Genomic DNA, 57,671 nt, shown 5'->3' on the forward strand with positions numbered 1-57,671 from the left:
ACAATGAGTTCACGGCGAAGCTGCATTTCTGGGTCACCTTCGTTGGTGTGAACCTGGTCTTCTTCCCGCAGCACTTCCTTGGTCTTGCTGGCATGCCGCGCCGTTACATCGACTATCCGGATGCCTATGCAGGCTGGAATATGGTGTCGTCCTACGGCTCCTATATTTCGGGCTTCGCCGTCCTGATCTTCCTCTACAATGTCTTCGAGGCATTCGCGAAGAAGCGTGAAGCCGGTGCAAACCCATGGGGCGAGGGCGCAACCACGCTGGAATGGCAGCTGTCGTCGCCGCCTCCGTTCCACCAGTGGGAACAGCTGCCGCGCATCAAGTAATCGTGCGATGGGCGGAGTCGGGAAAAGACTTCGCCCTTCTTTACAATATGTGCTATGGGCGGGCGGCATTCTGTTCCTCCCGTCGCCGGTAGCTGACAAAGTCGGCCATCAAGCAAGGCATTTCCGGCGGGAACAGAACGGTTTCCGGGAGGACATTGTTATGATGGTGCGGTCTGCGCTGTAGGGGCGCGGGTTCGGACCGGTGAACTCGAGGTTTTTGAAGTTAAAATGTCTCTGGTGGAAAAAAACGCAGGTACCGATGACGCACTCGTTCTTTCAGAGGCGACCGCGCGCGATTACCTTGTTCTTTTGAAGCCCCGCGTGATGTCCCTTGTGGTCTTCACCGGGCTGGTCGGTCTTGTGGTCGCGCCGGGACATATGAATCCTGTCCTTGCCGCCATCAGCATCCTGTGCATCGCGGTTGGTGCGGGTGCATCCGGTGCGCTGAACATGTGGTACGACGCGGATATCGATGCGGTGATGAAGCGTACGCGTAACCGCCCCATTCCTGCAGGCGTTATAGCACCCAATCAGGTGCTGGCGTTCGGGCTGACGCTTTCCGCATTCTCCGTCATCACGCTCGGCCTCATGGTCAACTGGCTGGCGGGCGCATTGCTGGCGTTCACGATCTTCTTCTATGCCGTCATCTATACGATGTGGCTGAAGCGCTCGACGCCGCAGAACATCGTTATCGGCGGTGCTGCTGGCGCATTTCCTCCGATGATCGGCTGGGCCGCTGCGACCGGCGAAATCACCTGGGACAGCGTCGTCCTGTTCATGATTATCTTCCTTTGGACGCCGCCGCATTTCTGGGCGCTGTCTCTGTTCTCGGCCAATGATTATGAAGCGGCGCGTATTCCGATGATGCCGAACGTAAAGGGCGAGCTTTCAACCCGTCGCCAGGCGCTGTTTTATTCCATCATTATGGCTCCGGTCGGCGTCCTCCCGTGGGTGCTCGGCTTTGCAGGGCCTGTCTATGGCGCGGTTTCCACGCTGCTCGGACTGGCTTTCCTTTATTATGCATGGCGCCTGTGGGCTGCTGGGTCGCAGCCTGCAATGCTGGCAGCCGCCCGCAAGCTGTTTCGCTTCTCGCTGCTTTACCTGTCGGGACTGTTTGCGGTGCTGTTTGTTGAAACACTTGCGGTCAAGGCACTGGCTGCTTTTGGAGTGCTCTAATGGATAAGGCCGTACAGAAGCCGGTGGACAGCGAATTGGAACTGATCGTTCCGACGGAACAGCAGAAGAAAGCCCAGCGCAATCGCTCTTGGGGCTTGGCAATCGCTCTGGCGCTGTTCGTGCTGCTTGTCTATGTCGGCACAATAGCGAAACTGGGAGCCAATATTCTGGTGCGGCCTCTCTGACAGGCTGTTCCGGGAGGAAAATTGGAGGGGAATATGCCTGATCTGCACGAGAAGGATCAAAAGTTGAGAAAGCAACAGCGTTCCAACGCGACGATTGCTTTTGCTTGCCTGTCTTTCTTTGTCTGCATGATCGGTGCAGCCTATGCCTCCGTGCCGCTGTACCGCATTTTCTGTCAGGTGACAGGCTATGGCGGCACGACGCAGCGCGTGGAACAATATTCCGATACCATTCTCGACAAGACGATCAAGGTGCGTTTCGATGCCAACACAGCCAATGGGCTACCATGGGATTTCAAGCCCATGCAGCGCGAGGTCACGGTTCGCATCGGCGAAACGACGATGATCAAGTATGAAGCGCGCAACCTGTTCGATGAGCCGACCTATGGCCGCGCGAGCTTCAATGTCGCGCCGGGTCGGGCGGGAGCGTATTTCAACAAGGTCGAATGCTTCTGTTTCACGGACACGACTCTGAAGCCGGGCGAAGACATGGAAATGCCGGTTGTGTTCTTTGTCGATCCTGAGATCGTCAATGATCCCGATCTGAAGGACGTGAAGACGATCACGCTATCCTATACATTCTTTCCGATCGAAAAGCCGAAGCCGGTGGCAAATGCCAAGGCCGAAACTTCAAGCAACGGAAGCTGACGCTGGTGCGCATTCCGAAAATTGTGAAACGGTTTTCGGACAAGAAGAGAAGAACGAAATATATCGAGCGTTTCGACTGACTCATGAAGAGAAACGCTCTCGCGGCGCATAATGCCGCAAAGACAAAAGAATGAAGCGGTTTTATTCTGATACGAGATACCGCTTGTCACAGACAGACTTGCTTGGAACCCCTTCCGGGGTTTAAGCATGAAGGTACGAGAGAGGAGCCCCTAAGGGGATTTACGGGGAGAGACATGGCTGACGTCCATCAGAAAAATCACGACTATCATATCATCGCGCCCAGCCCTTGGCCGTTCCTGAGCTCCGTGGGTGCATTCGTGCTTGCCGTAGGCGGTATTGCCTGGATGCGTTACATCAATGCCGGTGAGTTGCCGTTCTTTGGCCTCAACGTGGTGACGCCATGGATTTTCTTCATCGGCCTCGCGATTGTGCTCTACTGCATGTACGGCTGGTGGTCGGATACGATCAAGGAAGGACATGAGGGGCACCATACCCGTGTCGTATCGCTGCATCTGCGCTACGGCATGATCATGTTCATCGCTTCGGAAGTCATGTTCTTCGTTGCCTGGTTTTGGGCGTTCTTCGATGCGAGCCTGTTTCCGAACGAAGCGCATCAGGTAGCACGCGCTACCTTCACCGGCGGTGTCTGGCCTCCGAAGGGCATCGAGGTTCTCGATCCTCTGCATCTGCCGCTTTACAACACCGTTATCCTGCTGCTGTCGGGCACGACGCTGACATGGGCACACCATGCTCTGCTGCACAATGACCGCAAGGGCATGATCACCGGTCTGGCGATCACGGTTGCTCTCGGTGTCCTGTTCTCCTTCGTGCAGGCCTATGAGTACATTCACGCTCCGTTTGCGTTCAAGGACTCGATCTACGGCGCGACCTTCTTCATGGCGACGGGTTTCCATGGTTTTCACGTTCTCATCGGCACGATCTTCCTTTTGGTCTGCCTTGTGCGTGCCATTGGCGGTGACTTCACGCCGAAGCAGCATTTCGGTTTCGAAGCCGCTGCCTGGTACTGGCACTTCGTTGACGTGGTCTGGCTGTTCCTGTTCTTTGCCATCTACGTATGGGGTGGCTGGGGCGCGCCGATGCACGGCGGCTAATCCGTAGGATCAGCAGTTTTGGAGGCGGCCTTGGCAACATGGCCGCCTTTTGTTTATTGAATGAAGCAAGGGGAAATCGGATGCCGGACCAGAATACTTATCCCACGGTCGATCCCATCAAGAGCGGCGTCGCTGGCCGCTGCCCGCGTTGCGGCGAGGGGAAGCTGTTCGATGGTTTCCTGAAAGTCGCTCCGCGCTGCTCGGCTTGCGGGTTGGACTATTCTTTTGCCGATTCCGGCGACGGTCCGGCGGCGTTCGTCATCCTCATCATCGGTTTCATCGTTGTCGGTCTTGCACTGTGGATGGAAGTCAACTTTGGACCGCCGCTCTGGGTGCATTTCATCCTGTGGGTGCCACTTGCGATCATTCTCAGCCTCGTGGCCATGCGGTGGGCAAAGGGCATTCTCATCAATATGCAATACCGCAATAAGGCAGCTCCCGGCCGCATAGACAGCCGGCAGGATGACGGGAAATGACCAAACTACAGCAGTCACGCCGCTTTCCCTGGGGTATTGTGATCGCCTCTGCCATAGCGCTCGTTATTCTGCTGGCGCTCGGCACATGGCAGGTTGAGCGTTTGCAGTGGAAGGAAGCGCTGATTGCATCGACCGAGCAGCGCATTCACGAGCCACCACTGCCCTTGTCGGAGATGGAAAAGGTCTACAAGCAAGAAGGTTCTGTAGAATATCGTCCGGTAACGGCCTCCGGCACTTTCATGCATCAGGGCGAGCGGCATTTTCTGGCCACCCATGACGGGGCCGCAGGCTACAATGTCTATACGCCGCTGATGCTGGAAGACGGACGTTTCGTGCTGATTAATCGCGGCTTCGTTCCATATGAGAAGAAAGACCCTTCAACGCGCATTGAAGGACAGATTGACGGCCCGGTGAATGTTACCGGGCTGGCGCGCGATCCCTTGTCGGCGAAGCCGGGCTTCTTTCTCCCCGATAATGATCCGTCCAAGAATATTTTCTACTGGAAGGATTGGACGGCCATGGCGGAAAGTGCCGACCTGCCAAATCTGGATGAGGTCGTGCCCTTCTTCATCGACGCCGACAGCAAGCCCAATCCGGGGGGATTGCCAGTCGGCGGTGTGACGATCATCGATTTTCCCAACAACCATCTGCAATATGCCGCGACATGGTACGGTCTTGCTCTGGCCTTGATAGGGGTTGTCGGGACGTGGCTGTGGCGTTATCGAAAGACCAGTAGGGGTTGACAATGGCCGCGTTGCGGCCCAACTCCGTGAAGGTCTGTCGATATCGGTCTCTGATGCCTGCAAATGGCGCGTTTTTCGCTTCCGGTGCTCATGTACCTTCAGGTACATTCCGCTCCGGTTCTCAAACCACACCATTTTCGGCTCCTCATAGACCGAATCTCAACAGACCTTAGATGTTAAGCCACGCCGAACTAGCGAGCATACTTCATGACCGATCAGCGACCACCACTGGAAATCCGCCTTTGCGGCCCCCGCGGCTTTTGCGCCGGGGTTGACCGGGCAATCCAGATCGTCGTGCTGGCGCTGAAGAAATATGGCGCGCCGGTCTATGTTCGCCATGAAATCGTACATAACCGCTATGTGGTCGAGGGCTTGCAGTCTCGCGGCGCGATTTTTGTCGAAGAACTGGATGAGATTCCCACAGAACACCGCGATCAGCCGGTGGTCTTTTCCGCCCATGGCGTGCCGAAGTCCGTGCCAGCGGACGCAGAGGCAAAGAACCTCTTTTATCTCGATGCAACCTGTCCCCTTGTTTCCAAGGTGCACAAGCAGGCCATGCGCCATCAGCGCCTTGGCCGCCATGTGATCCTGATTGGTCACTCCGGCCATCCGGAAGTGATCGGAACCATGGGGCAGTTGCCCGATGGCGCGGTAACGCTGATCGAAACAGTGGAGGATGCCCGTAACTGCCATTTCGATGACGAGAACAATCTCGGTTTCGTGACCCAGACGACGCTTTCAGTCGACGACACGGCTGGCATTATCGAAGAATTGCAGGCGCGTTTTCCAAACCTTTCGGCTCCGGCAGCGGAATCGATCTGTTATGCAACGACCAACCGGCAGGATGCGGTGCGATCCGCCGCGCCGGGCTGCGATCTGTTTCTGATTGTCGGAGCGCCGAACTCTTCCAATTCCAAGCGTCTTGTCGAAGTGGCTGAGAAGGCGGGCGCACGCATGTCGATGCTGGTTCAGCGTGCGGCCGATATCGAATGGGACCGCATCGGCGATATATCGGTCGTGGGCCTTTCGGCAGGGGCTTCAGCGCCTGAAATTATCGTCGATGAGATCATCGATGCCTTCAAGACCCGCTTCAATGTGAAGATCGAACTGGCCGAAACCACGGTTGAAACCGAGAACTTCCTTGTGAATCGCGAAATTCGCGATGTGGAACTGACGGTGCAGGACATGGCATTCGTCAACGGAGAACACCGGGTGGTAGGCATTCCAAAATTAATGCCCAAGATCATACAAGGGAAATAAGCGGCATGGCCGTCTATACGGATATCAATGAAATCGAGCTTGGCGCGTTCCTGCAGCAGTATGATATCGGCACGCTGACATCTTACAAAGGCATAGCGGAAGGGGTGGAGAACTCCAACTATCTTCTGCACACGACTTCGGGTTCGTTCATCCTGACGCTTTATGAAAAGCGCACCAATCGGGAAGACCTGCCGTTTTTTCTCGGCCTGATGCAGCATCTGGCCAGCCGCGGGCTTGAATGTCCGCAGCCGGTGGTCCGTCGCGACGGCACGACAATCGGCGAGCTCGCCGGACGGCCTGCTGCGATCGTTACTTTTCTCGAAGGCATGTGGATGCGCCGCCCAACGGTCGAGCATTGCGAAGCTGTCGGCGAAGGACTTGCCCATATGCATCTGGCTGGCGCTGATTTCTCGCTGCGTCGCCGAAATGGCCTGACCCTTGCCGACTGGCGGCCGTTGTGGAATCTTTCGCGTGAACGTGCCGATAGGGTGGAACCGGGTCTTGTCCGCGAGGCGGAAGCTGATCTGGATTTTCTGGAGAAGAACTGGCCCGCCGATCTGCCGCAAGGCGTGATCCATGCCGATCTCTTTCCGGATAATGTCTTCTTCCTCGGCGACAGGCTTTCCGGTTTCATCGATTTCTATTTCGCCTGCACTGATATTCTGGCTTACGACGTTGCCGTCTGCCTGAATGCCTGGTGCTTTGAGAAGGATTTTTCCTTCAATCGCACCAAGGGGGCAGCGCTTCTGCGCGGCTATAATTCTGTTCGTCCGCTATCCGTGGCGGAAGCCGATGCGCTTCCGGTTCTGGCGCGCGGGGCGGCTATCCGCTTCATGCTCACCCGGCTTTATGACTGGCTGAATGTCCCGGAAGGCAGTTTCGTGGTCAAGAAGGACCCGATGGAATATGTGCGCAAGATGCGCTTCCACCGACAGATCGAAACCGCTGCTGAATACGGCCTGGAGCCGCAAGGGGCAGCGGCGTGAAGCGGATCGAGGCTTTTACGGATGGTGCCTGTTCGGGCAATCCCGGCCCCGGCGGCTGGGGCGCAATCCTGCGCTGGAACGGCAATGTCAAGGAACTGAAGGGCGGCGAAGCCGACACGACCAACAACCGCATGGAGTTGATGGCAGCGATCTCGGCGCTTTCGGCGCTGAAAGAACCGTGCGAAGTCGATCTCTATACGGACTCCGTCTATGTGCGCGACGGTATTTCCGGCTGGATCGAGGGTTGGAAGCGCAATGGTTGGAAGACCGCCGCCAAGAAACCGGTCAAGAATGCCGAATTATGGCAGGCGCTCGATGAAGCGCGAAAGCCGCACAAGGTCAACTGGCATTGGATCAAGGGCCACGCCGGGCATCCGGAAAATGAACGCGCTGACGAGCTTGCCCGGGCCGGCATGGAGCCATTCAAATATGGCGGACGTAAATCGCTGAAAGTGCAGTGAATTTGCAGAATAAAGGCGGCCTTGCCGCCTTTTACTATGAAAAACACGAGGGCTCGACACCGGCTCAAATCAATTCAGATTTTCGAGCCGATGTCCTGTCATTTTGCTTAAGAACGTCTCCCAAAAACCGGTTCCCGCTCTGGGAGGATATGCTCCAGACTAAAGCTGTTCGAGAATGGCCGACGCAGCCGACGTCACGGCCTGTCCAGCCTGTTCCTCGATGTTGAGGGCTTTGACCACACCATCTTCCACGATTGCCGAATAGCGCTTGGAGCGGATACCGAGGCCGCCAGCGGTCGCGTCGAGCTCAAGTCCCGCAGCCTTCGTAAAGGTGGCAGAACCATCAGCCAGATAGAGTATCTTGCCTTCGCCACCCGTGCTCTGCGCCCATGCGCCCATGACGAAGGCATCGTTCACCGCAACAACGGCGATCTGATCGACGCCCTTGGCGAGGATTGCGTCGCGGTTATCGAGATAGCCCGGCAGATGGTTGAGGCTGCACGTCGGCGTAAAGGCGCCCGGTACCGCAAAGAGAACGACTTTTTTGCCCTTGAAGATTTCATCGGTCGTCATTTCCTTGACGCCGTCTGCGGTCTTTACCTTGAAAGTCGCTGCGGGCAGCTTGTCGCCAACTTTTATAGTCATTTAATCTCTCCTCGGGGCAGGGGCCGTCTGTTCCACTGCCTATTGTCAAATTTTATCGCTCCGCGAAGCGCGGACGGCATAGTTAAACCGATAACAGGTCGCCGGACAATTTCAAAAACAGCAGGAAGGCTAATCCAGTGTCACCTGTCCAGAAACGGCCTTTCCATTCTGCACAAGGGTATAGTCGATGATGGCTTTGTCAGCCTTGCCCTGCACCTTTGCGGTAAAGCGGCCCTTTTCGACTGCGATGGTATCGGAAAGCCTGACCGTGTCGCTGGCAACGAACAGCTCCGATGGAGCGGTGGGATCTGGAACGGCCAGATCGAAGACGGCGTTCTCGCCGTCGCGCTTCACGCCGCTTATGCCGAATGCCGAGCTCGCCGGGGTCGGGAGCCGGTCGAATGCGGTTTCGATGATCGTGCGGGCAGCTATCGCCTGGGGCGAGGACTGTTGTTGATCACTATCAAGGGGAAAGTCGAAGGTGGCCTGCACCGGGACGCAGATTTTCTCGCACACTCCGAGAAAAACATGGCCCTTCAGCCGCTTGTCGGCCGATGTCAGGTTAAAGACTATCGGCAGCGAAACAGGCTGTTTATATCCGATGCCACCTGCATCGTCTCCCTCAAACCGGACCGGCGCAGGGAAACCGATCTGCGCTTTTGCGTTTCCGTCGATGTTAATCTGGGGTGGAACGCCCGCATCGCCGGGATTGCGCCAGTAGGTTTTCCAGCCGGGCTGCAACTCGATCTGCAAGGCGCCGCGCCGTTCCCCGATGGGCGCATTGTCAGGAGTCTTGTCTTCAATAATGACGCGCACGCGCCCGCCGGGCGTCTCGGTCCACTCGGAGGTTGAGGCCAGTGCTGGCGATGTCAGCAAGGCCAGCAAAAGGGGGGCGAAGGTAAAAGTCCGGATGTTCATCGTTGAAAGATGGAATGAAAAGATGGTTGCTTCAAGCCCAATATTATCGGATCGCCGGGCACGGTAATCGCTTGTATGGCCTGCCACCTGGCTATCGAGCTGGTTCCGCTTCGAATTCCGGGCTCGAAATAAATGGCCATTGTTATTTTGCGTAGTCTTGCTACCTTCATAATCATGACCATTCTCAAGACGTCGAACAAGGAGCAGGGTTTTCTAAACGGGCAGTTCCTGCTTGCCATGCCTGGAATGAGCGACGAGCGTTTTGCCCGGTCGGTGGTCTATATCTGTGCGCATTCCGATGAAGGCGCGATGGGCTTCATTATCAATCAGCTTCAGCCGGTCGAATTCCCTGACCTCCTGCGCCAGATCGGGGTCATCGATGACGACGAACTGATTATCCTTCCGGATCGTGCGCAGCATATGATGGTACGCAATGGCGGTCCTGTCGACCGCACACGCGGATTCGTGCTGCATTCGGACGATTACATGGTCGATTCCACCATGCCGGTTTCAGAGGATGTCTGCCTCACTGCAACGGTCGATATTCTGCGTGCCATTTACGGGGGCAGTGGGCCGTCGCGAGCCCTGATGGCCCTTGGATATTCCGGTTGGGCGCCAGGCCAGATCGAAGTGGAACTTGCCGAGAATGGCTGGCTAACCTGTGATGCGCCGCTCGACATGCTGTTCGACAGCGATATCGAGGGCAAATATTCGCGTCTGATGCTCCATATGGGTATCGATATGGCGCGGCTGGTTTCCGACGCGGGACATGCGTGAGATTAAGAGAATAGGGGAATAAGGAAGTAGGGGAATATGTTTGGTTGCGCACGCAACGCACATAACCTTCACTGCCCTACTGCCCCAATCAAGCCGCCGCGGCATCCAGTTGTTCGCGGATCATGCGAGTTGCCTCGTCGCGGCTGGTGGGCTGGCCGAACATGAAGCTCTGCACGTATTCGCAACCCATCTGGCGAAGCTGAAGCGCGTCGCTTTCGCTCTCCACGCCTTCCGTTACCACGGCGAGGCCGAGATCGTGCGCCATGCTCACAATCGAGCGCAGCAGCGTGGCTTTTTGCGGCTGGTCCCCTTTCACGAAAGACCGGTCGATCTTGATGATATCGAACGGGAAGCGCGTCAGATAGGCGAGTGAGGAATAACCGGTTCCAAAATCATCGAGCGACAAGCCGATGCCCATCGCCTTCAGGCGGGCAAGGACATGTGTGGACTGTTCCGGGTTTTCCATGAGGACGGATTCCGTCAGTTCAAGCTTGAGGCTGCCCGGATTGAGATGGATGCGGGAAAGCACCGAGCGGACATCATTGATGAGGTCCTGGCGGATGAGTTGCGTCGAGGACAGGTTGACCGAAACGAAAAGATCGAGCTTTGGGAATTGCTCCTGCCATGCAAACAGATCTTCCGCGGCCCGTTGCATCGCAAACAGGCCAAGCTGGATGATAAGACCGGAGTTTTCCGCAATTGGAATAAACTCTGAAGGCGAAATCGCGCCGCGCCGCGGATGTTCCCAGCGCATGAGCGCTTCAAAACCAGCAATTGTACCTTCATCCAGCTTCACGATGGGCTGGTAGACAAGACTGATTTCGTCGCGTTCAAGTGCGCGTCGCAGATCGGATTCAAGCTGCAGCTTGTCGCTGCCGATGGCTCTGAATGCCGGACGGAAGGGCTCGATGCGGTCACCCCCGAAACGCTTTGCCTGATACATGGCAAGCTCGGCGTCCTTCACGAAGTCTTCCGCAGTTGTCGCCGTTTTCGTCCAGGTGATCAGGCCTACGGATGACGTCAGAACGATTTCGCGCTTTGCATAGGCAATCGGCGCGCGCACGGCTTGACGCAGAGCTTCGGCGAAGGATGCGATGCGCCCCGGGTCGCTTTCAGAGGCAAGCAGCAGACCGAACTGGTCCGACGAGAGGCGCGAGAGCGTATCCTGCGGTTTCATGAGGCGTGCCAGACGGCGCGAGATGGTCAGAAGGATAGTGTCCCCTGCCGACATGCCCAGGCTGTCATTGACCTGCTTGAACCGGTCTATGTCGATAATGAAGACGGTCGGATGCAGGTTGCTTTCCCCGCGTGCCATGTTCATGACATTGCTGAGACGATCGAGGAACAATTCCCGGTTCGGAAGGCCGGTTAGATTGTCGTGCACGGCATCGTGCAACAGGCGTTCTTCCGCCTTTTTCTGCTCAGTCACATTGACGAGTGTTCCAACACAACGCACCACTTCGCCATCCGAACCGATGACCGGGCGCGCACGGAGTGCATACCAGTGATAATGGCCATCATTGGCACGCAGCCGGAAAATCTGGCCGATGCGTCCGCGCCGGTTTTCCAGAATGGCATCAAGCGTGGAGCGGAAGCGGTCGCGGTCGTCGGTATGCATGGCGGGAAGCCAGTTGCGCACCGGGCCTTGCAGGCTGTTGGCCGTATTGCCAAGATAATTGGCGATGTCCGGCGTGGTCACGACGCGGTCGCGCGGCACGTCCCAATCCCATACGATGTCTCCCGCGCCAATGACGGCGAGAGCCTGCCGCTCCATATCCGACAGAAGGCCCTGCTGCAGTGCTCCGCCAGCAAAGGCATGCTGCATGACGGTAAAGCCGATCAGAAGAACGATCAGGACAAGACCGCCGCCGAGCGCAGGCTGGACGATATCATTATCGAGCCTGCCCGAAACCGTCATCCAGGCACCCAGCAACCATATCAGGGTGAGAAGCCAGGCCGGTATCAGCATGACGGCGCGATCATATCCCTTGACCGCGAGATAACTGATGATGGCGACGCCGGACAGAACGGTCAGCGTCAGCGAGATGCGCGCAATACCAGAAGCCACCGGCGGATCGAAAACGGCAACCCCCGCAAGGGCCAGAAGGCCCAATACCCAGGTCACGGCGCCATAGCTGAAATGGTCGTGCCAGCGGTTGAGATTGAGATAGGTGAACAGGAAAATCACGAGAGAGGCGGCAAGCGCCACTTCGGTGCCCGCGCGCCAGATCTGCTCATTGCCCGGCGTTATCTCCATCAGCTTGTTCCAGAAACCGAAATCGACGCAGATATAGGCCAGAACGGCCCATGCAAGCGCGGCGGTGGCCGGGAATAGGGAAGTGCCCTTGACGACGAAAAGGATGGTCAGGAACAGAGCCAGCAGACCTGAAATGCCAAGCAGGATACCGCGATAGAGCGTGTAGGAATTAACCGCATCCTTGTAGGCTTCCGGCTCCCAGAGATAGAGCTGGGGCAGATTGTGCGAGGACAGTTCTGCTACGAAGGTGATGACGCTGCCCGGATTGAGCGTGATGCGGAAAACGTCCGCATCGGCGCTGGGCTGGCGGTCGAGCGCAAAGCCTTCGCTCGGCGTGATGGACGCAATGCGTGGAGAACCAAGATCGGGCCAGATGACGCCGGAACCGACGAGACGGAAATGAGGAGCAACAATCAGGCGGTCGATCTGTTCGTCGGTTGGATTTGCGATCGAAAAAGCGGCCCAGTCGCCGGATGCCTTGCTGTTTTGATCTGCCTGCACTTCGATGCGGCGGACAATACCGTCAGGACCCGGGGCCGTCGATACCTGCACGCTTTCGCCCTTGTTGCGCAGAAGTTCGACAGCGCGGGAAAGGTCGAGGGCGGTATCTTCCTTGGAAATCTTGATCGGTTCGATGGCCGATGCCTGGATGACCGAAACGGCCAGAATAGCCATGAGTACGAGAAACCGCACACCGGCAAAAAGCCACTTATCCGCAAAACCCGTCACGAGCGTCCAACCTTGCCATTGATCATGCGGCTATCCGTCATACGTTTGTCGCTTTCTATAAGGGCAAAAAGCAGGTGATCCTGCCAGAAGCCATTTATCTTGAGATAGGAACGCAACAGTCCTTCTCTCTCAAATCCGGCTTTTTCGAGAAGCCGTATCGAGCGCACATTATGAGGGATACAGGCTGCTTCTATCCGGTGCAACCGGAGTTGGTCGAATGCGAAGGGGATAACCAGCGACAGGGCTTCGGTCATGTAACCTTTGCCGGCATGGGGCGCGCCGCTCCAATAGCCGATCATGCCGTTCTGCCCGACACCACGCCGGATATTTCCGAGCGTTATGCCGCCGACGAGCGTGTTGTCCCCATTGCGAAAGACAAAAAACGGATAACCGGTTCCGGCGGCTATTTCATCCTGAAAGCGACGCATTCGATGGCGAAAAGCGCTCTTTGTCAGATCGTCGTCCGGCCAAGTCGGCTCCCACGGCGTGAGAAAGGCCCGGCTTTGTTCCCGCAGGCTGGCCCAACTGGCGAAATCGCTCATCATCGGCTCGCGCAGATAAATGCGCTGTCCACGCAGGACGGTCGGATTACTTCTACGGAAGGGCAGGCCGATCATGGCGGGTTAGGGGAGTAAGGGGGTAGGGGAATAAGGGAGTAGGAAAAACAAAATGCTCAATGTCACATACTCCCCTATTCCCTTACTCACATATTCCCTTAAACAGCGATTTTCCTCGCATGTGCGCTGGTCGACAGTGCATCCGACAGCCCATCGAAGCTCATCAGCCGTCCAACTGGACCAACGCCGGCGATGGTGGGCTTGCTGTCGAGGAACAACCGTCCGGCCAGATCGGTCAGCCTTTGAGGTGTAATCAGCGAGAGACGGTCCATCAGTTCGCTGTTTTCGACGGGACGGCCATAGAGCAGGAACTGGCGTGCGACCTGTCCGGCACGGCTTGCAGCACTTTCCTGCGACATGAGAAGGCTCGCACGATATTGCGCGCGGGCGCGGTCCACTTCTTCCAGGCTGATGGAGTCGGCGGCCTTGTGCAGTTCATCGATCAGAACCGGGACGAGTTCGACCAGTTCGTCGCGGCCCGTTGCAGCGTGAATTCCGAACAGTCCTGTATCCGAGAAGCCCCAATGGAAGGCGTAAACGGAATAGCAAAGCCCACGTTTCTCGCGGACTTCCTGGAAGAGGCGCGAAGACATGCCGCCGCCCAAAACCATGGAAAGAAGCTGCGACGCATAGAAATCACGCACGTGGTAGGCGCGTCCTTCGAAACCGATCAGAACCTGAGCATCCATCAGTTCGCGATTTTCACGGAAATCGCCGCCTACATAATGGGCGAGGTCGAGCGTAGGCGCCGTATTGTGGGCGCGAAAACCGCCAAGACGTTTTTCGACTTCCCTTACGAATGCATCATGATCGACGCCACCAGCAGCGGTCACCACCATGCGGTCGGCGCTATACTGCTCGTCCATATATTGGCGAAGGTCATCGGAGGTGAAAGACATGACCGTCTCAGGCTCGCCGAGAATGGCGCGCCCGATCGGCTGGTGACGATAGGCTGTTTCGGTGAAGCGGTCGAAGACGATATCGTCGGGCGTGTCGTGCGCCGCGCCGATCTCCTGCATGATGACCTGCTTTTCGCGCTCCAGCTCAGCTTCATCGAATTTGGAGGCGGTCAGGATATCGGACAGAATGTCGATGGCCAGCGGCACGTCATTGCGCAGAACGCGCGCATAATAGGAAGTGGTCTCGACGCTGGTGGCGGCGTTGATCTCGCCGCCTACATTTTCGATATCCGATGCAATTTGCCAGGCTGTGCGGTTCTCGGTTCCCTTGAACGCCATATGCTCAAGAAGATGAGCAATGCCATGCCTGTCGGCAGCTTCGTTTCGTGCCCCGGCCTTGACCCAGATTCCAAGCGCCACGCTTTCCACGTGGGACATCGTATCGGTGGCTATCGTCAATCCGTTGGAAAGACGCGTTACTTCAACACCCATAAGCAAACTGCTCCCTGCATTCCCGCTCTGGTTCTCGTCTCGGAGCCGGTCTTTTTAAGCTCTCGAATGGCGGCGAACGTATTCTTCCACGATTTTCAGGTCGTTGTGAAGAACTGTGAAGCTTTCTTTTCGTTGCATCAAGTCCGAAAGCCATGCAGGGAGCTGCGGTTCGACGCCGCTGGCAGCCTTTACGGCATCGGGGAATTTGGCCGGATGCGCTGTTGCAAGAACAACCATCGGCGCTTCACTGGACTGGTTTTCGCGAGCCACCTTCACACCGATTGCCGAGTGGGGATCGAGCAGATAGCCGTCCGCTTCAAGCACGGATTTGATTGTCTCCGCAGTTTCATCGACAGTCGAGCGCCCGGCGGAGAACTCGCTGCGGATCGCCGACAGCGGCTTCTCAGAGATCGAAAAACCACCAGATTGTTTCAGCCCAGCCATCAGACCGCGCAGGGCTGCTGCATCGCGTCCGTGCGCTTCAAACAGCAGACGCTCAAAATTCGAGGAAATCTGGATATCCATCGAAGGCGAGGTGGTCTGTGCGACACCGCGCATTTCATAGGCGCCGGTTTCGAGAGTACGCGAGAGAATGTCATTATCATTGGTGGCGATGATCAGCCGGTCGATGGGCAATCCCATGCGCTTGGCGACATAGCCCGCGAAAATATCGCCGAAATTGCCCGTCGGCACGGTGAAGGATACGGCGCGGTCCGGTGCGCCAAGGCTCAGAGCCGCCGTAAAATAATAAACAACTTGGGGCATGATGCGCGCCCAATTGATCGAGTTCACACCCGAAAGCGACAGCGCATCACGGAACTGAAGGTCGTTGAACATGCCTTTCACAAGGTTCTGGCAATCGTCGAAATTGCCTTCGATGGAAAGGGCATGAACGTTGGAAAAGCCGGACGATGTCATCTGGCGCTGCTGCACGGGCGATACGCGACCGTTCGGGAACAGAATGAAGATATCGGTATTGTCGCGTCCGCCGAAGGCCTCGATTGCCGCGCCGCCCGTATCCCCGGATGTGGCCCCGACAATGGTGGCCCGTTCGCCGCGCTGTGCCAGGACATAGTCCATCATGCGGGCCAGAAGCTGCATGGCGACATCCTTGAAGGCGAGCGTCGGGCCATGGAAAAGTTCGAGCACGAATTCATTGGCTCCGGTCTGAACCAGCGGGCAGACCGCATCATGCCGGAAAGATCCATAGGCTTCGTGCACCATGCGACGGAAATCCGAATGCGGGATTTCGCCGTCGACAAAGGGAGTGAGCACCGCCAGCGCAATATCCACATAGGATTTTCCGCGCAGATCGCGGATTTGTTCTGGCGAAAACTGGGGATAATGCTGCGGCAGATAGAGACCGCCATCCCGGGCTAGACCGGCGAGCAATGCATCGCTGAACCCCAGGACCGGCGCTTCCCCACGCGTGCTTACATATTTCATTTCTTGGCCTTCATTTCGGATCGGCGCGGTTTTGAGCCGCATAATGCAATAGAGCCTCCCTAAAAAAGCCGCAAGGTTTTAAAGCATGTTGACGGGGATGGGGGTTGCTCTCCAGAGCAAAAAACGGGAAAACGTCATCGCGCTACACGCATGCGTGATGTAGAAGACAGGTTGATCAGTGCAGGGAAGCCCGCTTTATGCAAACAGCACCACAGAATCGTTCATCGTTGTTTCCAGTCTTTGCAACGGTTTTGCTCGCAGCCCTCGCAGGCTGCACGACCAGTGGCACTGATAAGGCCGCCGACGGAGCTTCAGGCTCCTCAATGACCGCATCCGCTGCTTCCGGCGATCAGCGTGTCAAGGAATCCGAGCTGCGCGCCTTCTGTCCGTCGGTCACGCTGCGCGACGGCACAGCCTTCTTCAGTACATATGAAAAGGGCGGCGATAAGGACCCGGCACGGGTGATCTATCAGGCGGCGCTGACCGATACGACCCGCGCCTGCCAGTATGGCGCGGGGACCATGACGATTGACGTCGCGGCGGCGGGCAAGGTTGTTCCAGGGCCGAAATACAAGAACGGCACCATCACCATGCCGATCCGTGTTGCCGTCCGTCAGGGCGATCAGGTCATCTATTCCAAACTGCACAAGCAGGCGGTTACGGTAGCGAACGCGGATACCGCGACGCAGTTCGTGTTCAACGACAAGGCGATCACCGTACCGATGACGGATCAGAAGAATATCCAGATTTTCGTCGGTTTCGACGAGGGTCCATACAACACGAAGTAAAGCACTGAAAACGGTGCGCCGGTTTGTATTTTGGCGCACCGTTTAATCTGATATTATAGGCTTTTTCATATTGCTGCCAAAAGCCCGCAGATCTAATTAGAAAACACTTAACTATTGCCGATATGGCGATGTATTCAGTTTTAAAATAGCATTAATGACAGTTTCACATGTATTCATATCAAAGTTTGTTTCATGTTATGGTTTTCTGACGTCAGGGATCGCCACGTCTTAGACGGATAGAAGTGATAACTCACCAGCTACGCCACGATTATTTAGGGGCGAGGGTCATATGCGATTTGATCGCAGTAAATTATTAAAGCCTGTTCCGCTTATTTTGCTTCTGTTGCTGTTTCTCGGTGCGGCTCTCGGCCAGTGGATGGGAAACAGATTTCGCATTGTCGATGAAGAGCGGCACATGAATATCTACATGTCCGCATTGCTCACGCATGCAAATCGACTGGCTGTTTCTGCCCGTGAAACAATCGAAGCAGCCAATCTCTCGCCCTATGAAATGTGTTCTCTGCAAGATATTGCCTATCAGCGCAAACTGGTCTTTTCCGCCTATCATATCAAGGACATAGGCCGGCTCCGTGATGATCGACTCGCCTGTTCCACGCTTCTCGGCGATATCAGCGAGCAGCCAAAGCGTTCGCCTGCCGATATTAATTTGCGGGACGGCACCTATGTATATGGCGAAAGATCGCTGATTACGCCGGGCAGCCGGGGCTTTGTGATAGGCAGGGGCGAGGCGAATGTGATTTTGAGTTCGGCTGCATTCGACCTGCTGCACACCCCAAAATACAGCTTTGCCGTCTATATGCGCGACGCCGAACGCAAACACTTCGCGCGCCTCTATGATTATCAGGCACGTGATTTTCCAGTCCCGGATTTCAAAAATCACCGCGGCGAATACGAGGTGCTCAGCGACGCAATCAAGGAATATCGTTGCGACGACGAAGTGGGTATCTGCGTCGCTCTCAAGGCGCAGTTGGACAATTCCAGCAATTCCGCCCGATGGGAATCCTTCATGGCGACAAGTCTGGGACTGCTCGCGGGGGCGACCCTTGGCCTTGGTTGGTTCGCCTACCACAATCGCGAACGCCCTTTGGCTTCCATGCTCAACCAGGCGCTCAATGCCCGCCAGCTTGAGGTGGTCTATCAGCCAGTGGTCAATGTAGAGAACGCCGAACTCACCGGTTTTGAGGCCTTGCTTCGCTGGCAATTGCATACCGGCGACATTATTCCGCCTGACGTATTTATCGCCGAGGCGGAGGAAAAAGGCATGGCGGGACGGGTGACCGCCTATGTCGTGGATCGGGTTATGGACGATATGGGGGATTTGTTGCGCCTCAACCGCAATATCCAGATCAATATCAACATCACTGCAAGCGATGTTCAGGCGGCCGCATTTCCGAAAAATATCCAGGCGAAACTGGCTGGCGCGGGTGTCGATCCCCGTCAGATCGGTCTTGAATTGACCGAACGAACGGCGGTGGATTTCTCGAAAGCGTCGGAGGGCATCAGGCATCTGCGTGAACAGGGACACAAGATCTACATTGATGATTTTGGAACGGGCTATTCGAGTCTTTCCTATCTGGGCGAACTGCATATCGATGCAATCAAGATAGATAAGGCCTTCACGCGCACCGTCTGTGCGGACGGGAACATGGTGTCGATCGTTCCTGAGATCATATCGATGGCGCGGCAGCACGATCTTGGCATCGTGGTCGAAGGCATCGAAACGGAAGCGCAGGCCGATTATTTTCGCAAAATGACCACGCCGATGACTGCGCAAGGCTGGTTTTACGGCAAGCCTATGCCAGCGGGCGATGCGGCTGCGCTCCTGATGGGCGGTTTGCGCAAAGCCAGACGGAAGCGCGGCAAAGCTCTTCAGGAAAAAGCCTGACTGAACCGATGCTGTGGATAAAGGCAGACCGATAAAATTCTAATTAAATGCAACTGCCTGCGTGAAATGAATGGCAACAGGTTTCGGCTAGTGTGTTCTCATGAAACAGAAATATGAACGCATTCTTGAACCGACGGACACCTGGGCGATCTTCGATACGTCCTCCGGCGAGCCCGTCATTATGGGAACCCGCTTGCTGATCGGCCTCTCTGAAAGTGAAGCCGAAGAGCTTCTGGCAATTCTCAATGCCCCGCCCAAGGGGCGCAACAAGCAAACCGCCGCCTGACGGAAGCCAGGCGTCGGACTATCTCATTCAGGCATCGGTCCAGACGGACAGGGCTTCGATGACACTGGGCAGGTCTTTGTGGCGATGGATGACGGTTTCCGCTCCCGCATCGGTCAGCTTGTCGGCATGTCCCGGATAGGTGTGAGCGCCGCCCGTAAAGCCGATCACACGCATGCCAGCGGCGCGTGCGCCCTGAATGCCATGCGCGGAATCTTCAATCACGATGACGTCCTTCGGATCGACACCGAATTGCTTGGCTGCGTAGAGAAACACGTCTGGTGCGGGCTTGGTCTTTTTGGTGCCTACTTCCTTGGCTGAAAAGATATTGGGCGCAAAAAGCTCGTAAAGACCGACACGCTGCAACATGCTTTCCAGCCGATGACTGGTCGAATTGGAGCAGATGCACTTCGGCAGCTTCAATGCCGATACCACTTCAACGATACCTTCAACGGCCTGAACTTCATTCTTGAGCTTTTCGTCCAGAATCTTTTCGGACTTGTCGAGAAGCGACGCTGAAAGCGGAATCCCGGCCTCGCCCTCTACGGTCAGAAGAATATCCTGCCACGTCAGACCGGCAAAACGTTCGGCCATCTCATCGGCGGCAATCTGATAACCGGCTTCGGTGAGAAGTGTGGACTCGACTTCCGCGGCGATGATTTCAGAATCTACCAAAACGCCATCGCAATCGAAAATGATGAGGGACGGGGCCGCCATGATCATAGCCTTTTTATTGGGAGGAGTGAGCACCGGCAGCAGCCGGAACACCGGGTTGAGCTACACCTTTATGGCGAAGCCGTCAAATTGGAGCCTTTCCGGCGAGAGGGTGAAGCATCCATGCGGCGCATTCGGTCCAGGGGCCGATTTCCATTCCGCTTCGGTTTTCATCCCGTTCAGACCTCACCGGACACCTCGCGACGGCGCCGGTCCAGTTCTTCGCTATAGCGGCGCAAGGTGTGCGCTTCACTGAGGAGGCCGAGAACCTTGCGCTCCTGTGCGTTGTTCACCACGGCCAGAGCTTCACTTTCTGCCCGGTCGAAGCGGACGACAGCTTCCTTGGCGTTCATCTGCGGCAGCAGGAATTCATCCTGATATTTGAGAAGCTCGCGGATGCTGTGTTCGCCATCGGATGTATCGAAGCTGTCGGCGTAAACTTCTGGAACCGGGATCATGCCGACATACCGTCCCTCGGCATCCACGGCGATCACCCGCTGGGTCGATCCGAGCGGGAAATCATGGCGGAATGTTTCGATATCGGTATCGATCAGAACGGTCCGCACGTCATGGCGCATCATCCGGTTGACGGTCAGGTCCCGTATCCATCCGATATCATGGGCGGAACGGATGGCCTCTCCACGCAGATGGAAGCGCCATGTGGCAAAGGAGTAACCGAAGGTCTTTCGCACCATCAGCGAGGACGAGACGACAGCGCCGAGCACGAGCATGGAAATCGGAAAATCGCCGGTAAGCTCCAGTGCCAGGAAGGTCATAGTCATAGGTCCGCCCACGACTGCGACGGCGAGCGAGCTCATGCCGATGACGGCATAGACTTCGGGCGCGAGTGCCAGACCGGCTGGCAATACCGCGCCGGCCACGGCAGCAAACAGCTTGCCTGTCAGTGCACCGAGAAACAGCGATGCGAAGAACAGGCCACCGCGAAAGCCGGACCCGATGGAGACGGCGGAAGCGAGCGATTTGGCAAAGATCAGAAGCAGAAGGGCGGGAATGGTGATGTTTGCATTCAGGTCGAGGTGGAGCGCTCCGTGGCCCGAGGCCAGAACCTGCGGTGAAAGGAAGGCGATCATTCCAACGATGGCGCCGCCGATAGCCGGGGCCATCACATTGGGCACCACGCTGCGCCGGGCGACTTTTTCCACAAAGGTCACGCCGCGCATGATGAGGATGGCAATGCCTGCCGAGAAGAAGCCGAGCACAAGAGCGGGAACGTAATCACGTGGCGTGATGTCGTCGATCTGGCCGATATCGATGATGAAGGGCGCGCCGCCGATTGCCTGCGTCACCAGAGCGCCGATGATCGCCGCCACGACGACCGGCGTCAGCGTGGCAATCGAATAGACGCCGATGATAAGTTCGAATGCGTAAAATGCCCCGGTCAAAGGTGCATTGAAGGCGCTGGCGATGGCAGCCGCGGCGCCGCAGCCGACCAAAGTCCGCAGATCCGCGCGGCGAAGCTTGAGCGCCCGACCGATGCGGGAGGCGAAACCGCTCGCAAGCTGCGTATAGGCTGCTTCCAGTCCGACCGATGCACCGAAGCCGTTGGCAATCAGGTTCTGCCCGACAAGGATAAAGCTGTCCGTGAGCGACAGACGCCCCCCATGGAGCGCATTTGCTTCGATCGGGTCCACGATGGGACGCTTGCGCCATCGCGCAAGAACCCAGATCACGATCCCCATCAGGATGCCGCCAGCGAGCGGTGCAATATAGGCGCTCGGTTGCAGCGATGCAGCCGAACTGAGTTTTTCGCCGGGCTCAAGCGCGAAGATCGCCTGGTGCATCCATTGCGAAATACTGCCTATGGCGGCAACCATCAGCCCTGAAATGATACCGATCGCGGCCCCGGCGATAACGAGGCCAATTTCGCTGCCGCGAACCAGCGCACGCATGCGGAAGGGTACGAATAAAACCCGCAAATACCGGTTATGCCGCAGTTCAGCGATATTCATCATAAAAACACCGGGCAAGCGGGCGGCTGGCATGCCCGCCACGCAAATTCAGAAGTTGGCTGCCGATTATAGGCAAAAAGGAATAACCAAGCCTTATCAAGGGCAAGCGGTCGACAACAGCATTGCATAGCGATCGCGGCGTTAAGATGACAGACGGCAAAATGTTCGGGGCAATAGTGCGTGAAAAGCCCGGAACTGTGGACTTTCCCTCTCCTTTAAGAAAAGATTTACGATTTCAATCACTTGGCGTTAACTGCATATTTACCCTGCCCGGTAACCATAAGGACAAGTTTTTGCGTCCACAGGTAATCGAGTATCCCATGTCTCTTGTACGTCTTGCGCATGAGTTGCCCATCGAGGCTCCGCGTACCGCCTGGCTTGACTCCATCATCAAAGGTGATTGCGTCGCTGCTCTGGAACGCCTGCCGGATCATTCCGTGGACGTGATTTTCGCCGATCCGCCATATAACCTCCAGCTTGGCGGCGATCTGCATCGTCCCGACCAGTCGATGGTGAGTGCGGTTGACGATCATTGGGACCAGTTTGAAAGCTTCCAGGCCTATGACGCGTTCACACGCGCCTGGCTTATGGCTTGCCGCCGCGTCCTGAAGCCGAACGGCACCATTTGGGTCATCGGTTCCTACCACAATATTTTCCGCGTTGGCTCGCAGTTGCAGGACCTCGGTTTCTGGCTCCTGAACGACATCATCTGGCGCAAGACGAATCCGATGCCGAATTTCCGCGGGCGTCGCTTCCAGAACGCCCATGAAACGCTGATCTGGGCCTCGCGGGACCAGAAGGGCAAAGGCTACACCTTCAACTATGAAGCGATGAAGGCCGCCAATGACGATGTGCAGATGCGCTCGGACTGGCTGTTCCCGATCTGCACCGGCTCGGAACGCCTCAAGGACGAAAACGGCGACAAGGTTCACCCGACCCAGAAGCCGGAAGCGCTGCTTGCCCGCATCATGATGGCGTCTAGCAAGCCCGGCGACGTCATTCTCGATCCGTTCTTCGGTTCCGGCACGACCGGCGCCGTTGCAAAGCGTCTTGGACGCCATTTCGTCGGCATCGAGCGCGAACAAAGTTATATCGACGCGGCGACGGCGCGCATTGATGCCGTTGAACCGCTCGGCAAGGCCGAACTCACGGTGATGACCGGCAAGCGGGCCGAACCGCGTGTGGCGTTCACCAGCGTTATAGAAGCCGGTCTTCTTCGCCCTGGCACGGTGCTTTCCGATGAACGCCGCCGTTTTGCTGCGATTGTGCGGGCCGATGGCACGCTTGCCGCCAATGGCGAAGCCGGTTCGATCCATCGTATCGGCGCGAAGGTCCAGGGCTTTGATGCCTGCAACGGTTGGACTTTCTGGCACTACGAGGAAAACGGCACGCTGAAGCCAATTGACGCCTTGCGCAAGGTCATTCGTGACCAGATGGCGACTGCAGGCGCTTAGAGCATTTCAGCAAAAGTATGAAACGGTTTTGCGTTGGATAATGCGATAAAACAAATAGTTAGAGCGGTTCCGGCGATTCTGTCAGAACAGGAACCGCTCTAGAACGCGTTTTGAACTGCCTGCCCCGCGCTTTTATTCTTATCGGACGGCCTCCAGCATAGTCTGACAGTGAGACGCCCGAAGCATAGGCTTCGGGCGTCTTCGCTGTTTTCGTCTGACCGGGAATTCCGGGTCAGAAAGCGAGACCCAGTGCTTTCAAGTCAGCGGCCAGCTTGTTCGCACCGGTAAAATGCACGGCCTGCCAGCCAGCATGCCTGGCACCTTCCACATTGTGCATCGTGTCATCGATGAAAAGCGTAGCTGCCGGGTCGAGATCGAATGACGCAACGTGATGATCGTAGATTTCCCGGTCAGGTTTCAACATGCGGATGTCGCCCGACACGGTGACGCCCCGGCTTTCAGTCAGAAATGGAAACCGCCCCTGCGCTTCCCGGAACGTATCCGAAGCAAAATTCGTCAGCATGGTGACGTCGTGGCCGTTCCCGATGAGACCGCGCAGAATTTCGACACTGTCCTCATAAGCATGCGGCACCATGCGGTTCCAGTTTTGCCGGAACGCGCGGATGTGATCGCTTTTCTCCGGGTACGCATCGATCAGCAACGCCTCAGCCTCATGCCAGGTTCTCCCGCGATCCTGTTCGATATTCCACGCGCCGGTGCAGATATTCTCCAGGAACCAACGCCGTTCCGACGCATCGGGAATAATATCGAGATAGGCGAGTTCGGGATCGTAATGGATGAGAACCCTGCCGATGTCGAAGACGATGTGCTTGACGGGACTGCTCAACGGTTTTTCCTCTTCCCTTTGAAAGCTTCTGGTATGGCAGCGGTGATCGCCTTTTTCATGACTGTTGGTAATGCCTCGTCTGAAAGCTCGGTCGGGCGGGACCACCAGCCGTCGCTGGATGCAGCCTTGCTGACATTTTCCGAACGATAGACGGAGAGCCGCAGTTCGAAATGCGTGAAAACATGCGTAATCGAACCGGAAGCTGTCCATCGCGCGGGGAACGGAGCCGCATCGATGGTCGTATCGCCATCAATGCGAGCCGTCCATGGGCTGCCCGGAACTTCGGTCATCCCGGCGAGCAGTCCCTCATCCCTCCGCTTGCGCAGGAAAACCGAACCATCGTCGGCAATGGCAATGAATGCCGCGCCTGTGCGAATTGGCTTTTCCGCTTTGGGCGCCTTTACCGGAAACTCTTCCGGGTCGCGGGATTTGAGCGCCATGCAATCGTCATTGAGCGGACAGATGGCACAAGCTGGACGCCGCGGCGTGCATATGGTTGCGCCCAGATCCATCACCGCCTGCGCAAAATCTCCCGGCCTGTCGATGGGAGTCAATTGCCCCATAAGCGCGCGGATTTCCGGTTTTGCTGCGGGCAGGGGCGTGTCGATTGTGTAAAGCCGTGAAATCACGCGGTCCACATTGCCGTCCACAACGGCGACCGCTTCACCAAAGGCGATTGCAGCGATGGCTGCGGAAGTATAGTCGCCGATGCCCGGCAGTTCCTTCAGTGCTGCGGCGCTGTCCGGAAACTTGCCGTCATGCTGCCGGACCACAGCGTCGGCGCATTTTTTCAGGTTTCGTGCACGCGAGTAGTATCCAAGTCCGGCCCATGCTCGCAGAATATCGTCTTCACTCGCCCGCGCCATTGCCTGAACCGTGGGCCAGCGTTCGGTGAACTTTACAAAGTAGGACTTGACCGCCTCGACTGTTGTCTGCTGAAGCATGATCTCGGACAGCCACACGCGATAGGGATCTGGCCTGATGCCGGATGCCTGTTCGGATGGGCTGATGCGCCACGGCAAGACGCGGTGGTGCCGGTCATACCAGTGCAGAAGCTTGGTGCTTTGATTGGAAGTGGTGGAAGTCAGCATGAGAACGGCATCGATTAACAATTGGGCATTATTCTGATTAGAGCATTTCCAGCAAAAGTGCGAAGCGGTTTTGCGTGGGGTAATGCCTGAAAGCAAAGAGATAGAACGGATGCGCTGTTCCGCTTCACGAGAGCCGCTCTAATGCCTTAATTTTACACTTCATAGAAACAATGCTGTGCATATGAAAGGCTTAAGCATAGAAATCTGCCGGGGTCTCCAGGCAAGCTTCCTTGGAAAGAGAATAAGTGAACCAGTCAGTACCTGTCTATGTCGTCAATCTTGCGCGGTCCCGGGATCGCTGGGACAGGTTGAAGTCCAACGCCGATGCTCTTTCAATCGTACTCCGGCGCGTGGAAGCCGTCGAGGGAAAGCTGCTGTCATCGGAGGAACTGACGGATTTCGATGAGGCAGCGTTCCGTCGCTGGCACGGTAAAATCGCAATGCCGGCAGAAATTGGCTGTTACTTCAGTCACATACGAGCATTGGAAATCATAGCCGGTGCGCCGGAGCCTTTTGCCGTGATTGTGGAAGATGACATCGTTTTTACACCTGCGTTCAAACCCTTTCTAACACATTTGGCGAAGGCGGCAGGCTGGGACGCAGTGAAGCTTGTCAATCACCGAACCGCTGCTTTCCAGTCTTTCCAGCGTATTGATAGCCAGTTTTCAATTGGTCGCTGCTTGCATGGACCGCTGGGAAGTTCCGCGGCTTATGTCGTTACCCGTGAAGGCGCCTCGAAATTGCTCAAGGCGCTTCGCCCGATGCGGCTTCCTTATGATGTCGCACTGGAAAGAGGATGGGCTGGTGCTTATCAGATTTTTACAACCGACAAGCCGGTCGTCGAATTTTCGGACATGGCCACTTCTACTATCGCACAGGGGCGCTCGGCTTACGCCAAAAAGCGTCTGCCGGCATACAAAAGGATAAGCACCCTTCTGTTTCGAGCGACAGACTATGTCAGACGAATCGCTTACTCTTTTGACAGGAAGAGCTTAAGAGAGGACAGAGTTTGAGTTTTTTTAAAAAGTCTTTTCTCCTGCGGCGTCGGATAGATTCTGGGGTACTTGCAGTCGCATCGGCGGCCATGCCCGTTCGCGTAGGGCTCGGACCACTGGTACTTTTCGTATTTTCTTGCATCGGTATTTACCTCGCCTGCGGACGTCATGCGACTACGCGCATGTTCGCCCGAAAATTCTATTTGTTTATAATCTTATATGCTGTCTGGTCGTTGGGCCTGATCCTGTTTCGGGGGGAGCCTTTCAACGACAACCGCCAGATCGGCTACACGCTGCTGATCGCGATTTTTGCTTTTGCCGGTTCGGGAATGGTGCTTATCCGGGACCCGCTCCGGGCCTATGTCCTTGGCGCGCGTGTTGGGACGCTGCTTGCCCTGATTATCGCGCTCTATCTTTCCGTGACCGACGGGGGGCGCATAGGTGTCGGCGGTAATCAGGCTGTCTTTGCATTCGTAGCCGGGGTAGCGGCGATTTCCGCCGCCATTCCTTTGCGTAAGGCTTCGCGATATTTGCCGAACGGTCCGCAGTGGCTGGTATTGGGGTTCGCTGCGGTTCTGACGTCCGAAACCCGGGCAGTCATCGTGGTCTTGCCGATATTCGCAGCCGTGGAAACTGTCATCTTCCTGAAGCGTTTCAGTATCCGGCAGCAGGGAACTGCCTATGCGATACTGTTTGCAGCAATAGCCGCTCTCGTCGTGGTGGGCCCTGTTGGCAGCATCATTTCCAAACGTTTCGCCGGAATGATCGAATATTACGATACCGGACACGCCGCTAACTGGGAGGACAAGGTTTCGGCGGATATTCGCGAGGTCATGTGGAGGAGTGCGTCGAATGTTATCGCCGCCCATCCTCTCGCAGGTGTCGGTTCCTATTCAAAGATGGACTATGTGAGGGCCGAGGCAGGCGACAAGGCGTCGATGCTTGACGGATTCCGCCATGTCCATAATACGGTGCTCGACGAGTTGCTGAATGACGGTATTGTCGGTCTCATCTTCATGGCCTGTGCGTTTATCTCCATCTTCGTCTATTTGTGGCGAACAGCCGATAGCTGGGCAATGCGGCGAGCCTTGATCTACTTTGCCCTTGTGTGCGGCAGCTACGGCATGCTGCACAATCCGTTGTTGCACGAAGTGACGATATCCTCGACCATGTTCTTCCTCGCGGCGCTCAACGCGGCTGCATCAAGGCGCATCATGGCGGCACGGCGCGCCGGGCTCACCTCATATGTTTTGGGAAAGAAATCAGCTGCATGAAAGCGATTGTAACGGGCGCTGCCGGGTTTATCGGTTTCCATACCGCGCAGCGATTGCTGGACGAGGGCTGGCAGGTCGTCGGCATTGACAATGTAAACGATTATTATCCGGTTGCGTTAAAGGAAACGCGGCTTTCGAAGCTTCACATGCGGGACGGGTTCCGGTTTGCGAAGGCGGATATTTCCGACGCCTCGGCACTCACCGCTGCAATCGGCTCCGACCGTGATGCGGATGTCATCGTGCATCTGGCTGCACAGGCAGGGGTACGCTATTCCATTGAGAACCCCTCGGCCTATATCTCGGCCAATGTTCAGGGACAGGTCACGGTTTTCGAAACCGCGCTGCGACTGGAGAAGCGGCCGCCTGTGGTCTATGCCAGTTCGTCGTCGGTCTATGGTGCAAACGAAAAAGTGCCGTTTTCCGAGAGCGATCCCGTCGATCATCCTGTATCGATCTATGCCGCAACAAAGCGCTCTGGCGAATTGCTGGCTTACTCCTATCGTCACGTGCATAAGCTCCACTCTGCCGGTTTGCGCTTCTTCACCGTTTACGGCCCCTATGGGCGTCCCGACATGGCGCCGTGGCTGTTCACTTCGGCGATCCTCAAGGGCGAGCCGATCCGCGTGTTCAACAATGGCGAGATGCAGCGGGATTTTACCTTCGTGGAAGATATCGTCAGCGGGGTGGTAGGCGCGGTGCGACGCATAGTCGACAAGCCGGGAGATACGGCACCCGTCTATAATCTGGGCAACAACCGGCCCGTGATGCTCAACGATTTCATCGCCGCGATCGAGAAAGCAACGGGCAAGGAAGCGATCCGCAAGCTCGAACCCATGCCGGCCGCCGATGTGCCGCGCACCTATGCCGACATCACGCTTGCCGCCCGCGACCTTGGCTTTAGTCCGAAAACCACGCTCGATCAGGGTATTCCTTTGTTCGTGGAGTGGTTTCGCGGCTATAATGGAGCGCGATGAGCGAACAAACATCCAGACGCGGCTTCCGGCCGCTGGCAGATATGGCTTCGGGTCTGGTCGATCCGATGCTGCAGAAACGCGCCGGTATCAATCTCGCCTTGCTTCAGTCGTGGGAAGACATCGTCGGTCCCGCCATCGGCGCAACCTCGCGCCCACTGCGCATTATCTGGCCACGCCGTCTCCATGAGGACGACCCGTTTTCTCCTGCAACGCTGATTATTGCCTGTGAAGGGTTCGCCGCTCTTCAGGTCCAGCACGAGACAGGAGAAATCATCAGCCGTATCAACGGGTTTCTCGGCTTCTCCGCGGTCGGGCGCATCCGCATCGAGCAGAAACCGCCGCTTATTCCGGCCAAGCGACGGGTGAAGCGTCTGGCGCCGCTCGGGCCTGCGGATGAGCGCCGTATCGACAAGGCGACGGACGCTATTGAAGACGATGCGCTTCGCGCAGCGCTTGCCCGTCTCGGCAAGAACATTCTCGCAGAGAAGCGGACCACTGGCCGAAAGGACGGCAAGGGCAATTGAATTCTGCTGGCCGCCATAAATTTGATGCAAGCTTTCAGCAGTTTGTAAGAGGCGCCCCAGGTTGATTGTCGCAAATATGAAGACAAAAAATGCAAGGTGCTGACTTTCATGTGAACGCTGCGGGTCTAGCGAAGTGCGACTTGCCGCTTTAGATTGTATGTCGAAGTCAACTATTGAAACAGGACTGGATGATTCGGATGCCTGCAGCGTTTAATCGCAGACACGTTATTTCTCTTGCCGGGGCGGCGGCTGCCGGTCTGGCTTTTGCCGGTGGCGCGAATGCGCAGCAGCGTAGTCCGGAAGGCACAGTCGATGCAGCCAAGATTGCCGAACCCGGCAAGCTCAAGGACATGGTCTACGGCAAGGCGGACGCACCGGTCACCATCGTTGAATATGCATCGCTGACCTGCCCGCATTGCGCCGATTTCACCATCAACACCTTCCCGAAAATCAAGGAAAAATATATCGATACGGGCAAGGCACGGCTCATCTTCCGTGAGTTCCCGTTCGATCCGCGCGCGACTGCCGCTTTCATGCTGGCGCGCTGCGCACCGGAAGACCGGTACTTCCCGATGGTCGACGTTTTCTTCAAGCAGCAGCAGCAATGGGCGACTGCCGAAGACGGCGAAGCCGCTCTCCTGCAAATTGCAAAACTTGCCGGTTTTACACAGGAGTCGTTCAAGGCTTGCTTGACGAACCAGCAACTTCTCGATGATGTGAGAGCCACGATGGAGCGTGGATCGAAGGATTTCGGTGTGAATGCAACGCCGACTTTCTTCATTAACGGACAAAAATACGCTGGAGCGCTTTCGGTTGACGAAATGTCGGCAATCATCGACAAGCTTCTCTGATCCGTTTTTCAGATCGAAAAGCGGGCGCTCCCTTGCGCCCGCTTTTTGCGTTTCTGGGACGATAGCCGGAGGCGTTTGCTGATGCGCTTCTCCAAGCTGCGTCTTGTCGGCTTCAAATCCTTCGTCGAGCCCATGGAGTTTGTCATCGAAGGCGGGCTGACCGGCGTCGTCGGTCCGAACGGTTGCGGCAAATCCAATCTGGTCGAAGCGCTGCGCTGGGTGATGGGTGAAAACTCATACAAGAACATGCGCGCTTCCGGCATGGACGATGTGATCTTCTCAGGCTCCGCCACGCGGCCCGCGCGCAATACGGCGGAGGTCACGCTCTTCCTCGACAATTCGGACCGCAGCGCGCCGGCAAGCTATAATGATGCGGATGAGTTGCAGGTTTCCCGCCGCATCGAACGCGAATCCGGCTCGGTTTACCGCATCAACGGAAAGGAAGCGCGCGCCAAGGATGTGCAGCTTCTCTTCGCGGATCAGTCGACAGGTGCTCGTTCGCCGTCGATGGTCGGGCAGGGCCGTATCGGTGAGCTGATTCAGGCAAAGCCGCAGGCCCGTCGCGCGCTTCTCGAAGAAGCCGCTGGCATCTCAGGACTGCATACGCGCCGCCACGAGGCCGAACTGCGCCTTCGGGCCGCCGAAACCAATCTGGAGCGTCTGGATGACGTGGTGGGTGAACTGGGTAGCCAGATCGAAAGCCTAAAGCGTCAGGCCCGTCAGGCAAATCGCTTCAAGGCCCTTTCCGCAGATATCCGCCGGGCGGAAGCCGCACTCCTGCATCTGCGCTGGTCGCAGGCAAAGATGCAGGAAGGCGAGGCGCAAAGCGCACTGGCGCAGGCGACTTCCGCCGTTGGCGACATGGCGCAGGCGCAGATGAACGCTGCAAAGGCACAGGCAGTCGGTGCGCACAAGCTGCCCGAACTGCGTGAAGCCGAGGCCAGGGCCGCGGCTGCGTTGCAGCGCCTCTCCATTGCTCGCACCCAACTGGATGAGGAAGGCGAGCGTCTTCGTGCTCGCCGGGCAGAGTTGATAAAGCGCCTCGAGCAGCTTTCCGCCGATATAGCGCGCGAAGAAGAAATGATGCGCGAGAACGCCGATATTCTGGCGCGACTCGACGAGGAGGAGCAGGAACTGATCGCTTCTGCCGAGGAATCCGGCGAACGCGATCAGGAATTGCATGCGTTGTTCCAGGAGGCGGAAATTCGCTTGCAGGACAGCGAGAATGCATTGTCCCGCGTGACGGCTGAGCGTGCCGAAGCGGCTGCGGAACGTGTGCAGATCGAGCGGGCCCTGAAGGAAACCCGTGACCGTCGCGACCGTTTGGCCGCTCAGATGGAAGCGATCGAGCGCGACATTGCTTCGGTTGCGGAGCAGATCGGCGGCTTGTTCGATCCGGCGGAAAAGCGCATCGTGGTCGACCGTTGCGCGGAAGCGCTAGCCACGGCGGAAGAAATGGTCGCCAGCGCGGAAGAGCTTGTCGCCAACGCACGTGAGGCGGAAGCCGCCAGCCGCCAGCCTTTGAGCGAAGCCCGCACTGAACTGAACCGTATCGAAACGGAAGCGCAGACGCTGGCCCGCATTCTGAATGCCGGTGAAACGGGGCAGTTCCCGCCAGTGGTGGAAGAACTGCGGGTTGAGAAGGGTTATGAAGTCGCACTCGGTGCAGCACTTGGCGAAGATCTCGATGCGGCCAGCGATGAACACGCGCCGGTCTATTGGGCTTACAATCCTGCCGCCAATGCCGATCCTGCTTTGCCGGAGGGCGTGACGCCGCTTGACCGGCTGGTGGAAGGGCCGCAGCAGTTGCGCCGCAGGCTGGCACAGGTTGGCGTTGTTTCGGATAGCGACGGCAAGCGCCTGCAAGCCTTGTTGCAACCGGGCCAGCGGCTGGTGAGCAAGGCGGGCGCGCTCTGGCGTTGGGACGGTTATACGGCGAGCGCTGATGCGCCAACGCCGGCGGCCCAGCGGCTGGCGCAAAAAAACCGGCTGGCGGAACTCGAACAGGAAGCGGTTGCAGCCCGCAAGCGCGCCGAGCAGGCCGAACAGGACGTGCAGCGTACCGAGGCTGGCGTTCGCGAGGCCATTGAGCAGGAGCGTGTTGCCCGCGATCAATGGCGCGCAAACCAGCGCAAACTCGATGAAGCGCGCGAAGCCCTGGCTGCCGCCGAACGCGCCGCAGGTCAGCTCGCGACACGCCGTGCGGGTCTGGAAGACAGCAAGGCGCATCTCACTGAAAATCTCGAAGAAGCGCAAATGCGCGTCGCGGAAGCCGAAGATCGGCTTGGCGAAATGCCGGATATCGATGCGATTGGCGAACGGCTCGCTGCATTGAGCAGCGAGGTCATGGCGGATCGCGCGGCGCTGGCTGAGGCGCGTGCTGCCTATGAAGGGCTGCGGCGCGAGGCCGATGCCCGCAAGCGGCGGCTGGAAATGATTGCGCTGGAGCGCCGCAACTGGAAATCCCGCGCGGAAAATGCCGGCCGCCATATAGAAGCATTGAATGATCGTCGGGCGGAAACGGCGGATGAAGCCGAGGCGCTTGCGGAAGCGCCTGACGAGATCGAGAGCCGTCGCCGGGCGCTTTTGAACGAGCTTTCGCAGGCTGATGCCCTTCGCAAGCAGGCGGGCGATATTCTGGCCGAGGCAGAGGCCGCGCAGGCGGAACTCGACAAGACGGCCACTCTTGCCATCCAGCAGCTGGCGGCGAGCCGCGAACAGCGTGCGCGTGCCGAAGAACGGCTTGCGGCGGCGGAAGAGCGGCGCAAGGATGCCGAAGCCCGCATCGCGGAAGCCTTGAACTGTCCTCCGCATGAGGCTATTCGCCAAGCAGGCTTGAAGCCGGACGAAGCCTTGCCCGATCCCGATCAGCTGGAACGTCAACTCGAGCGGTTGAAGATCGAGCGCGAGCGGCTTGGCGCGGTCAATCTGCGCGCCGATGAAGAGCAGCAGGAATTGTCCGGACGTCTCGATACCATCGTCTCCGAGCGGGAAGACGTCATTGAGGCGATCAAGAAACTGCGCCAGGCAATCCAGAGCCTCAATCGTGAGGGACGTGAGCGCCTGCTGGCTGCATTTGACGTTGTTAATGTGCAGTTCCAACGCCTGTTCACGCATCTCTTCGGCGGTGGCACGGCTGAACTGCAACTGATCGAAAGCGACGATCCGCTGGAAGCGGGTCTTGAAATTCTCGCCCGCCCGCCCGGCAAGAAGCCGCAAACCATGACGCTGCTTTCCGGCGGTGAACAGGCACTGACGGCCATGGCGCTCATCTTCGCGGTGTTCCTAACCAATCCGGCACCGATCTGCGTGCTCGACGAAGTGGACGCACCGCTTGATGACCACAATGTCGAACGTTACTGCAATCTGATGGATGAAATGGCGGCTTCGACCGAAACGCGCTTCGTTGTCATCACCCATAACCCGATCACCATGGCGCGCATGAACCGCCTGTTCGGTGTCACCATGGGCGAGCAGGGCGTGAGCCAGCTCGTTTCGGTGGATTTGCAGACAGCGGAACGCCTGCGCGAAGCAGGCTGATACATAATCTGTATGGAGGGTCGCATGAGCGGCGATCACGATCATGGAGACGCCAGGGACACGCCGCTTCCCAGGCTTTGGATCGCCTTCGCCCTGACCAGCCTTTACATGATCGCCGAGATCGTCGGCAGTTTCATCACCGGCAGCCTCGCGCTTTTATCCGATGCCATGCATATGGCGACTGACAGCTTTGCGCTTCTTCTTGCCTTGATCGCAATTTATCTGGGCCGACGGCCAGCTGATATTCTTCGTACCTATGGCTACGCCCGCTTTGAAATTCTTGCGGCATCAGTCAATGCGCTGCTGCTGTTGGGTGTGGCTTTCTTTATTCTTTATGAAGCCTATGCGCGTCTCTGGCGTCCCGCAGAAGTACAGTCCGTCGGTATGATGGTCGTTGCCATGGTCGGCCTTGTCGTCAACCTGATTTCGATGCGTGTCTTGACGGGACATAAGGATGAAAGCCTGAACGTCAAAGGTGCTTATCTTGAAGTCTGGGCGGATATGCTGGGTTCAGCCGGCGTGATTGTCGGGGCCGTGATCATTTATCTGACTGGATTGGAGTTGGTGGATTCACTGATCGCGATCGGCATCGGCTTCATGGTATTTCCACGCACATGGGTTTTGCTCAAGGAATGCATCAATATTCTGCTGGAAGGGGTTCCGGCCGGACTGGACCTAGATGATCTGCAGAAAGCCGTTCTAGCTGTGCCCGGCGTGGCGGCGCTCCATGACCTGCATATCTGGTCGCTGACCAAGAACCAGAAATCCCTGACCGCGCATATCGTATTGACGCGCGGCGCAGACGGCGAAACCGTGCGTCGCGCAGTGGAACATCTCTTGCAGGAACAATACGATCTTCATCACACCACTCTGCAGACAGAAGCGGTGGACCGCGTGGCCGTCGAACAGGTGCACAAAGTTATGACTATTAAGAGACTGTAGTTGTTACAATTGATATAAGTAATAAGTTAGCATATGTTTGCGCGATGTATAACTATATTATATCGCTAATAATCTATAAGTATACTACTAAAGTGATTATTTTAATGCGTCAACGTAAATATTTGATGTCGGATGCGGTGCAAATTTGCACGTGATCACAATTTGATAAGCCTGTTACAGAGATGCTTTTCGTCAGGTGACTTATCCTGGTTCAAAGCGCGAGTCAGTAACGTTGGCGATTGCCTATTTGCGAGTCAGCTTTATCAGTCGTGGGAAGGGGCAAAGTGCGCTGATTGCTGCAGCCTATCGCCATCGGACAATTATGTATTTCGAGCGTGAAGGAGCAACAGTTGATTTTTCAAAGAAGGAAGGCCTCATCCATGAGGAGTTTATGTTGCCAGCAGCTTCTCCTGAATGGGTCCGTGCAATAACTCAGGGCTCGGTTGGGCAAGCTTCGGAGAGCTTTTGGAATTTCGTCGAAGCATCAGAGAAACAGGTGCATGCGCAATTGGCACGCGAGGCCATAATCGCCTTACCTGGCCAATTGCTGCCAAGTCAGAACATTGCACTCGTGCGAGAATTTATCGAAACGCATGTTCTGTCTAGAGGCATGGTAGCTGACTGGGTTTATCATGACGAGCCTGGCAATCCTCATATACACCTGATGATGAGTCTTCGGCCTCTCACGAACGAAGGTTTCGGAGCCAAAACGATAGTAATTTGCGATGAAACCGGGTCTCCAAAACGACGCGTTAATGGACAGTTGGTCCGGACTCAATGGGGAGGAAATAGAACTGATTTTTTAGAGTTCCGTAATGGATGGTTTGAGTGCCAGAATCGGCACCTTGCTCTCGCTGGTTTTGACCTGCATATCGACGGACGGTCCTACTCAGAACAAAACCTTGACATCGTGGGTATGGTCCATGTCGGCCCTGCAGCGTCAGGTATTGTTCGAAAAGCCAAAGACGCGAGCAAAACCGACCATGTCCGTCGTGCTGAGTTAAACCAACACCGCAAAGACGAAAATCTGCAGCGGATCATCAGGCGGCCAAGTATCGTCCTTGATATCGTAAGTTCCGAAAGGAGTGTTTTCGAAAGAAAAGATTTGGAGAACATTATTCGCAGATATTCGAACGATAATGCCCTTTGTTCGCATCTTTCTGCGGAGATTCTTAAAAGTCCAGAAGTGCTGAGAATCGATAGGGCGCCGTTTGAACTCAACAAAAAAAATCAGGTTCTGGAAAAATTCACCACGAAAAGATTGATCAGGATGGAAGCCCGAATGGCTATGAATTCGGTCCGTCTTTCGAAGCTTAAAAGCCATCCAGTTCAGGCTAACCGAATGGATGAGATATGTGATCGGCACAGCTGGCTCAACAAGGAGCAAAGAACAGCAATCCGTTATCTGGTCGACGGGCAGAGCATAGCTGTTGTCGTGGGAAGGGCTGGGACAGGAAAAACTTCCATGCTGAAAGTGGCCGCTGCGATATGGAGGGACGCAGGCTATACTGTGCTTGGGGGCGCTCTGGCTGGAAAAGCAGCCGAAGGGTTGCAAAACGGTGCGCATATTCAAAGTCGCACGCTGGCATCGTGGCAACACCGTTGGGATGTCGGAAAAGACCGGATTGACTCTCGAACGGTGTTCATTGTTGACGAAGCGGGTTTGGTTGCGTCAAGACAGATGGCTGCTTTCCTGCAAGTTGTTAAAGACGCCGGTGCCAAAATTGTGCTGGTTGGCGATGCCGCGCAGCTACAGCCTATTGAAGCGGGTGCTGCGTTCAGAGCAATCGCGGACAAAGTAGGCTATGTAGAGCTTGAGACAATTCTCCGTCAGCGAGAGGCCTGGATGCGTAAAGCATCGGCTTGCCTGGCGACCAATAAAACCAAGTTGGCGTTGGACGAATACGATGTCCACGGGAAAATCCATTCCTGCAGAAACAAAGACGAGGCACTTGCACGGCTGATTGCAAATTGGGACGAAGCGAAGTCGAAAGGTGTAAATTCGCTTATCCTTGCGCATTTGCGACGTGACGTGCAGCAGCTCAACCTGCTTGCTCGGCAGAAACTCATCGACAGAGAACTAATCGGACGGGAATTTTCATTCGAGTCCATTAACGGTCCCAGAAAAATTGGAAAAGGCGAACAGCTGATTTTCCTGCGAAACGACAGCTCATTGGGCGTTAAAAACGGAACCGTTGGCCAGGTGGTATCTGCCGCTCGAAATGCAATTGTCGTTCGGATTTCAGAGGGCGGCAAACATCGTGAAGTCAATGTAAATAGTAAAAATTATAATGAAATAGATTACGGATATGCAACTACAATACATAAATCGCAGGGTGTAACTGCTGATAGGGTTGATGTGCTCGCCTCTTCCACATTGGACCGGAATTTGACTTATGTAGCGATGACGCGCCACACAGAAGATCTAAATATATATTATAGCAAAGAGATATTCAGGAACAAGGAGAGCCTTGGAACGGTACTTTCACGTAACAATACGAAGGAAACCACCCTCGATTATGATAACGGTCCCATCTACATGCAAGCGTTGAGGTTTGCTCAAAATCGGGGGCTAAATCTACTTAGGGCTGCGCGGACACTTTATTATGACCGTCTCTCCTGGATCGCCGACCAGGCGAAACGGTTGCAGGAAATGGGTTTACGGCTTCAAATAATTGCACGCTCCCTACCAGAGAGAGAAGTGGCCATTACTGGCGAGACTTTGGTGCCCGGTGTTTCAGAATATACGAAATCGGTTTCCCAAGTCGTGGCGGCGCAGTTGGCAGGCCACCGTGCGCTTCAGCGTGATATCGAAATGATAAACTCGAGCTTAGGGAAGATCTTTAAGGATCCCGAGAGCGTCGTTAAGAAGCTGGAAGTTTCATCGTTGTTGGCCGAGGAAGACAGCTGTCGAGCAAAGCTCAATCTGCTGAGGGAGAAACCTGGGACCTTAGGAGCCCTTTATGGCCAAGCCGGCCTTTTTGCTGGCAGGCGAGCAAGACAGGAAAGAGAAGCCGTGCTCAACGCTGCGGGATATCTTGCGACTCAGATAAGTCTGCATCTTGATTATCGGAAAAAGTTGAAAGCGTCGTTGGAGCGAGATGAAATCGAGCGGCGCCAACGGATGAGCGTGGAAATTCCATATCCGTCCGAGGCAGCCCAAAATTATCTTGTGGATGCAGGAAAATTGGGTGACGAACAGTATGCTCAACGTCATGAAGCTTACCGCTCTTTGGATCAAGGAGTGAAAGCGGAGCTTGAAGCTTTTGCAACGGCGATTGATCGCCGATTTGGGAATGGAGCATTCTTGGGGGCGTGTGACAGAGTTTCAATAGAACAAAAGCTCGCAAAGGTTATGGCGTATTGTACGGAAGAACAACGTCAATACGTTAACAACGCATGGAGCCTGTTACGAGCGGCTCAAAAAATTGAATCCGATAAGCTGCGGGTTAAAATTACCGAAATGTACAGCATAAAAAAATCAATTTCGTTGTCGATTTAAAGGAGACAAGCGTTTGCATGCACGATATAGGATCAGAAACAGCCGAACCTTTCAATAAAATCGCTTTACTATTTTTCTTTTTTTATCTCTTCTTCTCTTCTCACAAGTTCGTTTTCTATTGCCTCTCGGATAAACGCCGAAATTTTATAATTGCCGACCAAGTCCGTAATGCGCTTCTTAGTTTCCAGAGAGATTCGAATTTTTGTCTCGTGCAAATTTAATGGTGGACGTCCCATGATGGCGGAAGTTCACTCCTTGTTAGATTTCTCAAATCGGTCAGTTAAATAAACATCCCCGTTTATTGACATCCTAAACATCCCCGTTTATTGTGCGTTGACATCGGCTGAATGACGTTTTGCCCACGCCACTCAGCCTGACCATAACCCAAGTGTATAGGACTCGGATCATGGCTGATTCTGAGAATAGCACAACTATGCCTCAGTTTACCCCAGAAAACCTGCTTAAATCTATCGAACCAGTTAGGGGGGCTGTTTTACGTGATGCCGCCGAGAGGTTAACTGCGTCAAACGCCGACCTCTGCGACAGAAGTGGCGTTGATCCTGTCGTCTCGTATTGGCGACGGTGGAGCGTAACACACGCGAGAAGCAATGAACTGTGCCGTCTTCAGCAAGGATTAGAGACCAAACTTCTGAAGAAAATTAGCTATTTGCCTCAAGCCGAGCAAGAACGTGTATCATCTCGCATTTTTCATTCCATCGACCAAATCAGAGGTCGTCGTGCTGGCTCGGAGGCGGCTGGCCTACAAGAATACGCAATAACAGAGCCGCAAAAAGCAAACAACAAACGGCGCGAGGTTAACGATGAATTGGACTACCGGAATGCCTACAGGGATCATTTACAAATTCTAGATATAGAGTTTGACCTTGCTGAGGCACTCTTCAATGCTCCGGCTAAGACAATCGTAGGGATTGTTGCAAAGCTTCATTGTGTTCTTGAGATGCGAGATCCTCTCGGAGTTGAAGATGGCGAACCATGGCCGCTGTTAAGGTCTATTCTGTTCGATTTGATCCGGGTCGAAGAAGATAGCAGCTTGTAATTGAGCGAGCTTTAGGTGGCCTAGCAATTCTTCCGTTCAGATCGCTAGCAGGTGCTAAATCTAAGATCGTTTCTGATTCGACCTGCTGCGAATCTTCATTGATCGCTCCAGATTGCCAATTCATTTCCGGCCGGATCTGTGAAATGAAAACGCCTCCCGCCGGGAAAGGAAAAGATGGGTTTCACAATGATTCCGCCCGCGTCAGTAACTGCCGCTAATGCGTCTTCCAGCCGCGTAGCATAGAGTACAGGCAGAGGCTTTGCCATTGCCTGTTGGTCGGCGTCAAAACCGCCGTCCAGTCCCTCCGAAAAGGCGGAGTAGGTTGGGCCATAATCAATGAAAGACCAACCGAAGGCGCGTGCATAGAAGTTCTTCGTCGCATCGAGCGAACCGTTTCCCGCTGGCATTTCCAGATAGTCGAGCTTACCTGTGATCCGCATTGTCAAACTCCATGTTCATCATTTGTTCTTAATTTGCTGTATCTGGTACACAGAGTCAATCTGTAGCGGGGTCGTTGCCCCACCTCTAATCGATTCTATTGTCGCGGCCTCTCTTTTTTGGTTGGCAGCAGCGTTGCTGATCGCATAAGCAACAAGGGCGGGTACAGGTAAAGCTTGCAACTGTTGCAGGACTTTTATGAGCTGTCCTTGCATCAAGGGAGGCCATGATGGCGAAGTGGGTGTACACGTTCGGCGACGGCAAGGCAGAAGGTGCGGCAAGCGACCGCAATCTTCTCGGCGGAAAGGGAGCGAACCTGGCTGAAATGAGCAGCCTTGGTCTGCCAGTGCCTCCGGGCTTTACCATCACGACCGAAGTCTGCACCTATTATTACGATCACGACCGGTCCTATCCATCCGAATTGAATGATCAGGTTCAGGCGGCGCTCGCCCATATCGCGAAGGTGACGGGGCGCAATTTCGGCGATGCCGAAAAGCCGCTGCTGGTGTCTGTGCGGTCCGGTGCCCGCGCTTCGATGCCGGGCATGATGGATACGGTGCTCAATCTTGGTCTTAACGACGAGACCGTGCAGGCCATTGCCCGCGAGGCGGGCGATGAGCGCTTTGCCTATGACAGCTACCGCCGTTTCATTCAGATGTATTCGGATGTTGTGCTGGGTGTCGACCACGGCTTTTTTGAAGAAATTCTCGAAGACAAGAAGGCCGATCTCGGCGTCGATGTCGATACGGCCCTGACGGCAGAAGACTGGAAGGACGTTATCGGTTCTTACAAGGCGAAGGTCGAGGAAGAACTGGGCCAGCCTTTCCCGCAAGACCCGCGAGAACAACTTTGGGGCGCCATCGGCGCCGTCTTCTCGAGCTGGATGAATGCGCGCGCCATCACCTACCGGCGTCTGCATAACATCCCGGCGGCCTGGGGCACGGCGGTCAATGTGCAGGCCATGGTGTTCGGCAATATGGGCGAAACCTCTGCCACCGGCGTTGCGTTCACACGCAATCCTTCGACGGGCGAAAAGAAGCTTTATGGTGAGTTCCTCGTCAATGCGCAGGGTGAAGATGTGGTGGCGGGTATCCGCACGCCGCAGAACATCACCGAAGAAGCGCGAATTGCTGCCGGGTCCGACAAGCCATCGCTTGAAAAGGTGATGCCGGAAGCCTTTGCCGAATTCCTCAAGGTCGCCGACCGGCTGGAACAGCACTATCGCGACATGCAGGATCTCGAATTCACCATTGAGCGCGGCAAATTGTGGATGCTCCAGACCCGCTCGGGCAAGCGCACCGCAAAGGCTGCGTTGAAAATGGCCGTGGAAATGGCGGGCGAAGGCCTTATCACGCAGGAAGAAGCGGTTCTGCGTGTCGATCCGGCAGCGCTCGACCAGCTTCTGCACCCAACCATCGACCCGCGCGCCGAGCGTCAGGTGATCGGTCAGGGACTGCCGGCATCGCCGGGAGCTGCGACGGGTGAAATCGTCTTCTCGTCGGAAGATGCCGAACAGGCAAAATCGGAAGGCCGCAAGGTTATCCTCGTTCGCATCGAAACCAGCCCGGAAGATATTCACGGCATGCATGCGGCGGAAGGCATTCTGACGACGCGCGGCGGCATGACCAGCCACGCGGCGGTTGTTGCTCGCGGCATGGGCAAGCCATGTGTTTCGGGTGCCGGGTCGCTTCGCGTGGATTATCGCAATGGCGTCATGCTTGCGGCGGGCCAGAGTTTCAAGAAGGGCGATGTGGTTACCGTCGATGGCGGCACCGGGCAGGTTCTCAAAGGCGCGGTCGCCATGTTGCAGCCGGAGCTTTCGGGCGATTTCGGCAAGCTGATGGAATGGGCTGACCGCACCCGCCGGATGAAAATTCGGGCCAATGCCGAAACACCGGCAGATGCCCGCACGGCGCGTTCCTTCGGCGCGGAGGGTATCGGGCTGTGCCGCACCGAGCACATGTTCTTCGAGGGAAGCCGTATCGTCGCCATGCGTGAGATGATTTTGGCTGACAATGAAGAAGGGCGGCGCGTAGCGCTGGCCAAGCTTCTGCCGATGCAGCGTTCGGACTTTGTCGAGCTTTTCGAGATCATGAAAGGCCTGCCTGTCACGATCCGCCTGCTCGACCCGCCATTGCACGAGTTCCTGCCGCATACGGATGAGGAAGTGGCAGAGGTTGCCCGGTCGATGGGCGTCGACAGCGCAAAGCTTCGCGAACGCGCCGACAGCCTGCATGAGTTCAACCCGATGCTTGGTCATCGCGGCTGCCGTCTGGCTGTATCCTACCCGGAAATCGCGGAAATGCAGGCGCGGGCGATTTTTGAAGCCGCCGTTGAGGCTGGCAAGAAAACCGGCGAGCCTGTCGTGCCGGAAGTGATGGTGCCGCTGGTCGGATTGAAAGCCGAGCTTGATTTCGTCAAGGCGCGCATCGATGCTGTTGCCCAGGATGTCATGACCGAGGCGGGCGTCAAGATCGATTATATGGTCGGTACGATGATCGAGCTGCCGCGTGCCGCCTTGCGCGCAGCCGAAATCGCAGAAACCGCCGAGTTCTTTTCGTTCGGCACCAACGATTTGACGCAGACCACATTCGGCATTTCGCGCGACGATGCCTCGTCGTTCCTGACGTCCTATCAGCAACGGGGCGTGATCGAACAGGACCCGTTTGTGTCGCTCGATCTGGAAGGCGTCGGCGAACTGGTCGAAATTGCCGCCGAGCGCGGACGGAAAACCCGCCACAATATCAAGCTCGGCATTTGCGGCGAGCATGGCGGCGATCCGGCGTCGATTGCCTTCTGCGAAAAGACAGGTCTCGACTATGTGTCCTGTTCGCCGTTCCGGGTGCCGATTGCCCGTCTTGCGGCTGCGCAGTCGGCTGTGCGCAAGGTTTGACATGACGCCACAATTTGGCTTAGCTGCCGGAGTAATGCCCGGTGGCCAAGCAATTTTCAGAAAACGTAATCATGTTTCGTTGTATCGCCGTGGCTGGAGCCGCCATCCTCATCGTGACAAGCATGGCCAGTGCCTATGATATCTCGCCGCAGGAGCGCGCGCAGAACAAGGCTCGCCAGGACACGATCAGGGTTGTCGAACCGCAATTGCATATTGCGCGCGGCGGTGCCGCGTCACCGCAGGTGGCATTGACGCTTGATGCCTGCATGGGCAAGACCGACCACCGGATACTCGACATGCTGGTTCAGAACCGGATTCCGGCAACGATCTTCGTCACAGGCCGATGGATAAAACAGAACCCTGCCGCCGTGGCGGTTCTGAAAGCCAATACGGATCTTTTCGATATCGAAAATCATGGTGCGATGCATATTCCGGCCATCACCAATGAGCCCAGGATGTACGGGATCAAGACGGCGGGCTCGCTTGAGGCGGTCCATCTGGAGATCGACGCCGGTGCGACGGCAATCACGGATGCAGGAATGTCGAAGCCCGTCTGGTATCGCGATGCGACGGCCCGTTATTCGACCGATGCCGTCAAGCTGGCGGCAAGCATGGGCTACAAGATCGGTGGTTATTCATTGAATGGCGATCAGGGAGCCTCCCTGATGGCGCCAGCGGTCGAGCGCCGCATCGCCGCCGCCCGGGATGGTGACGTCATCATTTCGCATATCAACCAGCCGTCGCGTTCGGCGGGTGAGGGTGTGGTCAAAGGCGTGCTGGCCCTGAAGGCGAAGGGGATGAAATTCGTGCGTCTCAAGGAGGTCGAGACGACCATGACGCTCAACCCGGTCGCACCGCACAACCTTCACGCGGACGTTCCAAAGCAGGCGGCACCGAAATAGGCTGCATGACTGCTTCAGGCGCCGTTGACTTTTTCCTTCGGGGAAAGACTTTTCATCACGGCTGCGTAGTTGCGGCCTAGGCTTTCGAAAACGGCATTTTCGCCGGTCGGCGGCTCGACTGACAATGTCGTGCCGTCATTGCGCAACGTGACAAATATGACCTGGTCCTCCGGTTGCCCGGCGATGGCAATTGCCCCGATGCGTTGCGCTTCGCTGGTGTCCAGCGCCGGCATGTTGAACAGAACTTCACCGCCCACACGTTCGGCGGCCTTGGCAAGCGCGGAGTCGAAACCTTCGATCAGGACGTCGATGGCCCCAAGCGCGAACTCCAGTTCGACGGCTTCAAGCGTCATCATATCGTCTGGGGTTGTCCCGTCCGATAACGGGCTGCCATTTTGAAGGGCGCGATCCATTCCGTCCTCTCCGACGATTGCAATATCTGCCCCCATGTGCGCAATCATGCCTTCTGTTAGCGGTTGCTGCAATGCCTTTTTATTTGATTTACCTAGCTTTTTTTCACTTATTCTTAAAGCTGGTGATCTTTGCAGGCTAAGAACGCATCCCGAAAAGTGCAAAACGGTTTGCGGATGTGATGCGCGTTGAACAAACAATTGCAGTCCTGATGAGCCGTAATCTGATTGGACTGCGCCCGGGGAGGGTGCTGCCCCTAATGCGATTTGCCTTATCTATCAAGCACGCTAAACGTGTATTAGCTGTTGATTTCATAGATCGCTAAACATTGGGCCCGATAGGTTTTGATCGCGGTCAATGCTCTTTCATCCCGAATCTTCGACGTTCTCCTCATCACAAGGGAATTGGTGTCGGAGGGCACATGAAACTGATCTGGAAAGCGGCGGTCGGCGGCGCGGGTGCGCTAGCCGCAGCCTGGCTCTTTGCGCTTTCAACGCCCCATTGGCTGACGGCCCGACAGGAAAGCGCCGTCGATGTAACCGACAAGGCTTTGATCGAAAAGGGCGAGTATGTTGCCCATGCGGGCGATTGCGCTGCCTGCCATACTGCACCCGGGGGCAGGGCTTTTGCGGGCGGGCTCGGCATGCAGACGCCGCTTGGCACGATTTACTCCACCAACATCACGCCGGACAGCAAAACCGGTATCGGCAGCTATAGCTATGCCGATTTCGAGCGTGCGGTGCGGCAGGGGGTGCGGCGGGATAATGTCCATCTTTATCCGGCAATGCCGTTCGTCTCCTATACGGTCGTGAATGATGAGGACATGAAAGCGCTTTATGCGTTCTTCATGTCGAAGGTGGAGCCGGTCCAGCAGGATAACCAGCCCAGCACCTTGCCATGGCCGACCAACATGCGCTGGCCGCTCGCCTACTGGCAGCTTTTCTTTGGAAACTCGCGTCCGTTCGAAATTGCAGCGGACACTGATCCGGTGATCGCCCGCGGCGCCTATCTGGTCGAAGGGCTTGGTCATTGCGGTGCGTGTCATACGCCACGGGGTCTCGCCTATGAAGAAAAAGCGGTGAAGAACGATCCCAAAGGCAGGTTCCTCTCCGGTTCGGTTCTGGAAGGCTGGTATGCGAAAAACCTGCGCGATCAGGATACCGGTCTTTCGACATGGGCTGAAGACGAGATTGTCACCTTCCTCATGACCGGACGTACCGATCGCACCGCGGCATTCGGCTCGATGGCCGATGTCGTGCAGCATTCGACCCAGCATCTTGCGGAAGACGATTTGCGGGCGATTGCCCGCTATCTGAAATCGCTGGCGCCAAGCGAAGGTCGTGCTCGCGAATGGCAGCCGAAGGAAGACGTGACGACGGCTGCTCTCAAGGCGGGAGACTTCACTGCGCCGGGTGCCCTGTCCTATGTCGAGCAATGTTCGGTCTGTCATCGTATGGACGGTAAGGGCGCGCCGCGCATCTATCCCGCACTTGCCGGCAACTCGATCGTCTTTGCCGACGATCCAAGCTCGCTCATTCAGGTCACGCTGACCGGAGGCAGGACGCCTGACACGCCAGCGGACAGGATGGCCTTCACCATGCCGGGATTTGCCGATCTTCCCAACTGGCAGGTCGCCGAAATCCTGAACTTCATTCGCAATGGCTGGGGCAACCACGGGGCCGCCATAACAGAACAGGACATCGCGCGCATGCGGCGGGAAATTGCTCACAAGCCCGTCCACTATGTTCCGGAGAACAAGCAATGAAAACCAGTACGATTATCGTTCTTGGTGTGGGGTTTGCCGCGGCAGTAACGGGCAGTGCTTTCCTTTTCAATCATCTGCGGCCTTCGCTGGATGCTCCGGCTCCCAAGGCCTATGCGGTTCTCGACAAGGACAAGAACCAGGTCGGAACCTATGTCATTCCCCCGGACCGGGACATTCTAAAGCAGCCGAACGCGCCCGAAATCATGCATGGCAAGCGGTTGCTCAACGAGACGGCCCGGCTTCTGCCCGACAATGTCGGCAATGGCCTCAACTGCAACTCCTGCCACATGGGGCAGGGCAAGATGGACAACGTTGCATCCTATATCAACACCAGCAATTTCTATCCCGCCGTCATGCCCCGCGCGGGAAAGGAAGTCGATCTGGTGATGCGTATCAACGGCTGCTTCCAGCGTTCGATGAACGGCAAGCCGCTGCCGCCGGATGGTGCCGATATGAGGGCCATGGTCGCCTATATGGACTGGCTGCGGCAAGACGTGAAGAAGGGCACGAAGGTGGCGATACGCAATGCCGGGCCCATCGATGAAAGCCTTGTTCCCGATCCGGTCAATGGTGCGAGAATCTACGCTGCACAATGCTCGACCTGCCATGGTGCTGATGGAGAAGGCATGAAGGACCAGGCTGGCGATTATATCTTTCCGCCGCTGTGGGGCGATGAAAGCTTCAATATCGGGGCCGGACTGGCCCGCACTTACAAGGCGGCGCAATTCGTCAAATATGCGATGCCGCCTGCCCAGAACTACAATCTGCCCATCGGGCAGGGCGGTGTGCTGACCGATCAGGAAGCTATCGGCGTGTCGGAATATTTCACCCACATGCCGCGTCCTGATTTCGCCGGAAAGGTGAAGGACTGGCCGAATACGAAAAAGCCGAAAGACGCGCGCTAGAGCATTTCCAGCAAAAGAGCGAAGCGGTTTTGCGCAGGATAATGCGGCGAAACAAATAGTTAGGGCGGTTCCGGCAACTCTAGTTTTGACCGGACTCGCTCTAAACGGCGTCACCGAGGAAAAATGCCCCGCCATGCAATGCAGCAGGCGGGGCATCTGAATTTCCGCGTTGAGGTTTTGCCGAGCGAAAATCTCTCTGCTATTCATAGTGCCTGAAAACACAGAGACAGGGCGCTCTCATGATTCCATTCAACGGGAAGCGGTCTGGGCCTTTTCCGGTTTGAGACAGTTTTCCTGGGACTGCTGTCTGGGAGACCATATGAGAAAACTTCGCTACCAGCGGCGTCAGTCGCGCTCTGCGGTATGGTCGCTCCGGCTTGGCATTTTTGCAGTTGTTTTGCTTGCGATGGCATTTCTTCTGCACCGCTTCTGGAAGCTCGAGACGCCCGATCTGGTGCTGCTTGCCGGATTGAGTACCGCGCTCGCGGCACTGGCTCTGCTCTGCGCCGCAAAAGGCTTTCGCAATCTCTGGGTCAATGGCGACAAGGGCGGTGCGCGATCCTTCTGGGGCGGCCTGTTCGCTTTTGCCGTGTTGCTGCCGGTCGGGCTGGTGGCAGCACTGTGGTACACGTCCCCACCGCTTTATGACCTCTCGACCGACTTTGAGACGCCACCGCAATTTCCGCCCGACATGCCGTCACGCCTGCAATGGATGAACCCGCTGACGGTGGCGGTGAGCGGCGATGCGCTGACCCAGTTGACGGCCTATCCCGATGTGGTCGGACGCCGCTATGAAGCCGCCCCGGATCGGATCGCGCAAGGTGTCAGAACGGTTTTCAAGACATTCGGATGGCAGGTGATCGCGCATGATGCTCCCTCGCCGGAGCAGAGTGCAACGCGGTTTGTCGCAACGGCGCACAGTTTCATTCTGGGCCTCAAGAGCGATATAGTGATCCGGCTGCTCGATGAAGGCGAAACCACCTATGTGGATGTGCGTTCCCTGTCGCGTTATGGCAAACGTGACATGGGGCAGAATGCGGCCTTCATCACCGATTTTCTGGGCGCGCTGGAAAGTGAAGTCAACAAAGCTCCAGCCGACGTGGAATGATCAGCCGCGAATATAGATACTGTCGAGCGATGGGTGGTCGTCGGTCTTCACCTCTCCGCGTCCGACCAGATCTTCCAGATGCGCCAGCACGGACAGTGCTGCCGCACCATGCAGTCGCGGATCGGTATCGCGATAGATGGCCTTCACCATGTCGCCGATCGTCCTGTCGCCTTGCAGGACGCGCTCGAAGATGGCCCGTTCGCGCATCTTGCGATGCGCACGCAGGCCGCGAACGAAAGCAACTGGCTTGGTGACGGCCCCGCCATGGCCCGGCAGATAGACCTTGTCATCGCGTGCCAGCAGTTTTTCCAGCGAGACCATGTAATCGCTCATGGAGCCGTCTGGCGGTGCAACAATGGATGTCGCCCAGGCCATTACATGATCGGCGGAAAAGAGAACGCCGGTATTCTTCAGGCCGAACGCCATGTGATTGGCGGCATGTCCGGGGGTATGAATGCCTTCCAGTGCCCAGCCGTCGCCTTCGATCGTGCCTCCGTCGGCCAGTGCGATATCAGGAATGAAGTCCGTGTCGGCGCTTGCTTCGAGCATGTTCACTTCGCCCGCATAATAGGGGCGGGCGGGGCGATGCGCTCCCTCGGCCACGGTGCGCGCGCCAAGGCTTTCCTTCAGCCGCTGCGCGAGAGGTGAGTGGTCGCGATGGGTATGGCTGACGAAGATGTGGCTGACCGGGCGACCGGCAATGGCGGCGATCAGGGCGTTATAATGCGCGTCATTATCCGGGCCGGGGTCGATGACAGCCAACGTATCGGTGCCGATGATATAGCTGTTGGTGCCGTGAAAGGTGAAAGCGCTCGGATTATTGACGGTGAGGCGCAAAACGCCTTTACCCAGTTCAACCGGTTCCCCATATTGGGGCGTGAAACTGCTGTTGAAAACAAGCGCCATGGAAGCGGCTTTCCATTCTTCTTTGGTTTGATTGATGAAACGGCATAGGCCTTATATAGTCGGGTTGCAAACGTGAACAGTCACGTGCGCCGAAATCGCGTCAGGGGTCGGTTCCGGGGGGGCATTCCGGTATCTGCCGCCGCGTCAAAAGTGGAGTTGGATATGCCTCATAGAGTAAAGCCTCGCGTCGCCACCGCCTCTCTCGCTGCAGAATATCTGCCCACCAGTCAACTGGCCCGCGCTTTCTGGTTTGTGGGCCTTGCACTGATCGGAACAGCCGTTCTCACGATCTCCGCCAAGATCAAGGTCGATCTGGTCTACGTCAATGTGACGATGCAGACCTTTGCTCTTTTTGCGATTTCGGCTCTTTACGGATCGCGGCTCGCCGTGGCGACGGTTGCGCTTTATCTGCTTGAAGGCGTCCTTGGCATGCCTGTCTTCACCGGCACGCCGGAAAAGGGCATCGGCCTTGCCTATATGGTCGGCCCGACGGGCGGCTACCTCCTGTCTTATCTTGCTGCGGCCTGGATCGTCGGACGCGCCGCTGACAAGGGTCTGGCGCGCAATCCCTTCGCCCTCGGCGGTGCTATGCTGCTCGCGGACGCCGTCATCCTGCTGATGGGCGCTGGCTGGATGGCCTATCTCTTCGGTCTGGAAAAGGCCATTGCCTTCGGCTTCGGCGCATTCATCGTTGGCGACCTTGTGAAGCTGGCGCTTGCCGCTTGCGGCGTGCCCGCGATGATGTCGCTTCTGAAGCGCTGAAATTTACAGTTCTTCGCATGATGAAAGCCGGGCGATTCGCCCGGCTTTTTCTTGTTTCGGTTGAAACTGCTTCGCGATTGACAGAGACCTCTTCAACAAGCTTTGTCGTTATAAGAAATCTGTTTTATGGGGAGGATGACTTGCGCGTCGAAACTCTGGTGGTCGAACCGCTGACGAAAGAGGCTTTTGCGCCATTTGGCGATGTGATCGAGATGGAGGGAGCGGAGCTTCGTCTGATCAACAATGGCACAACGGAGCGCTACCATGATCTCGCCCGTGTCGAAGCCGCTGGCAGCGAGGCCCGGGTGCTCGTCAATATTTTCAGGGGACAATCGTTCGAAGCGCCCATCGATATCGTCATGATGGAACGCCATCCGTTCGGTTCGCAGGCATTCATTCCGTTGAACGGCAGACCGTTCCTCGTAGTAGTCGCCGAAGATGCTGACGGCAAGCCCGCCCGTCCGCGTGTGTTTCTGGCGCGTGGTGACCAAGGCGTCAATTATCTGCGCAATGCGTGGCATCACCCGCTGCTGGCGCTGGAGCAGAAATCCGATTTTCTGGTTGTCGACAGGGCAGGCAGGGAGGACAATCTGCAAGAGTTTTTCTTCTCCGATGCCATCTATCGCATCGAAACGATCACACCTGCCTGAGCATATTGAGGTAGACTTATGGGTAAACTTTCCACGCATGTTCTCGACACCGCCCACGGCAGCCCCGCAGCCGCCATGCGCATCGAGCTTTATCGGATAGCCGCCAACGGTGCGTCCGAACTCATCAAGCGCACGGTGACCAATCTCGACGGCCGCACGGATGCGCCGCTGCTCTCGGGCGACGAAATGCGGACCGGCACTTATGAATTGCAGTTCCATGTGGCCGAATATTTCGAGGGGCGCGGTGCGGAGTTGGCCAATCCGCCGTTTCTCGATCTTATTCCGATCCGCTTCGCAATTGCGGATGTCGACGGCCATTACCATGTGCCGTTGCTCGTCAGCCCCTGGTCCTACTCCACCTATCGCGGAAGCTGATCGGACTTATCCCCTCCGCCCATGACAGAAATAGACTCCTCGCATCATTCATCGCGAGGAGTTTTTCATGGACCAAACCCCAAATCTGAAATTGCCCTATATTCTGCCCAGCCAGGCGCAGAAGCACGTTACCCACAATGAGGCCTTGCGGTTGCTGGATGCTGTCGTGCATCTGAGCATCAAATCGCGAACCCGAACAGACACGCCGGAAACCCCTGCCAGCGGAGACCGCTTTCTGGTGGCTGCACCATCTGCCGGGGCATGGACCGGCAAAGACGGAACGATTGCCTCCTTTATCGATGGCGGATGGCTGTTCGTTGCGCCTGCTGTCGGCTGGCAGGCCTATGTCGAGGATGAAGCGCAACTGCTCGTTCTCGATGACAATCTCTGGAAGGGTGTTTCATCGGTCCCCGACATCAGTCCCTCTCAATGCTGGGCGTGCAGGCGACGGCCGATGCGGTCAACCGGCTCGCGGTCTCGTCCGATGCCAGCCTGTTCAACAATGCCGGGGCAGGGCACCAGATCAAGGTAAACAAGCAGGCGGTCACCGATACGGCAAGCCTTCTATACCAGACCAACTGGACCCGTTTTGCCGAAATGGGGCTGAATGGCAGCAACGATTTCAGTGTGAAGGTAAGCAGCGATGCAGGACAATGGCAGGAGGCGATCAAGATCGATCACGCGACCGGCAACGTCGCCATCGGTTCGGTCTGGCCGCAGGCCCGGCTTCATGTCGATGGTCCAATCCGCCCCGCCTCCTATGTAGTCGCGGCGCTGCCTTCCGCCGGGAGCAATGACGCAGGCGCGATCGCTTTCGTCACCGATGGTCCGTCCGGTGCGGAAATGCTCTTTTCGGATGGCGTGAATTGGCGAAGCATTCGCAGCGGCACGATAATTGCCTAGGGCATTTGCAGTCAGCCGGAATTATCTGGCTTCGAACAAATGCGGTAAATCAAAGCGATGGAGCGGAATCGCGAACCTGTGTGAGCGCGTCCGCTCTGGCGGTCTCCCGAAAGCGGCAACCGGTTTGGGGCCGGGACATGCGGGAACCACGAGACGGAACGCGGCCCCAATTTGGCCAAAAGATGTTTGTTAAGCGCCTGAAACGGCAATTGATATAGTCCTGCCGGAGGACTCATGATAACGGTGGCGAGAAATTTGAATGCTTCGCAGCTACGACGTGCGGCAAGCCGCGAAGGGATTGACTAAATTTTAGTCCCCAATAGTAGTATGAATAGCCTTATGGCGCTGGAATCGTTCCGGTATTTCTCTCCGTGGGAGAGCGGGATTACACGCGTATGAGTTTGAAATATCCATGGCAGAGACTGGCGCTTTTGCCCCGCGCCAGCAAACAGATCATCCTGATGCTGAGCGACTGTGCTCTGCTGTTGCTCAGTGCCTATATCGCGTTCGTGATCCGGCTCGGCTTCGTTTTCGTGCCGAACGAGGGACAAACGTTCCTGATTTTCATCGCGCCCGTTCTGGCAATTCCGGTCTTCATTCGCTTCGGGCTCTACCGCGCCATTATCCGCTATCTGGCGGAACGTGCGATCTGGCCGATTTTTCAGGCCACGGCCATTGCCTCGCTGTTTTGGGTTGCGCTGGTGTTCCTGATGGAACTCTACGGCAGCGCGGGCCTGCCGCGCTCGGTTCCGCTGCTCTATTGGCTTTTGAGCACCGTTTTCATCTCGGCAAGCCGGTTCGGTGCGAAGTGGCTTTTGCGAAGCGCTGAATCCGACAAACGTTATACGAGTTCCGCATTGATCATTGGCGTGGGCGAGCCCGCGCGCCAGCTCGCAACTGCGCTTCGCAGTCATAGCGACACATTGGTTGTCGGCTTTGTCGATCCTGATGGTCAGCTCAACGGCATGGATATCGTGGGACTGCGTGTCTACGGTGTGGAAGACATTCCCGCCCTGATCGAAAACTACGGCATCAAGCAGGTGGTCGTATCGGAACCGGGGCTGGAACAGAAGCAGCGCCAGGATTTTGCTCGGCTTCTTGGGCGCCTCCCAGTCAACACGCGCATTCTTCCGCCGATTGCCGATCTGACGGCGGGCAAATATCTGGTCAGTTCGCTGCGCAATGTTGAAATCGACGACCTGCTTGGACGCTCGCCGGTGCCGCCGGACGCGGCATTGTTGCGTGAAGTGGTCGAGGGCCGGCGCATCATGGTGACGGGGGCTGGCGGATCGATCGGCAGCCAGCTTTGCTGCACCATTGCGCAATGGAACCCCGCCTCCATCGTCCTTTTCGAATCAAGCGAGTTCGCGCTTTACAACATCGACAGGCAACTGAGACAGATAGCCGGTTGCGAGATTGTGCCTATCCTCGGCACGGTGAGCAGCCGCGAATGCGTCGAGAAGGCCATTCGCGATCACAATGTCGATACGGTCTATCACTGCGCGGCCTACAAGCACGTGCCGCTTGTTGAAAAGAACCCGTTGGTCGGCATCTTCAACAATGTTTTCGGCACGCTGGAAGTGGCCCAGGCGGCTCTTGCGACGGATGTCGAACGCATGGTCCTCATCTCGTCCGACAAGGCAGTACGGCCAACCAATGTGATGGGCGCAACCAAGCGCTGGGCCGAACTGGTCGTATATTATTGCGGTATGCTCGCCGAGCAGTCGGGACAGAAGAAGGCGTTCTATTCGGTGCGTTTCGGCAATGTGCTGGGATCGAACGGTTCGGTTGTCCCGCTATTTCATGTCGATCAAGGAGGCTGCCGAGCTTATCGTGCAGTCCGGTGGCATAGCCGCATCCGGCGACACGGTACTGCTGGAGATGGGCGAACCGGTCAGGATTCGCGATCTGGCAGAGAACATGATCCTGCTGGCAGGGTTGACCGTTCGTAATGAAGAGAATCCGCACGGCGATATTGCCATCGAGGTGACGGGAATTCGCGAAGGCGAGAAGATGTACGAGGAACTCTTCTACGATCCGTCACTGGCGCAGCCGACGCGCCATCCAAAGATCATGCGCGCGCCGAAAGGCAACAAGGCAGCCGTGGATGTTCCAGCCAGCCTTGCCGCACTGCGCATTGCGATGGAAAGCGGCGATGTCGATGCGGTCCGCAAGGTTCTGTTCAACGTTATAGCTTCCTGAAGCGCCCTCGGAAATCCAGCAGCAGAACCAGCGTCGCGACGACTGCCACGAGCAGGAAGGCGACCTGCGTGATTGTGTTGTCGAGAGCGAGCAACGCAATGGCGCAGGCGATGAGAACCAGATTAAGCAGCGCCACATGACCGACGACGTTCAGCACGCTCCAGCCCGAGCGCTTCGCTGTCTGGTACGCATGCTTGGAATGCGCTTTCAGGATATTCTCGCCCTGGCTCAACCGCATCACGATGGTCGTGCCTGCGTCGAGAATATAATAAAGCGGCACGATCAGCGCGACGACGATATGGGTTTCGCGCGCAAGCAGGATCAGCGCCATGCCTGCAATCAACCCAAGCGGCAGGCTTCCTGAATCACCCAGAAAAATCGTGGCTGGCGGGCGGTTGAACAGTGCGAATCCCAGAATTCCCCCTGCCGCGATAATTGCGATGCCGCCGCTCTCCAGCCCGGAGAGACCAAGGGCGGCCAGAATGCCGATGCCAGCCAGCGGAATCCCTATGCCTGCCGCGGTCATCAGGTCGAGACCATCCATGAAGTTGGTCACATTGATCGCTACGATGAGCGCAATGACGAGGAGCGCAGCCTCCAGCCAGTGCGGAAAAAGCTCCGGCAACAGCCGGAAATCCGGTCCCAGACCGTAAACCGCGAGCCCGGCAGCGATAAACTGCGACCCCAGCCGGACAATTTCCGAGAGCTCGTAGCGGTCATCCAGCCCTCCGACGATCCAGAGCAATAGCGATGCTCCCGAAAGACAGAGCGTCAGTTGAGCGTTGACTTCCAGATCCGGGGCGAAGATCAGCAACGTCGCAATGATTGCGGGAATGAGTGCCAGCCCGCCGATTTGTCGCGCCACTGTGGTATGATTGGAACGCGAACTCATGCGGGCCGCAAGAAATCGCTCGGGCAAGAGCCGGTTCAGCAGGTAGAGACCGATGCCGCATAAGGCGGCGCTCACGAGAAATGAGATCAACAGAAACAGCATAGCGAACACCGAGAACACAGTTTTCATAGGAAGTAGCAGCTTTGAAGCGGGACGCAAATCTACGGTTTCGCTTTATGTGACGGCCAGTAGTCCTGGAGCATGTCTCCCGAAAGTGGGAACCGGTTTCGCGATAAGGACATGCGTGAAAACTGGAGTTTGAAGCATGCCACTTGAATAGGATAAAGCGCGAATTGCTTTGGTGTTGAGAACGTTCTTCACGGAGGCTGTAAGCTTGGGCGGGATTTCGTGATTAGGCGATTGCGCTCCGGTTTCGAAGCGGCTATAAGGCCGCGCAACCGATTGCTTCGGTTTGATTTGTTGGGGCGTAGCCAAGCGGTAAGGCAGCGGTTTTTGGTACCGCCATTCCCTGGTTCGAATCCAGGCGCCCCAGCCATGAAACACTAACAAAATCCAATTCCTGTTGTTCTTGTTCAAATAGGCCTCTATTCCATCTTGTGTGGAGGATGCGCGCTTAATGGCAGTGCTCCGTTTCTTTTTTCGAATGTTCCCCCGACAGGGACTCGATCTTAACAAAATTACGCAGACATACTGTGCCGGTTTTTCGATGCAAAATTGCCTCTTTCGCTATTTCTCTTCGTTGCCCTGAAATAGCGCCAGAATGAGGGAACCCTAAATGCGCCATATTCCAGAGTAACGACGGAGTTGACTTAATGGTAACATTTCTTCAATTACGCCCATTGGATTGACAAATATATTCGAGAAAGTGGCAGTCGTGACAAATAAGAGATTAGCCCGGGAAACATCATGAGTATCGAGATATCTGGAGCGAGAGTGTCCCACGACGTGGTAGCGGCAGAGCCAACCAAAGGGCCAAAGGTTGCCATTAGTGACATTGTGGAAGCTTTGTCCAAATATCGCCTGGCGTTGATTTTTGGATGGCAGGACGTCGCGCAGCGTTACCGGCGCTCTAGGGTGGGGGCTTTCTGGCTAACCTTGAACATGGCCGTTTTTATAGGTGCGCTGGGTCTTATCTTTGGAACGCTTTTTCAAAGTGAGATGCGTGAATTTCTTCCGTATCTGTGTGCGGGCGTTATTACTTGGGGTTTTATATCGACTTGTCTGAATGAGGGATGCACGACGTTTACATCTTCGGACGGAATTATTCTGCAAGTTCGGATGCCGCTATTTACGCATATCATGCGTGCATTGTGGAGAAACATAATTATTTTTGCTCATAATATTGTTATTTTTCCTGTCCTTCTCCTTATTCTGGGTCGGACGATTGGCTTTAATGTGCTTTGGGTAATTCCTGGGTTTATTTTGCTGTGTCTCAACCTGTCTTGGATGATGCTTATTCTTGCTGTTCTTTGTGCTAGATTTCGCGATATGACGCAGGTGGTTACGAACATTTTGCAGGTATTATTTTATGCCACCCCTATTATGTGGATGGTTAAGATACTGCCAGACCACGTTTCCCGAGCATTTATCGAACTGAACCCGTTCTATCACTTCATCGAACTCGTGCGCGCACCGCTATTTGGTTCACCGCAATCGTTGCTCGATTGGACCTTTGGTTTTGCTTGCGGGATGATTGGCTGGATCGTCGCGATCCTATTCTTTGGGCGGTATCGCTGGCGTGTAGCGTATTGGTTGTAGAAAATGAGTTTGATTCAGCTTCAAAATGTGAGTGTCGAATTTCCTATCTATAATTCGACCAGTCGTTCGCTCAAAAACAGAGTTCTCAGCATTGCTACGGGTGGGAAAATTGAAAGACGAAGTGATCGTTTGGTTATCGTGCGAGGTCTTGACAATGTGTCCATGACGTTCAGGGATGGTGATCGAGTTGGTCTGATAGGTCACAATGGCTCGGGGAAAACCACATTGCTGCGTGTCTTGTCTGGCATCTATACGCCGACACATGGAAGTTCAGTCATCAACGGCAATTGTGTATCCCTGATCAATATAAATCTGGGAATTGACCCGGATGCGACAGGGCGGGAGAACATTCGTCTGCGCTCCGCTATGATGGGAATGCCGCCCCACGAAATTGCGGAAAAGTTTGAACAAATCGCTGACTTTTCTGGGCTCGGAGAATTTTTAGATGTTCCTTTCCGAACATATTCGTCAGGTATGCAGCTAAGATTAGCATTCGCAACCTCAACGGCGGTTCGACCTGAAATCCTGATCATGGATGAATGGCTTTCGACGGGTGATGAAGACTTCAAGGAGCGCGCTAATGCGCGTATGCGCGAGTTGGTCGACTCCACAAAGATACTCGTCCTCGCGAGCCATTCAAAAGACCTGATGAAGAAAAACTGCAACAGAATAATTTGGCTTGAACACGGTCAAGTCAAAATGGATGGCTCCCCTGAGGAGGTGTTGAAGACCTACTTCGGCGAATGACAGAATGAACCTGTTGTTTGACTGGTGTAGGCTTGTTGAATGCCTGACAGTTGATGCTGCGTTTTTCCAGTATGTGAATCTTTCCTTATTATTGCAGGGTACCAAAAAGCCATGCCGAAATTCGTCAGTCGCTTGAGACAGATAACCAATGCACTACGCTATCTGGCTCGGGGAGACATTTCAGGATTGTTTAAGCGCGTGAAATGGTACGGGCGCGAATATAATCATGTCAAATTACGTAGACGACTTGCGAACGGCAACGGTATAGTGTGGGGAATTCTTTGTACTCCCCACACCCTTTTTATCGCCCGGGCAATATCTGAGCGTTTGGCAAACCATGGGATAGAAAGTGAAATCGTAACAGACTCTCCTAAGAGTTTTGATCATGATTTTTATATCGTCTTGTGTCCGCAAATGTTTAAGTATCTTCCGCCGGCAAGTAAACGTGTCATATTCCAGCTTGAGCAATCTGTTAGTTCAAGATGGTTCACGCAGAAATATATGAATGTTTTAACAGAATCACTTGGGGTGCTAGAATATTCTTTGACGAATATTGATTTCTTAGCCAAGAATGGCCTGAAATACCCGAATGTGCATTATCTGCCCATTGGAGCAGCGCGTGATGAAGACGATGAAGGCAACGCAACACAGAAAAAATATGACTTTGTGTTCTATGGAGATAGCTTAAGTAGCGATAGACGCCGAATATTTCTTGAGAGGCTGAAAGAGAAGTATAGTGTCAAGATATGCAATGATCTATTTGGCGATGAAATTTACGCCATTATTAAAGAATCGAAGGTTGTTGTCAATATTCATTACTATGAAGGCGCTCTGTTAGAAATGCCTCGGATATGCGAGTGTATCTCATTGGGTGTGCCGGTTCTTTCTGAGGGGACATCCGATCAGGATGAGTATCCAGAACTTGAAGGTGCCGTGAAGTTCTTTGATGAGGGGTCCATCGACAGCATGATGGCCCGCGCGTCAGAAATGCTCAACAATGTTGAAACGATCAGCAGGGCTCTTGAAGGAGCTGTTTCGGTCAGTGCCGCCCGGTTCAATTTCATGTTTGATCGCTTTCTGGTGGCGATTGGAGTTGTTTCAGCCGATGTTATCCTCAATCGTCCGATTTATGTGGCTCGAAAGAGTGATTTTTTTGCCCTCTCGCTGCCCGAAACGATAGAACGGCGCAGGATAATAACCCAGT

49 protein-coding genes, 1 tRNA gene and 2 pseudogenes (2 of these 52 running past the window's edge) are annotated in these 57,671 nt (G+C 55.9%); 38 read left to right on the plus strand and 14 right to left on the minus strand.

Annotated elements, in window-relative coordinates; translation table 11 throughout:
• The 10 genes from ctaD to rnhA form a co-directional block, all read left to right on the plus strand.
• Positions 1–332: the 3' end of a cytochrome c oxidase subunit I gene (gene ctaD, locus F9K78_RS11250; RefSeq protein ID WP_006466231.1), read on the plus strand. It extends 1,327 nt beyond the left edge of the window; 332 of the gene's 1,659 nt are visible here — the last part of the coding sequence; its start codon lies beyond the left edge, outside the window; its stop codon occupies positions 330–332.
• Between the two features lie 228 nt (positions 333–560).
• The gene (locus tag F9K78_RS11255; RefSeq protein WP_151682193.1) at positions 561–1,508 is read left to right on the plus strand and encodes a heme o synthase; all 948 of its coding nucleotides are present in this window, start codon (positions 561–563) and stop codon (positions 1,506–1,508) included.
• Positions 1,508–1,693, plus strand: a complete 186-nt coding sequence (locus tag F9K78_RS11260) for a hypothetical protein (protein WP_006466233.1) — start codon at positions 1,508–1,510, stop codon at positions 1,691–1,693. The genes F9K78_RS11255 and F9K78_RS11260 overlap by 1 nt, the downstream gene beginning before the upstream one ends.
• 33 nt (positions 1,694–1,726) lie before the next feature.
• Positions 1,727–2,338 carry a cytochrome c oxidase assembly protein gene (locus tag F9K78_RS11265; protein ID WP_128006055.1) on the plus strand — a complete coding sequence of 204 codons (612 nt, stop codon included), beginning with the start codon at positions 1,727–1,729 and terminating at the stop codon, positions 2,336–2,338.
• 254 nt (positions 2,339–2,592) lie between these two features.
• The gene (locus F9K78_RS11270) at positions 2,593–3,471 is read left to right on the plus strand and encodes a cytochrome c oxidase subunit 3 (protein WP_006470687.1); all 879 of its coding nucleotides are present in this window, start codon (positions 2,593–2,595) and stop codon (positions 3,469–3,471) included.
• 80 nt (positions 3,472–3,551) lie between these two features.
• Positions 3,552–3,947 carry a DUF983 domain-containing protein gene (locus F9K78_RS11275; RefSeq protein ID WP_006470688.1) on the plus strand — a complete coding sequence of 132 codons (396 nt, stop codon included), beginning with the start codon at positions 3,552–3,554 and terminating at the stop codon, positions 3,945–3,947.
• Positions 3,944–4,690, plus strand: a complete 747-nt coding sequence (locus tag F9K78_RS11280) for an SURF1 family protein (protein ID WP_151658542.1) — start codon at positions 3,944–3,946, stop codon at positions 4,688–4,690. The genes F9K78_RS11275 and F9K78_RS11280 overlap by 4 nt, the downstream gene beginning before the upstream one ends.
• 207 nt (positions 4,691–4,897) lie before the next feature.
• Positions 4,898–5,950, plus strand: a complete 1,053-nt coding sequence (gene ispH / locus F9K78_RS11285) for a 4-hydroxy-3-methylbut-2-enyl diphosphate reductase (protein ID WP_151598859.1) — start codon at positions 4,898–4,900, stop codon at positions 5,948–5,950.
• A gap of 5 nt (positions 5,951–5,955) precedes the next feature.
• Positions 5,956–6,936 (plus strand): homoserine kinase, encoded by a 981-nt coding sequence (locus F9K78_RS11290; RefSeq protein ID WP_151682194.1) that lies wholly within the window; start codon positions 5,956–5,958, stop codon positions 6,934–6,936.
• Entirely contained in the window at positions 6,933–7,397 is a 465-nt protein-coding gene (rnhA, locus tag F9K78_RS11295) for a ribonuclease HI (protein ID WP_006466240.1), read from the plus strand. The genes F9K78_RS11290 and rnhA overlap by 4 nt, the downstream gene beginning before the upstream one ends.
• 159 nt (positions 7,398–7,556) lie before the next feature.
• Here the strand turns inward: rnhA and F9K78_RS11300 are convergent, their stop codons facing one another.
• A complete protein-coding gene (locus F9K78_RS11300; RefSeq protein WP_151682195.1) occupies positions 7,557–8,042 on the minus strand; it encodes a peroxiredoxin in 486 nt (161 codons plus the stop codon).
• 129 nt (positions 8,043–8,171) lie between these two features.
• On the minus strand, positions 8,172–8,960 hold the full coding sequence (locus F9K78_RS11305; protein ID WP_151682215.1) for a protein-disulfide reductase DsbD domain-containing protein: 789 nt from the start codon (positions 8,958–8,960) through the stop codon (positions 8,172–8,174).
• Between the two features lie 174 nt (positions 8,961–9,134).
• Here F9K78_RS11305 and F9K78_RS11310 point away from each other — a divergent pair, with 174 nt between their 5' ends.
• Positions 9,135–9,737 (plus strand): YqgE/AlgH family protein, encoded by a 603-nt coding sequence (locus tag F9K78_RS11310; RefSeq protein ID WP_006470694.1) that lies wholly within the window; start codon positions 9,135–9,137, stop codon positions 9,735–9,737.
• A gap of 88 nt (positions 9,738–9,825) precedes the next feature.
• On the opposite strand, the gene pdeA is transcribed toward F9K78_RS11310, so the two are convergent.
• From pdeA to thrC, 4 genes are all read right to left on the minus strand, one after another.
• The gene (gene pdeA / locus F9K78_RS11315; RefSeq protein WP_167518113.1) at positions 9,826–12,669 is read right to left on the minus strand and encodes a phosphodiesterase PdeA; all 2,844 of its coding nucleotides are present in this window, start codon (positions 12,667–12,669) and stop codon (positions 9,826–9,828) included.
• A gap of 50 nt (positions 12,670–12,719) precedes the next feature.
• Positions 12,720–13,340: a GNAT family N-acetyltransferase gene (locus F9K78_RS11320; protein ID WP_006466245.1), complete on the minus strand. Its 621-nt coding sequence runs from the start codon at positions 13,338–13,340 to the stop codon at positions 12,720–12,722.
• A 98-nt stretch (positions 13,341–13,438) separates the two neighbouring features.
• Positions 13,439–14,731 (minus strand): M16 family metallopeptidase, encoded by a 1,293-nt coding sequence (locus tag F9K78_RS11325; RefSeq protein ID WP_006470696.1) that lies wholly within the window; start codon positions 14,729–14,731, stop codon positions 13,439–13,441.
• A 54-nt stretch (positions 14,732–14,785) separates the two neighbouring features.
• Entirely contained in the window at positions 14,786–16,177 is a 1,392-nt protein-coding gene (thrC, locus tag F9K78_RS11330; RefSeq protein WP_151682197.1) for a threonine synthase, read from the minus strand.
• Positions 16,178–16,374: 197 nt separating this feature from the next.
• On the opposite strand from thrC, the gene F9K78_RS11335 reads away from it, so the two are divergent.
• From F9K78_RS11335 to F9K78_RS11345, 3 genes are all read left to right on the plus strand, one after another.
• A complete protein-coding gene (locus tag F9K78_RS11335; protein ID WP_031346443.1) occupies positions 16,375–16,965 on the plus strand; it encodes a hypothetical protein in 591 nt (196 codons plus the stop codon).
• A 289-nt stretch (positions 16,966–17,254) separates the two neighbouring features.
• Positions 17,255–18,871, plus strand: a complete 1,617-nt coding sequence (locus tag F9K78_RS11340; protein ID WP_151682198.1) for an EAL domain-containing protein — start codon at positions 17,255–17,257, stop codon at positions 18,869–18,871.
• A gap of 100 nt (positions 18,872–18,971) precedes the next feature.
• Positions 18,972–19,157: a hypothetical protein gene (locus tag F9K78_RS11345; RefSeq protein ID WP_006466249.1), complete on the plus strand. Its 186-nt coding sequence runs from the start codon at positions 18,972–18,974 to the stop codon at positions 19,155–19,157.
• Between the two features lie 27 nt (positions 19,158–19,184).
• Here the strand turns inward: F9K78_RS11345 and F9K78_RS11350 are convergent, their stop codons facing one another.
• Both F9K78_RS11350 and F9K78_RS11355 read right to left on the minus strand, forming a co-directional pair.
• Positions 19,185–19,871, minus strand: a complete 687-nt coding sequence (locus F9K78_RS11350) for an HAD family hydrolase (RefSeq protein WP_151682199.1) — start codon at positions 19,869–19,871, stop codon at positions 19,185–19,187.
• A gap of 176 nt (positions 19,872–20,047) precedes the next feature.
• The gene (locus tag F9K78_RS11355; protein ID WP_031346440.1) at positions 20,048–21,838 is read right to left on the minus strand and encodes a chloride channel protein; all 1,791 of its coding nucleotides are present in this window, start codon (positions 21,836–21,838) and stop codon (positions 20,048–20,050) included.
• Between the two features lie 320 nt (positions 21,839–22,158).
• Here F9K78_RS11355 and F9K78_RS11360 point away from each other — a divergent pair, with 320 nt between their 5' ends.
• Entirely contained in the window at positions 22,159–23,292 is a 1,134-nt protein-coding gene (locus tag F9K78_RS11360) for a site-specific DNA-methyltransferase (RefSeq protein WP_006470702.1), read from the plus strand.
• 232 nt (positions 23,293–23,524) lie between these two features.
• Here the strand turns inward: F9K78_RS11360 and F9K78_RS11365 are convergent, their stop codons facing one another.
• Positions 23,525–24,139 carry an HAD family hydrolase gene (locus F9K78_RS11365; RefSeq protein ID WP_006470703.1) on the minus strand — a complete coding sequence of 205 codons (615 nt, stop codon included), beginning with the start codon at positions 24,137–24,139 and terminating at the stop codon, positions 23,525–23,527.
• Positions 24,136–25,230 (minus strand): A/G-specific adenine glycosylase, encoded by a 1,095-nt coding sequence (gene mutY, locus F9K78_RS11370; RefSeq protein ID WP_151682216.1) that lies wholly within the window; start codon positions 25,228–25,230, stop codon positions 24,136–24,138. The genes F9K78_RS11365 and mutY overlap by 4 nt, the downstream gene beginning before the upstream one ends.
• Positions 25,231–25,475: 245 nt before the next feature.
• On the opposite strand from mutY, the gene F9K78_RS11375 reads away from it, so the two are divergent.
• From F9K78_RS11375 to F9K78_RS11415, 9 genes are all read left to right on the plus strand, one after another.
• A complete protein-coding gene (locus F9K78_RS11375; RefSeq protein WP_063619990.1) occupies positions 25,476–26,243 on the plus strand; it encodes a glycosyltransferase family 25 protein in 768 nt (255 codons plus the stop codon).
• 185 nt (positions 26,244–26,428) lie between these two features.
• Positions 26,429–27,499, plus strand: coding sequence for an O-antigen ligase family protein (locus F9K78_RS11380; protein ID WP_235925413.1), 1,071 nt, complete (start codon positions 26,429–26,431; stop codon positions 27,497–27,499).
• The gene (locus F9K78_RS11385; protein ID WP_063619992.1) at positions 27,496–28,473 is read left to right on the plus strand and encodes an SDR family NAD(P)-dependent oxidoreductase; all 978 of its coding nucleotides are present in this window, start codon (positions 27,496–27,498) and stop codon (positions 28,471–28,473) included. Before F9K78_RS11380 ends, F9K78_RS11385 begins: the two co-directional genes overlap by 4 nt.
• Entirely contained in the window at positions 28,470–28,997 is a 528-nt protein-coding gene (locus tag F9K78_RS11390) for a DUF721 domain-containing protein (protein WP_006473222.1), read from the plus strand. The genes F9K78_RS11385 and F9K78_RS11390 overlap by 4 nt, the downstream gene beginning before the upstream one ends.
• Before the next feature lie 197 nt (positions 28,998–29,194).
• Positions 29,195–29,848, plus strand: a complete 654-nt coding sequence (locus F9K78_RS11395) for a DsbA family protein (RefSeq protein WP_025091947.1) — start codon at positions 29,195–29,197, stop codon at positions 29,846–29,848.
• An 81-nt stretch (positions 29,849–29,929) separates the two neighbouring features.
• Positions 29,930–33,388: a chromosome segregation protein SMC gene (gene smc / locus F9K78_RS11400; RefSeq protein WP_063619993.1), complete on the plus strand. Its 3,459-nt coding sequence runs from the start codon at positions 29,930–29,932 to the stop codon at positions 33,386–33,388.
• 24 nt (positions 33,389–33,412) lie between these two features.
• Positions 33,413–34,330, plus strand: coding sequence for a cation diffusion facilitator family transporter (locus F9K78_RS11405; protein WP_128006063.1), 918 nt, complete (start codon positions 33,413–33,415; stop codon positions 34,328–34,330).
• Between the two features lie 232 nt (positions 34,331–34,562).
• The gene (gene traA / locus F9K78_RS11410; protein ID WP_167518111.1) at positions 34,563–37,832 is read left to right on the plus strand and encodes a Ti-type conjugative transfer relaxase TraA; all 3,270 of its coding nucleotides are present in this window, start codon (positions 34,563–34,565) and stop codon (positions 37,830–37,832) included.
• A 406-nt stretch (positions 37,833–38,238) separates the two neighbouring features.
• A complete protein-coding gene (locus F9K78_RS11415; RefSeq protein WP_151682201.1) occupies positions 38,239–38,889 on the plus strand; it encodes a hypothetical protein in 651 nt (216 codons plus the stop codon).
• Positions 38,890–38,984: 95 nt separating this feature from the next.
• Here F9K78_RS11415 and F9K78_RS11420 read toward each other — a convergent pair whose 3' ends face one another.
• The gene (locus tag F9K78_RS11420) at positions 38,985–39,329 is read right to left on the minus strand and encodes a VOC family protein (RefSeq protein WP_021586088.1); all 345 of its coding nucleotides are present in this window, start codon (positions 39,327–39,329) and stop codon (positions 38,985–38,987) included.
• Positions 39,330–39,556: 227 nt separating this feature from the next.
• Here F9K78_RS11420 and ppdK point away from each other — a divergent pair, with 227 nt between their 5' ends.
• Both ppdK and F9K78_RS11430 read left to right on the plus strand, forming a co-directional pair.
• Positions 39,557–42,220 carry a pyruvate, phosphate dikinase gene (gene ppdK, locus F9K78_RS11425; RefSeq protein WP_151682202.1) on the plus strand — a complete coding sequence of 888 codons (2,664 nt, stop codon included), beginning with the start codon at positions 39,557–39,559 and terminating at the stop codon, positions 42,218–42,220.
• 71 nt (positions 42,221–42,291) lie between these two features.
• Entirely contained in the window at positions 42,292–43,122 is an 831-nt protein-coding gene (locus F9K78_RS11430) for a polysaccharide deacetylase family protein (RefSeq protein ID WP_151682203.1), read from the plus strand.
• 14 nt (positions 43,123–43,136) lie between these two features.
• On the opposite strand, the gene F9K78_RS11435 is transcribed toward F9K78_RS11430, so the two are convergent.
• Positions 43,137–43,535, minus strand: coding sequence for a hypothetical protein (locus F9K78_RS11435; RefSeq protein WP_006473135.1), 399 nt, complete (start codon positions 43,533–43,535; stop codon positions 43,137–43,139).
• A gap of 419 nt (positions 43,536–43,954) precedes the next feature.
• On the opposite strand from F9K78_RS11435, the gene F9K78_RS11440 reads away from it, so the two are divergent.
• From F9K78_RS11440 to F9K78_RS11450, 3 genes are all read left to right on the plus strand, one after another.
• Positions 43,955–45,298 (plus strand): c-type cytochrome, encoded by a 1,344-nt coding sequence (locus F9K78_RS11440; protein WP_151682204.1) that lies wholly within the window; start codon positions 43,955–43,957, stop codon positions 45,296–45,298.
• On the plus strand, positions 45,295–46,203 hold the full coding sequence (locus tag F9K78_RS11445; protein WP_151682205.1) for a c-type cytochrome: 909 nt from the start codon (positions 45,295–45,297) through the stop codon (positions 46,201–46,203). Before F9K78_RS11440 ends, F9K78_RS11445 begins: the two co-directional genes overlap by 4 nt.
• Positions 46,204–46,522: 319 nt before the next feature.
• Positions 46,523–47,311 carry a DUF1499 domain-containing protein gene (locus F9K78_RS11450; protein ID WP_151682206.1) on the plus strand — a complete coding sequence of 263 codons (789 nt, stop codon included), beginning with the start codon at positions 46,523–46,525 and terminating at the stop codon, positions 47,309–47,311.
• Here F9K78_RS11450 and F9K78_RS11455 read toward each other — a convergent pair whose 3' ends face one another.
• Positions 47,312–48,217, minus strand: coding sequence for an MBL fold metallo-hydrolase (locus F9K78_RS11455; protein ID WP_151682207.1), 906 nt, complete (start codon positions 48,215–48,217; stop codon positions 47,312–47,314). It abuts the gene before it with no gap.
• 162 nt (positions 48,218–48,379) lie between these two features.
• On the opposite strand from F9K78_RS11455, the gene F9K78_RS11460 reads away from it, so the two are divergent.
• The 5 genes and pseudogenes from F9K78_RS11460 (at position 48,380) to F9K78_RS11480 (ending at position 53,109) form a co-directional block, all read left to right on the plus strand.
• Complete coding sequence (locus F9K78_RS11460; RefSeq protein ID WP_151682208.1) at positions 48,380–48,979, plus strand: biotin transporter BioY; 600 nt, start codon at positions 48,380–48,382, stop codon at positions 48,977–48,979.
• Positions 48,980–49,119: 140 nt separating this feature from the next.
• Positions 49,120–49,629: an ureidoglycolate lyase gene (locus tag F9K78_RS11465; RefSeq protein WP_151682209.1), complete on the plus strand. Its 510-nt coding sequence runs from the start codon at positions 49,120–49,122 to the stop codon at positions 49,627–49,629.
• Positions 49,630–49,647: 18 nt separating this feature from the next.
• Positions 49,648–50,004: a hydroxyisourate hydrolase gene (gene uraH / locus F9K78_RS11470; RefSeq protein WP_006466277.1), complete on the plus strand. Its 357-nt coding sequence runs from the start codon at positions 49,648–49,650 to the stop codon at positions 50,002–50,004.
• A gap of 67 nt (positions 50,005–50,071) precedes the next feature.
• A pseudogene (locus F9K78_RS11475) lies at positions 50,072–50,907 on the plus strand (DUF2793 domain-containing protein).
• 395 nt (positions 50,908–51,302) lie between these two features.
• Positions 51,303–53,109 (plus strand): annotated as a pseudogene (locus F9K78_RS11480) (polysaccharide biosynthesis protein).
• On the opposite strand, the gene F9K78_RS11485 reads toward F9K78_RS11480, so the two are convergent.
• Complete coding sequence (locus F9K78_RS11485; RefSeq protein ID WP_151682210.1) at positions 53,096–54,103, minus strand: MraY family glycosyltransferase; 1,008 nt, start codon at positions 54,101–54,103, stop codon at positions 53,096–53,098. The pseudogene F9K78_RS11480 and the gene F9K78_RS11485 overlap by 14 nt on opposite strands.
• Positions 54,104–54,422: 319 nt before the next feature.
• Here F9K78_RS11485 and F9K78_RS11490 point away from each other — a divergent pair.
• The 4 genes from F9K78_RS11490 to F9K78_RS11505 form a co-directional block, all read left to right on the plus strand.
• A tRNA-Gln gene (locus F9K78_RS11490) sits at positions 54,423–54,497 on the plus strand.
• A 371-nt stretch (positions 54,498–54,868) separates the two neighbouring features.
• The gene (locus F9K78_RS11495; protein ID WP_151682211.1) at positions 54,869–55,720 is read left to right on the plus strand and encodes an ABC transporter permease; all 852 of its coding nucleotides are present in this window, start codon (positions 54,869–54,871) and stop codon (positions 55,718–55,720) included.
• A 3-nt stretch (positions 55,721–55,723) separates the two neighbouring features.
• Entirely contained in the window at positions 55,724–56,467 is a 744-nt protein-coding gene (locus F9K78_RS11500) for an ABC transporter ATP-binding protein (protein WP_151682212.1), read from the plus strand.
• 111 nt (positions 56,468–56,578) lie between these two features.
• Positions 56,579–57,671, plus strand: the 5' portion of a protein-coding gene (locus F9K78_RS11505; RefSeq protein WP_151682213.1) for a CgeB family protein. 590 nt of this gene lie beyond the right edge of the window; the window shows 1,093 of its 1,683 coding nt (coding positions 1–1,093); its start codon is at positions 56,579–56,581; its stop codon lies beyond the right edge, outside the window.

It is taken from the genome of Brucella pseudintermedia (genome assembly GCF_008932435.1).
Classification (GTDB): Bacteria; Pseudomonadota; Alphaproteobacteria; order Rhizobiales; family Rhizobiaceae; genus Brucella; species Brucella pseudintermedia.

Coding starts and splice junctions, on each gene's coding strand:
- F9K78_RS11255 (WP_151682193.1), top strand. CDS start 561: ATGTCTCTGGTGGAAAAAAACGCAGGTACCGATGACGCACTCGTTCTT.
- F9K78_RS11260 (WP_006466233.1), top strand. CDS start 1,508: ATGGATAAGGCCGTACAGAAGCCGGTGGACAGCGAATTGGAACTGATC.
- F9K78_RS11265 (WP_128006055.1), top strand. CDS start 1,727: ATGCCTGATCTGCACGAGAAGGATCAAAAGTTGAGAAAGCAACAGCGT.
- F9K78_RS11270 (WP_006470687.1), top strand. CDS start 2,593: ATGGCTGACGTCCATCAGAAAAATCACGACTATCATATCATCGCGCCC.
- F9K78_RS11275 (WP_006470688.1), top strand. CDS start 3,552: ATGCCGGACCAGAATACTTATCCCACGGTCGATCCCATCAAGAGCGGC.
- F9K78_RS11280 (WP_151658542.1), top strand. CDS start 3,944: ATGACCAAACTACAGCAGTCACGCCGCTTTCCCTGGGGTATTGTGATC.
- ispH (WP_151598859.1), top strand. CDS start 4,898: ATGACCGATCAGCGACCACCACTGGAAATCCGCCTTTGCGGCCCCCGC.
- F9K78_RS11290 (WP_151682194.1), top strand. CDS start 5,956: ATGGCCGTCTATACGGATATCAATGAAATCGAGCTTGGCGCGTTCCTG.
- F9K78_RS11300 (WP_151682195.1), bottom strand. CDS start 8,042: ATGACTATAAAAGTTGGCGACAAGCTGCCCGCAGCGACTTTCAAGGTA.
- F9K78_RS11305 (WP_151682215.1), bottom strand. CDS start 8,960: ATGAACATCCGGACTTTTACCTTCGCCCCCCTTTTGCTGGCCTTGCTG.
- F9K78_RS11310 (WP_006470694.1), top strand. CDS start 9,135: ATGACCATTCTCAAGACGTCGAACAAGGAGCAGGGTTTTCTAAACGGG.
- pdeA (WP_167518113.1), bottom strand. CDS start 12,669: ATGGCTATTCTGGCCGTTTCGGTCATCCAGGCATCGGCCATCGAACCG.
- F9K78_RS11320 (WP_006466245.1), bottom strand. CDS start 13,340: ATGATCGGCCTGCCCTTCCGTAGAAGTAATCCGACCGTCCTGCGTGGA.
- F9K78_RS11325 (WP_006470696.1), bottom strand. CDS start 14,731: ATGGGTGTTGAAGTAACGCGTCTTTCCAACGGATTGACGATAGCCACC.
- thrC (WP_151682197.1), bottom strand. CDS start 16,177: ATGAAATATGTAAGCACGCGTGGGGAAGCGCCGGTCCTGGGGTTCAGC.
- F9K78_RS11335 (WP_031346443.1), top strand. CDS start 16,375: ATGCAAACAGCACCACAGAATCGTTCATCGTTGTTTCCAGTCTTTGCA.
- F9K78_RS11340 (WP_151682198.1), top strand. CDS start 17,255: ATGCGATTTGATCGCAGTAAATTATTAAAGCCTGTTCCGCTTATTTTG.
- F9K78_RS11345 (WP_006466249.1), top strand. CDS start 18,972: ATGAAACAGAAATATGAACGCATTCTTGAACCGACGGACACCTGGGCG.
- F9K78_RS11350 (WP_151682199.1), bottom strand. CDS start 19,871: ATGGCGGCCCCGTCCCTCATCATTTTCGATTGCGATGGCGTTTTGGTA.
- F9K78_RS11355 (WP_031346440.1), bottom strand. CDS start 21,838: ATGAATATCGCTGAACTGCGGCATAACCGGTATTTGCGGGTTTTATTC.
- F9K78_RS11360 (WP_006470702.1), top strand. CDS start 22,159: ATGTCTCTTGTACGTCTTGCGCATGAGTTGCCCATCGAGGCTCCGCGT.
- mutY (WP_151682216.1), bottom strand. CDS start 25,230: ATGCTGACTTCCACCACTTCCAATCAAAGCACCAAGCTTCTGCACTGG.
- F9K78_RS11385 (WP_063619992.1), top strand. CDS start 27,496: ATGAAAGCGATTGTAACGGGCGCTGCCGGGTTTATCGGTTTCCATACC.
- F9K78_RS11390 (WP_006473222.1), top strand. CDS start 28,470: ATGAGCGAACAAACATCCAGACGCGGCTTCCGGCCGCTGGCAGATATG.
- F9K78_RS11395 (WP_025091947.1), top strand. CDS start 29,195: ATGCCTGCAGCGTTTAATCGCAGACACGTTATTTCTCTTGCCGGGGCG.
- smc (WP_063619993.1), top strand. CDS start 29,930: ATGCGCTTCTCCAAGCTGCGTCTTGTCGGCTTCAAATCCTTCGTCGAG.
- F9K78_RS11405 (WP_128006063.1), top strand. CDS start 33,413: ATGAGCGGCGATCACGATCATGGAGACGCCAGGGACACGCCGCTTCCC.
- F9K78_RS11415 (WP_151682201.1), top strand. CDS start 38,239: ATGGCTGATTCTGAGAATAGCACAACTATGCCTCAGTTTACCCCAGAA.
- F9K78_RS11420 (WP_021586088.1), bottom strand. CDS start 39,329: ATGCGGATCACAGGTAAGCTCGACTATCTGGAAATGCCAGCGGGAAAC.
- ppdK (WP_151682202.1), top strand. CDS start 39,557: ATGGCGAAGTGGGTGTACACGTTCGGCGACGGCAAGGCAGAAGGTGCG.
- F9K78_RS11430 (WP_151682203.1), top strand. CDS start 42,292: ATGTTTCGTTGTATCGCCGTGGCTGGAGCCGCCATCCTCATCGTGACA.
- F9K78_RS11435 (WP_006473135.1), bottom strand. CDS start 43,535: ATGGATCGCGCCCTTCAAAATGGCAGCCCGTTATCGGACGGGACAACC.
- F9K78_RS11440 (WP_151682204.1), top strand. CDS start 43,955: ATGAAACTGATCTGGAAAGCGGCGGTCGGCGGCGCGGGTGCGCTAGCC.
- F9K78_RS11445 (WP_151682205.1), top strand. CDS start 45,295: ATGAAAACCAGTACGATTATCGTTCTTGGTGTGGGGTTTGCCGCGGCA.
- F9K78_RS11450 (WP_151682206.1), top strand. CDS start 46,523: ATGAGAAAACTTCGCTACCAGCGGCGTCAGTCGCGCTCTGCGGTATGG.
- F9K78_RS11455 (WP_151682207.1), bottom strand. CDS start 48,217: ATGGCGCTTGTTTTCAACAGCAGTTTCACGCCCCAATATGGGGAACCG.
- F9K78_RS11460 (WP_151682208.1), top strand. CDS start 48,380: ATGCCTCATAGAGTAAAGCCTCGCGTCGCCACCGCCTCTCTCGCTGCA.
- uraH (WP_006466277.1), top strand. CDS start 49,648: ATGGGTAAACTTTCCACGCATGTTCTCGACACCGCCCACGGCAGCCCC.
- F9K78_RS11485 (WP_151682210.1), bottom strand. CDS start 54,103: ATGCTGTTTCTGTTGATCTCATTTCTCGTGAGCGCCGCCTTATGCGGC.
- F9K78_RS11495 (WP_151682211.1), top strand. CDS start 54,869: ATGAGTATCGAGATATCTGGAGCGAGAGTGTCCCACGACGTGGTAGCG.
- F9K78_RS11500 (WP_151682212.1), top strand. CDS start 55,724: ATGAGTTTGATTCAGCTTCAAAATGTGAGTGTCGAATTTCCTATCTAT.